Source organism: Pseudoalteromonas sp. CO348, from assembly GCF_004208845.1.
Taxonomy (GTDB): Bacteria; Pseudomonadota; Gammaproteobacteria; order Enterobacterales; family Alteromonadaceae; genus Pseudoalteromonas; species Pseudoalteromonas maricaloris.
The window spans coordinates 230,686-288,356 of sequence record NZ_SGPI01000033.1 but is presented as its reverse complement, the minus strand read 5'-3'; the positions used below and the strand labels follow the sequence as shown (position 1 = coordinate 288,356).

The window sequence follows — 57,671 nt, the reverse complement described above, 5'->3', positions numbered from 1 at the left end:
TTATAACGCTTTATTTCATGGTATTGCGCCACAGCTTCCCGACGTTGCAGTGCAATATGCCGATTATGCAAATTGGCAATCAGAGATGCTACGTAGTGATAATGTGGAGGGATCAAAGACCTACTGGCTAACTCAATTACAGGATTTGCCAAGCGTTCATAGTATCCCATTGGACTTTTCGCGACCGGCATCTACCGGTGGTAGAAGTGACTTTAGAGTTGCACAGTTATCAGCTTCTTTAAGTCGCAAACTAAAAGCGTTGGCAACAACACAGCAAACATCATTATTTGTGTTGTTTCATGCCGCTATTTCGGTGGTACTGGGGCGCTACGCAGGTAGTGACGACGTTGTCGTGGGCACGCCAGTGGCGGGTAGAAAGCAAAAAGAACTAGAAAAAACGTTTGGCTGCTTTATTAACAACTTAGTGTTGCGCTTACGCCTAGACTCAAAGCAGTCATTTGCCCAGCTGTTGTCGGCAGCCAAACAAGTGAATGAATCTGCGCTTGAGCATCAGGATATTCCATTTGAATATTTAGTTGAGGCGTTAAAACCAGAGCGTAGCAATGGTTATCATCCGCTGTTTCAAATCGCGCTCGTACAGAATAATCTAGATATTAGCACAGAGGCAGAGATCCCATTGGCAGGAGAGGTCGTGTTGCAATCGTTTGACTCAGCAGAGCTAAGCGCAAAATACGATATCCAAATAAACATCGTTGACACAGTTGATGGCATTCAAGTGAGCTTTTCATTTGACACTAACCTGTTTAAGGCCGAAACCGTCGCGAGAATGACCCGCCAGTTACAGATCATTTGCAAGCAAATTGCTGACAATATTGATACTCCTATAGAGCAACTTGTGCTGATTGATGATGCCGAACTTACTCAGATACAAGAATGGGAGCAATCCGCTGCATATCAGGGAAATAATTTACCTATTCATAGCTATGTAGAGCATTGGGCAGGTAGCAACCCAGACAAACCAGCTATTTGTGTCGCCGGTAACACTCTGAGTTATGGAGAAGTAAATACCCGAGCGAATCAATTAGCAAGATACCTACAAAGCCAAGGTATAAGTAAAGGTGCATTCATTGGCGTGACATTCGAACGTTCTACGGAGCTCGTGATTGCCATGCTCGCGATTGTCAAAGCTGGCGCGGTTTACGTCCCTCTAGATCCCGATTATCCAGCGGCTAGGCTGCAATATATGATCGAAGATACGGCGCTAGAGCAAGTATTGACTACGACAGCGTTAGCACCCATTTTTGAGCAGTACGAGATTGCTGTCGTGGCAGTTGATGCGCTAGAGGTTGAAGCTGAAATTGCAACTCACAGTGGTACTAATCTTGATTTAACTACCAGTGGCGATGATCTTGCCTACATTATTTACACCTCTGGATCGACAGGTAAGCCAAAGGGGGTGATGGTTGAGCACTTAGGTATTGAGCGATTAGTACACAACCCTAATTATGTCTCATTGAGTTCGGCTGAAAATATCTTATTCATTTCCAATACCGCGTTTGACGCTGCCACATTTGAGATTTGGGGAGCATTGGCAAACGGTGCAACATTATATGGGATGGATAAGGCTTGTTTACTTGATGCCAACCGCTTTGCTGATGAAGTTCGTCGCATGAACATTTCCACAGTGTTCATCACTGTGGCGCTATTTAATCAAATAATTGCTATTCGTCCAGATGCATTTGCCTCACTAAATAATGTCATGGTTGGTGGAGAGAAACTCGATAAATATACTATTGATCGCGCGTTAGCTAATGGTAAGCCCATGCGTTTATTGAATATTTATGGACCGACTGAAAATACGACATTTAGTACTTACTATGAAATTGAAGAAGTAGGGAGAGTCCAATATCCAATCGGTAAGGCAATCTCAGGTACGGGTTGTTATATTTTGGATGCTGAGCAGCAACGCAGTGCCGTTGGCGTTGTTGGTGAGCTGTACTTAAGCGGAATAGGACTTGCCAGAGGGTACTTAAACAAACCTGATATGACAGCAGAGCGTTTTGTCCATGTTGATTCAATTACGAGTGAGCGACTTTATCGCACCGGCGACATGGTTAAGTGGGATGAAAATGGCAATGTTTGTTATATCGGCAGAACCGATAATCAGGTAAAGATCCGCGGATTTCGTATCGAGATCGGTGAAATAGAGCAAGCGCTAACAAATCTAACCGATGTCAAAGAGGCCGCAGTACAAGTCGAAACTGAGGGTGGGCAAAAAAGCTTGATTGCTTATGTAACTTGCCATCAGGTACAGAGTGTTGAGGCGATTAAACAGGCACTTACTCCGTGTTTGCCTTTACATATGCTCCCGGCTCAGATTGTACTTTTAGAAGCGATGCCACTGACCGCAAATGGCAAAATAGATCGTGCCCGCCTGGTGCGTGAGCAAAGTAATACGGCTACGAAACTGACACCACCCTCTAGCGCTTTAGCGAGTGTAGTTGCCAATATTTGGGCTGTTGCTCTGCAGCTTGCGCCAGAGCACATTGGCATGGAAAGTAATTTCTTTGAACTCGGCGGCCATTCGCTACTGGCGATGAATGTCGTGCACAAAATTCATCATGCTGCACAATCTGAAGTGCCTGTGCAATGTTTATTTGAAGCGCCTACACTGGCTCAATTTACCGAATTAGTCGCGCAATATCAGCATACCACTAGCTTACTTAGCGTCACCAAAGCGCCAAGTTCGGAGCTGGGGTATCCCTTGTCGGCAGCACAGCGCAGAATGTGGTTTATCGACCAACTTGGTCATGGTAGTACGCAATATAATCTAAATTATCAGTTTGAAGTTCGCGGTGATTTTAACATTGATTCAGCCGAACGCGCGTTTTTAAGCCTGCTTCAGCGTCACGAAGTATTAAGAACGTCTTACCATGAAACCGATGAAGGTGAGATACAGCAGGTTCAGCCAATTTCAGCATTTACTATTGCTCACTACCATACCAGTGCAGAACACTATGCTGATGAGTTAATGAGAGTGCAAAGTGAGTTGAATGAATCATTTGATCTCACCAGTTCTCCGCTGATACGCGTGGCTTACATTGATGGTGCTGCGCAAAATTCGGGTACCTTACTATTGTGCTTGCATCATATTGCTACCGATGGTTGGTCGATGAACATCTTGTTTAACGAGTTCGCCGAACTCTACCGTGGGGAGCAAGAAGGTAAGAAGCCAAACTTGCCGCATAATGCGCTTAATTACACGGATTATGCTGTGTGGCAGCAAACATACTTGACCAGTGAGAGCTGCTTAGCATCGCTTGAACACTGGCAGGAGTGCCTTAAGGATGCACCAGCAGAGCATGGTATTACCTTGGATTTTCCTCGGCCGAAAATTAAACAGCAAGCTGGAGCCGTTGTAACCCAGGTTCTTGCAAAGGCTGAAGCGTTGGCGTTAAAGGATTTTATCGGCACGCATAATCTAACCCCATTTATGTTGGCACATGCAGCATTGTCGCTTGTTGTTGCAAAACATGGCCGTGAATCTCAGTGTGTAATTGGCGCGCCAGTGGCAGGTAGACATGATCAAAAGCTAGCTGATTTAATTGGACTATTTGTAAATACCATTGCACTAACGGCGCACACCGACTTTGCGACTCTGGGAGAGTATTTAGCTCACATACGTGACGTCAATATTGCCGCACAATCACATAATTTGGTGCCTTTCGATTTAGTAGTTGATGCGCTTAATGTGAATCGCTCCGCAGCGATAAGCCCTGTATTTCAGATAATGTTGACTACGGATGGAGAAGATAGCTTCCGGTTTGATAAAGCAGACTCGATAGAGGCTTTATCAGGTGTTGAGTTTACCTCGCTAACGGATGGAAAGATCACAACCAAGTTTGATTTAGATGTTCATTTTGAGCTGTCTGACCACCAGTTAACCGTTAATTGGGTATACGACACTAGCCTATTTAAAGCATCGAGCATTGAGCGATTGTCCGAGCAGATGATGCAGTTGTTACGCGCGTTGGTAAAAGGCAATTTGCAGCGCGATATCATGACTTTACCAATGAGCGCGTTGACGCTTTGTAACGAAGTTCAAACCACAGCACTACTCGCTAAGTTGAATCCGCTAGACTCGACGCAGCCTGTTGTTGCCGAGAGTTTGGTCACATGTTGGTCAGATACTGTAGCAAAGCACGCAACTAACATCGCGCTTCACTGGCAGGATCAAAGTTGGACCTTTCAAGTATTGGCATCGCGTGTAGCAAAGTGTGCGCAAGTGCTCCAGACAGTTCATGGTATTGAGCGTGGACAGGTTATCGCTGTGCAGATGGACAAAAGTGATGAGATGGTCGTTGCTTTGTTAGCCATTATGACTACTGGCGCAGCTTACTTGCCGCTAGACCCAAGCGCACCGCGAGAACGAGTTGATTTTGTGCTAGCTGATGCTAAAGCCAGTCTGTTGATTTCACAGCCAGCTTATCAGACGCGCTTTGATAGCGCTCAGTGCCCAAGCACTACCGTCAATATGTTAGAAGTCGCACAAGTCGCTGGGGAAGTTACCCCTGTTATCGTCTCGGCAGAGGATCTTGCCTATGTGATATACACCTCAGGTACTACAGGGCAGCCGAAAGGTGTCATGGTATCGCACCGCAATGCAGTTTCATTGATGGAAGAGATGCAACGTTGGCCAATATGCCAAGGTGAACAAAACTGGGGATGGAATGCTAACTATGTTTTTGATGCGTCGTTGCAGGGGTTATTGCAGCTGATAGCTGGAATGGCGTTAACGCCGATACCAGAAACCCTTAAGTTACAACCACTACAACTGGGCGAATACCTTAGCGACAATAACGTGACGGTATTGGATTGTACGCCAAGCTTAGTCGAAATGTGGCTGGACGAAGACCTAGATGCGCAATTACCAAACCTTATCATAGGCGGTGAAGCCATCTCTGAGTCACTTTGGCAGCGTTTGGTTAAGTGGCAGCACCAGTATGATCGGAAGGCTTTGAACGTTTATGGTCCAACAGAATGTACCGTCAATGCAACGGTTGCTGAAATCTCAGGCTCCTGTCCACATTTAGGTGTGCCGTTATCTAATACTCGTTTGTATGTGTTTGATGAACATCAAAGATTAGTCGCAGAAGGAATGAGTGGGGAGTTATATATCAGTGGTGAAGGCGTTGCAGAAGGGTATTTAGGTAAACCTGAGCTAACTGCCAGCTGCTTTATTGATAACCCGTTTGGTTACCACCAATCATGCCATGCTCGGTTATACAAAACAGGCGATATCGTGCGTTTTTCAGATGGTATTTTGCACTACGTAGGTCGTGCTGACTCTCAAGTGAAACTAAACGGATATCGTATTGAATTGGCTGAAATAGAGCAGCATCTTTTCGCTTTGCCTGATGTTGTAAGGGCACATGTGATGATTAGTTATTTAGCAAGTGGTACTCCTATGCTTGTGGCATATGTACAAGGTGTATCTGAAGTGCTTGATAGTACTGGGTTGAGCGCTACATTAAGTGCGAAATTACCAAGCTACATGATACCTCAACAATATATTGCCATGACACACTGGCCAGTTACTCGCAACGGCAAACTGGATATTTCTGCATTACCACAAGTCGAGGTTGAGCCATCCGGGGACAGTTTAAGCACGGAGACGGAGTGCAAGTTAGCAGAGGTATGGCAAGCAGTATTAAGGCTACCGACGGATACGCTGCTGTTTAAGGGGTCGTCGTTTTTTGAGCTAGGTGGCAACTCATTACAAGCGGTCGCGCTAGTCCGAGCAATTAAAAAGACGTTTAATGTGCAGCTCAATGCACTAGATGTTTTCCAGCAGCAAACGTTGAGTTCACTGGCAGCAAAAGTGGATGCAATGGATAGTTATGGTGACCTTAAACAACTTGTATGTTTGCGTGAAGGCGATGACCAACAACCCCCGATTGTGTTTATTCACCCTGTGGGTGGTCAGTTGACTTGCTATGCACAATTGGTTTCTGAATTGGAAACGAATGCACCTATTTACGGGCTGCAATCCACTACCTTGCAATTTAGATCGATCACTGCGCTGGCCACACATTATCTGTCTTTGCTTGAGGTTGATATCGAGCACCCGAATTATCATCTGATCGGTTGGTCGATGGGTGGAGTAATTGGTCACACCATGCAAAGGTTGGCACAAGAAAAAGTACTTAGTCTGACCATGATTGATTCATATGTTCCTGAGCTACATAGAAATATTGAACAAAGTGAATTACAGCGGTTAGGCGCTTTTGCCGAAGAACTTGGGGTGTCGCTGGATGGCATTGCCGTTGAAGATGTACAGCATTTGGATCACGAGCAACGTCTGGCGATGCTTCATCAGTTGTGTGTGACACAGCACCTAGTTTCTAAAGCGTTTACCTTAATGGATTTACAGATGCAGTGGCAGATATTGAGCCATAACCATGCATTATTTTCAGCCCATACCTGCATTCCTTCTGCATCCAGTGCTCGACTAATTTACGCCAGCGATTTTACGGCTGTAGAGGGATGGTCAACACGTTTATCACATTGTGAAGCATTTGGCATTGAGGACACAGATCATCATGCCATTATGAAAGAAAATGAACTTAAAATACTGATTAATAAACATTTAAACTAAAATATAAAAGGAAATATCCATGTTAAAAGATACTGTAATTTTCAAAGAGCAATACAACGGTCAAATGCCAGCTGCACTTCAGGAGCGTTTTTTACCTGAAGGTCCAGATTTCCCGCTTGTAATTGAAGATACTAGCGGAACACACAGTGCTGCGCAGTGGGTTGCTGACAATGCAGCAAAAATAGATCAGCAGCTGAGACAATACGGTGCAATTCTATTACGTGGTTTTAATCTACAGAATGAAGACGACTTCCGTGACGTCGCAAATGAGTTTATTCCGACGCTCGCAAAATATATGGAAGGCGCGACACCTCGTACCAATCTCGGCAAAGGTGCTTACACCTCAACTGAGTTTCCTAATGAATTGAGCATCGCACAGCACAACGAGTTGTCATACGTTAAACAATGGCCAATGAAGATTGCATTTAGCTGCATGATCCCAGCAGAGGAGCGCGGTGCGACACCTATCGCAGACGTTAGAAAAGTGCATGACTATATTGACGCTGATATTAAAGCCAAGTTTGAACAGCATGGTTGGATGTTAGTACGCAACTATGGCAATGGCTTAGGCCCAACTTGGCAAAAAGCATTCAACACTGATGATATTGAAGAAGTTAAAGCATACTGTCAGAAAGCGGATGTTGAGTTGGAAATTATCAGTGCCGATCAAATCCGTACTCGCCAAGTGCGTCCTGCTATTCGCGATCACATTCATACCGGTGAAAAGGTGTGGTTTAACCATGCTGCATTCTGGCATCCGTCAAGCTTGTGTCCAGTGATTAGAAAAGAGTTGGTGTCTCAATTTGGCGAAGAAGCGTTAACTTATAACACAATGTATGGCGACGGCTCTGTGATCCCTGACGACGTGATTGAGCATATTAACGAAGCCTATAAAAAGGCGACCGTGACTTTCTTGTGGGAAAAAGGCGATGTGTTACTGATGGACAACATGTTGGTATCACACGGCCGTGATCCATTCAAAGGCGAGCGTCGGATTGTTGTTTCAATGGGCGAGCCAGTGGAACTATAAGTTAGTCATGTGGCTCGTGACTGCGAGCCCCAAAATAGCAGGTTTATTATGTTGCTTTACTATATTAAAAAATTCAAAAAGATCATGTTCTTATCGGGGCTCGCTAGTTTGTTTACTGCGGCTACATCGATAGCTTTGTTTCATATGATAGGGGAAAGTGGGGAAACCGGTTTTCAGCCTCTAGAGGTTGTTGTGTTTGCGGTATTAGTCACGTTTCTATTAGCGGCTTCAATGACGACGAGTTACTTTCTCTCTCAATACAGTGCAGGCACAGTAAACAGTGTGCGCCAAAACCTAGTTAGTCGAATTTTGGGAACCGATTACGACAAACTAGAAAAAGCTGGTAGAGCGCGACTATATAACGTTCTGACCAATGATGTGAATGCTATCTCGGGGGCGCTCGCTGAGATGCCAGCTTTCGTTTATAACAGTTTTCTGTTGTTGGCTTGTTTCGGTTATCTGTTTGTACTGTCTGAAGTCATGTTTGGCATTCTTGTATTAGCTGCGTTAGTGTCATTTTTAATCACAAAAATAGTAATGACAAAAATAACCAAGGCCGCGAACCAAATGCGTGAACATCAAGACCATGTATTTGAGGGCTATAAGGGCATTTTAGATGGCGCGAAACAATTAACAGTCAACAAAGCGAGACGCCAGTACTTTTTTGAGAAGCGCCTACAGCCAGTGATGACTGAGTTACGCAGCAGCGAGCGTGAATATGGCTTTGCCTGGGACATTAACCGCAATATAAGTCAGGTGGTGATTTTCATCACGTTGGGCACCATAGTTGCGGTCAGCCATTATCTACAGCGCACTGAATTAGTAATGAGTTATATCCTTATCGTAACTTACATTGCGGCACCATTTGGGTATGTGATGAATCTATGGCAAAACATCGCTCGGGCACGCGTCTCGATGCAAAAAATCGAATCTTTACAGCTTGGCAGTGAGCAAGGTGGATTAACTACGGATCAGCACACGCCGCTTTCAGACAACTGGAATAAGTTAGTTTTTAAAGATGTCTCTTTCGCTTATGAAGCGAAAGGAGAAGATACCGCTTTTTCTTTGCCGAAACTGAATCTGACGTTTAATAAAGGAGAAATTATTTTTATTACCGGTGGTAACGGCAGTGGTAAGTCAACATTCTTACACTTGCTATTGGGTCTTTACACACCCTCAAAGGGCGTAATAAAAGTAGATGAACAGGAAGTGCATGCAGCTCAACTTGATAGCTATAGAGATAAAATTACGATGGTGCTGCCCGATTTCTACCTTTATCGCGAGCTGTTAGACGCCAAAGGCGACCCAGTAGATAGAAAAACGGCGAATACATTGCTGGCTCAGTTTCAATTGGATCACAAGCTAAGCGTGGATGAGGAAGGGTTTTCCGCCACACAGTTTTCTCAAGGCCAGAGAAAGCGTTTGGCATTGATCGCCTCAATTCTCGAAGATAAAGATATCTACGTGCTAGATGAATGGGCTGCGGATCAAGACCCACATTTTAGAGCGCTATTTTATCAAGAATTGCTGCCATGGTTGAAGTCGCAAGGTAAAACAGTAATTGCGGTAACTCATGATGACAAATACTTTCACCTCGCTGATCGCCATATCAAGTTCGATCAGGGGCAGGCAGAAGAGTTGAACCAGAAAAAACAACAAGCTGCATAATTAAAGGAGCACATATGTTTGATTTTATCAAAGGTCGCAAGACCCCAGAAACACCAAAAAATACGGATATCGAAGCTGTTGGAGCTGAAAGTGAAGTGACAATTAAAGAATCCCAGTACACCGTTGGTGGTAAAGTGGTGAAAGAGCGCCATGTAACCGTTACCAAAGGCGATGGCGGACCAGCCCCAGCCACGCCGACTCCGCCCCAAGCTCCAGCCAAATAGGTGCTGAACACTGAGTGGTGCGAGGCGAAAGCTTCGTGCCACTTTAGCTCACTTTTAGTGTGTTAAAACGATTCAGTTGACTGTGTTGTAGGTACTATTGCATTCTTTTAACGTATTTTTTGACTAAACCGCTGTGTGGAAGAAAAGTACACTCTTACCTTTCTCACCAATCCTCGCTACAATATTGCGCAATTTGTACTTAGTAAGTGCTTGTTGTCTGCTAAAGCCATTTCAGTATTACGGTGCACAATGAAGTGACCGGATTAAAGGCAAGAGTATTGAACCGTACGTTTGTTTTTTGACACAAGAAAAAGGATCCTGTGTTCATGCCGTTAAATACAATTATTCTTGCTGCGGGTAAAGGCACTCGCATGCGCTCTAAGTTGCCAAAAGTACTTCACCCTATCGCTGGAAAGCCGATGGTTCAGCATGTTATCGACAATGCGGTCTCATTGGGCGCGCAGTCTACCAATTTAGTTTTCGGTCATGGTGCGCAGCAGCTACAAGCCGCGTTATCACATAATGAAGTGAACTGGGTGCATCAAGCTGAGCAGTTGGGTACTGGTCATGCTGTCGCGGTAGCAAAGGAACATATCAGTGATGACGATAAAGCACTGATCCTCTATGGTGATGTACCTCTCACAAAGCTGAGCACGCTACAGCGTTTGCTGGATGTGACGCCAGCTAAAGGCCTTGCGGTACTCACTGTTGATTTAGCAAACCCGACAGGTTACGGCCGTATGCTGCGAGAAAATGGCAAATTGGTTGGTATTGTCGAACAAAAAGATGCGTCTGCGGAGCAACTTGCTATTACCGAGATCAATACAGGCATAATGGCGGCTAACGGTGGATTATTGAAAAAGTGGCTTGGGCAGCTATCGAATAATAATGCACAAGGTGAATATTATCTCACTGATATTGTGGCGATGGCGCACAGCGAAGGGGTAGAAATTACTTCTGCACAGCCTGATGATGAGATGGAAGTAGAAGGTGCGAATAACCGTGTGCAACTTGCTGCTTTAGAGCGCGCTTATCAAACTTGGCAAGCTGAAACCTTGATGATTAATGGTGCTAGTTTAGCGGATCCTGCTCGCATTGATGTGCGTGGACAGGTAACAACTGGCGAAGATGTTCAGATTGATGTTAACGTGATATTTGAAGGCCATGTTGAAATTGGCGATGATGTTGTTATTGGTCCTAACTGCGTACTTAAAAACTGTAAAATCGGTAATGGCGTAGTTATTAAAGCTAATACGCTTATCGAAGATGCGTTGGTCGCTGATAAGTGTACTTTAGGTCCATTTGCTCGCTTGCGTCCTGGCGCGGTAATGGAAGAAGATTCTCATATTGGTAACTTTGTCGAGATGAAGAAATCTCGTTTGGGTAAAGGTTCAAAAGCTAATCACTTGACCTACCTTGGAGATGCTGAAATTGGGGAAAAAGTGAATATTGGTGCCGGGACCATCACTTGTAACTATGACGGTGTGAATAAGTCAAAAACCATTATCGGTGATAATGCCTTTATTGGCTCTAATTCATCACTAGTTGCACCGGTTGAAATTGGTAGTACGGCAACGATTGGTGCAGGCTCAGTGATTACCTCAAGTGTTAAAGATGAGCAATTGGCAGTCGCGCGAGGAAAACAGCGTAACTTGGATGGCTGGCAGCGTCCAATAAAGAAGTCATAATATTATTTAATTTTTAATATCATACAGATAGCGTTAAATATTTCTAAACCTAAATAAGGCAAGTGCGACTTGCCTTATTTCATTCCTTTCTGTTACCACCCGTGGTACATTGTATTTTCAATAAAAAAATATTAACAATAATATTACCCGATAAGTGCTATGGAAAATTTATTTCGCCGTGAGGTGTTAGAGCATAAACAGCACCGCTTAGAGGGCACAATTAGCTTAATCCAACCGCCCGTATTTAAGACTTTGGGATTACTCATTTTAACGGTTGTGATTTTAAGTATCGTGTTTCTATCAAGTGGTAGCTATACCAGAAAGGAAAGAGTATCTGGCGTTATTGAGCCCAGTGGTGGATTGCTGCGTGTTGCTGCAATGCAACAAGGTGTGGTGTCTGAAGTGTTGGTCAAAGAGGGTGAACAAGTCGCTGTTGGGCAACCTTTGCTGCGAATTGCATCTGCAAAACATAGCACCGAAGCCACTGAATTGAATCAAGCATTACTGAATCAATATCGCTTTCAGCAAAAGAACTTACTACAGCAGATTGAGCAACTACGTGGACAGTACCAGCTTGATATCGAAGAGCTACAGCAACAAGAAACGACCGTAAAAGAAAAGTTAAAAGAACTTGAGAGCCAAGCAAGCACGTTCCAAGAGCGGCTACTACTTAATCAAGATTTAGTATCGCAAATTGCGACGTTAAAAGGCACTGGTTATATTTCTGAACTAGAATTGCAGCGCCAAAAAGACACCTTGCTTTCATTAAAGCAGCAAGCTTCTTCAATCCGTTCAGAACGCATAGCGCTTGAGTCACAGCTGAAAAACATCAAAAATCAATTGGCGAAATTGCCGATTGAACATCAAAACCGAACTTCTCAGCTGCAATCGCAGCAAGCTGACCTGCTTATCCAAATCTCATCCATCGAGCAGGAGCGACTTGGTGAAGTCCGCGCGGCCCAATCCGGTGTTGTCACTGGCTTGCTTGCTAAGCTTGGCAAAAATGTCTCCATAGGTCAGCATTTACTGACCCTTATCCCTGAAGATAGTGATATGCAAGCAATTGTTTATATCCCAACTTCGGCTTTTGGTTTTATCAAAGAGGGGCAGGAAACAAAATTGCGCTACCACGCGTTTCCTTACGAAAAGTTTGGTATATACAAAGGAAAGATTGTAGAGCTTAGTAACAGCGTTATCTTGCCTGAGGAAACCAACATGCCAGGCATTATTCAAGAGCCTGCGTACCGTGTAGTGGTTGCGTTGGATGAACAAGCAGTAAAAGCATATGGTAAAGATACAGTCTTGCGTGCAGGTATGACGCTTGATGCGGATATTGTGGTAGAAGAACGCTCTTTATTGCGTTGGTTGTTTGACCCAGTATTTAGCATCAAAGGCCAGTTATAAGAAGTAAAAGGGTTGATATGGAAATGGAACATGAAGGCGCTGCCAATAAGTTAGAGTTTTGGTCGCGGAAATCTTTACCAGTGATCATCCAATCAGAAGCGGCAGAGTGTGGCCTTGCGAGTCTTGCTATGGTTGCTGGATATCATGGTTATCGCACTGATTTAACTCGCTTAAGGCAGCGTTTTAGTATTTCAATCGAGGGTTGTACGCTGCTCGATATTATGCACTTTGCTGAAAAGCTCCATTTAACTTCAAGGCCTCTGCGAATTGAGCTTGAAGATCTAGATGCGCTGCAAGCACCGGCAATTCTACATTGGGATATGAACCATTTTGTGGTGCTTAAAAAAGCCAATGAAAAGCGCATCGTGATCCATGACCCCGCTGGTGGCGAAAAAACCTTTACGATGGAAGAAGCCTCTAAGCATTTTACTGGCGTGGCATTGGAGTTAACGCCAACCAAAGACTTTGAAAAGAAAGAGCAAAAAGCGAGCCTTAGATTCTCAGATTTTTGGAGTCGTATTACGGGCTTAAAACGCTCACTGCTGCTTATCTTTATGTTATCCATCTTGCTACAGGTATTTACGCTGGCAGCGCCCTATTATATTCAGCTGGTTATAGATGATGTCATACTCACTGGTGACACCTCTCTCTTGACGGTGCTGGCGATAGGGTTCTTTTTAGTACTGCTTTTTGAAATCGCTACCAATGCGCTACGTGGCTTTACCTTGCTGCACTTTGGTAATCAGATGAATATTCAACTGGGGGCGAACCTATTTCACCACTTAGTGCGCTTACCCATCGCCTATTTTGAGAAGCGCCATATGGGGGATGTCGTTTCTCGCTTCGGCTCTCTTCAGCAAGTAAAGCAGCTCCTTACAACGGGAGTCATTGAAGCGATTATTGATGGCTTAATGGCGATTATTACCTTAGCGATGATCTTCTTCTATAGCCCTATGTTATCAGCGGTCGTGTTGGTGGCTGTGATCACTTACGCGATTATCAGAATGGTCATGTATAAGCCATTTCGCAATATCAGTGAGCAAGAAATCATGGCGCGCGCGGAAGAAAATTCCAACTTTATGGAAACGGTACGCGGGATCCAAACAATTAAATTATTTGGCTCAGAGGTCAAGCGAGAAGGACAGTGGCAAAATCGCTATGCGAGTGCGATTAACCACAATATCCGCTTGGGCAATTTTAAAATTGGCTACGACGCGATTAACCGGGCGCTATTTGGTATCGAGAATATCATTGTGGTTTATTTGGCGGCGCACTTGGTGATTGCTGGTGGATTTAGCACTGGTATGCTGTTTGCTTTTATGTCTTACAAGCGTCAGTTTATGGATAAGACCGCAAATCTTATAGAAAAGCTTATTGAGTTTAAAATGTTAGGCCTCCACTTTGACCGTATTGCTGATATTGCTTTAACGGATAAAGAAGAGCTACAACCAGATCAATATCGCAAACTGAATATCGAGGGCAAAATTGAAGTAAAAAACCTGTCGTTCGCATATTCAGACGCAACACCAAATGTTATTGAAAAACTAAGCCTAACAATCAATGCGGGCGAGTCAGTAGCAATTACAGGGCCTTCCGGTTGCGGTAAGTCGACTTTACTTAAGTTAATGTTGGGGTTAAACAAACCATCCAGCGGTGAAATCTTGGTGGATGGTATATCTCTTAACCAAATTGGCGCAAGACAGTATCGTCAGCAGATAGCTGCGGTGATGCAAGACGATGAGCTCCTATCTGGTACTGTGGCTGATAATATCGCCTTTTTTGATTCACCGATTAATATGGAAAAGGTGGTGCACTGTGCCCAGCTTGCTGCCATTCATGATGATATCAGCGATATGCCAATGGGCTATGACAGCTTGATTGGTGACATGGGATCGAGTTTATCTGGTGGTCAGAAGCAACGGATCATCTTGGCGCGTGCTCTGTATAAAGATCCGAAAATACTGTTTATGGATGAAGCGACTAGCCACCTTGATACGGGGTTGGAAGAGGATATCAATGATGCGGTGTCTCGGTTGAAGATAACGCGTATTATCATCGCGCACCGGAAAGAAACCATTGCCTCTGCTGACAGAGAGATTAAGCTCAAAAAGCCAGTGCACCATGAAGGGGAAGAGCAAACCTCGACATCGGGGTCTGAATAAATAAAGCGAGCATACAGCTCGCTTTATTCTATTTTTGAATAACAAGTAGAGTTCATAAAGTGACTTTCACAAAGCAGTCGTCGTAGCATGTAAGTTCTGTGACTGTAGGTCCGTTACCTTCAACACCACCTGCTACTTGCGGTGTCATTTTTTTATCTAGCGCTTTGCCGTGAGTAGTTGAAAGTGTTTTTATGATCTTCTTTTTGAATGCTATTTTCATAATTAACTCCTTTATTGATTTTTGTTTTATTAAAGATGTAAGTAACAGTTAATTAATTTTAGTGTTTACAATATCTTTTGCTTAATTATCCGAAGCTCAGGTTATTTACGTGCTTTGTATTTTAAAGCTGAAAAAGAGTAGAGAGTTCTCTACTCTTTTTAGTCAGATTATGGGATCTGACAAGTGTGCTCACGGCAAGAGTGGTTACGACCTGTCCAACAATCGCCATAGCGATCTGTGAATAGAGAGCCTGCTGGAGAATTAGCCTGAACATCACCGCCAGCAATTTGAGGTGTCATATTTGCTGGAATAGATTTGCTGTCACTTGAGAGTGCCTTTATGCACTTTTTGTTTAGTGTCAATTTCATTCGTTTTTCCTTACTTATGTTGGTTAATAGCAGTCCTTTATTTCAATCCTTTTGCTACACGCATTGAACGCGTGTGTACAAAAGTTAAGCTAGTGTTAGTTTGAATAAATGTCAATACTTTGTTTTTTTATGGCAACCTTTATATCAAAGTTTGAGTTTGCCTAAACAAAAGGTTAACTTACCTATGGTGAGTACAGAAATTATAATTAAGAATTGAAACAAGGATAAGTATGCTAAAGGCGTTAGATTTAGAAAAAAAAGAACAAATCCTGTCTATAGTGGAAAAGCTAGCCAAGCAGGTTGAATCAAATCTTGAAGCCGTGAACAGTAACGGTTTGCTTAGTGGTTTAGCTGGGCACTTATTGTTTTTATTTCGAGCTGCAAACTTTAATGATGCTTGGGTCGATGAGGAAAAATTTCATCTGGCGCTAGATAAGCTCCAAAATGAATTGGCAGAGCAAACCCCTGAACTGAGTTCAGGGCTAGCTGGGCAAGCTTGGGTGCTTGAGTATTTTAACCAGTATGACGACGAAGAGTATGATTCTGATCTGCTGGAGGAGATAGATAACTTCTTTGACACTGCACTCGACTTTTCTCCTTGGACTGGAGAAATTGAAATGGTGTTAGGCCTTGCCGGATATTCTCCCTATATCTCACGTCGTGCAAAAAAAACACAACAAAGTACTTTGTTTGATCGTCTTGTTACGGGATATGAGTCGGTTGCGGTAGAACTAGATGGTCAGCAGGTTGCTTGGTCTCAGCCGAAGCAATCGGTATATAGATTTGACAAAGAAAATCTCGAACAAGATGAGTTTAACCTTGGGCTTGCTCATGGTGTACCCGGGATTATCGCGGCACTTATTCCTGCGCTTCAGGACGAAAAAGTAAAGCTGCGGGCGCAAAAACTGGTCGTTGCGGGCTGTGATTGGCTGCTTGAACAACAAAGTCATGCTGATGATAAGAAAGCTTGCTTTGGATCATGTGCAGGAGATGAGCATCACTCTCGGTTAGGTTGGTGCTATGGTGACTTAACGATTGCGTTAACACTTGCAAGAGCTGGGCATGCGTTAGACAAGCCAAGTTATGTTGAACAGGCACTGGAAATCGCGTTGTTTAACGTCGATAGAGACGCGAAGCAAGGCCATATTAACGATGCCGGACTTTGTCATGGTTTTTTTGGGTTGGTAACCATTTATCAACTACTCAACCAAGTTATGCCTCATCCTAAGTTACAGCAGGCCGCCTTAACTTGGCTAGATTATGGCTTAAATCAGTACCAAGAACGTGGACTAGAAGCCCTGTATTCATATAACGGTCTGGAAAAGGCACACCAGGAAGATCATAGCTTTTTAATGGGTTTTGCGGGTATTGGTTTAGCGCTCATCGGTGTGCTGGATGACAATCTTGATTGGACCGATTGTCTGTTAATGAGTTAAGGAGTATTTATGCCAGCTAAAATAACAACAGACTCCTTTTTTGTTCTGCGAACACCAAAACTGCCGATTGAAACCTTGTTCAATCAGCAAGATAGTAATGCGATGTTAAGTGCCTGGCTTGCCACACCAGGGGTGATGGAAGCTTTGTTTGTTGCAAGTCCATCTCTACTTGAGCGATTGGAACAGTGGCGTGAAAAGCCGAACTCCAAGCAGGGGAAAAAAGTCGCATTGGCGCTATTGCGATACCTCATTCGAATGTCTTCACGACCTACACCTTTTGGTCTTTTTTCTGGTGTCCATACGGGTAAAATTGGCTCAGAAACTCGTCTTGTGAGTGATAGCGCAGAGCATGATTCCCGCAAAACTCGCTTAGACATGTTTCTGCTGTCTGCAATTCGCTCTCATTTAGCAGAAACTGAAGCAAAATCAGATAATTTGTCTTATTTACCTAATCCATCTCATTACTTTATAGCAGATCAGTGCCGCTACATCGAAACTTACCTTTCTGATGACACCATGCAGTATCGCCTGAGTGCCGTTGATAGTGATGAGTACTTCATCACTATGCTGGAACTGGCGAAACAGAAGCTAAGCTTTTCTCAGCTCATTGAGCAATTTTGTTTGCGCTATAGTGAAGCAGAATATGAGGAAGTTAGTGCATACCTTGAAGAGCTCATCAGTGAAGGGGTATTAATTCCCGATATTCCGCTACCACTTACAGGTGAAAGTCCCGACATCGCGTTGATTAAAGCGTTGAAAAACGTTGCGCCTGTAGAAGTTTACGCCAAGTTGGAGCAGGCGACTCATGACCTTGCAGTGATGGATGAAGCGGGACAAGCGAAGCCTGAGCAATATCAAGCCATTTTTAAATACCTTTCTGAGCTACCGGTTAAAGTTCAAGAAAACAAACTTTTCCAATCAGATACTTACCGCGCCTTTTTACATTGTGAAATGTCACAGCAAGAAGTTGCAAGGGTGAATAAACAACTGCAATTGATCGCGAGTTTAAATCGCAGCGCTAAGCATAACCCACTTGAAAACTTTATTAATAAGTTCAACACGCGGTTTGAAGGTCAATTTGTACCTTTGGATATGGTGTTGGATGATGAGTCGGGTATTAGTGTCTCCACTGAAACTGGCTATGATGCCCCGTTAGTAGGTGGTTTACAGTTGGGTCGAGCGAGTAGCGGACAAGCTAGCGCCCCTGACTATACCGAACTGGATCACATTATTGAGCAGGCTGTGACATTGCCAAGTAATTTAGGCAAAAGCTGTGTTGTCCTGACCAGTAGCGAATTAAAGCAAAAAGTTAAGGATAAAGTAGAACTTAACTTGCCACGTTCAATGGCTGTGATGTTGAGTTTATTTGAGGACGAAAAGTCGAATCCTGTGTTCAAGTTCAATGGCTGTTATGGGCCGTCGGCAGCTAATCTTTTGGGTCGTTTTTGCCACCTTGATGAAACATTAAAAGAATCGGTTATTCATCATTTAGAGCAAGAACACAGTCACAGTGAAGAGGTTATCTTCGCAGAAATTGTACATATGCCCGAGGGAAGACCTGGTAACGTGATTGCGAGGCCACATTTACGGCAGTACGAAATCGTTTTTATGGCAGACAGTTCACTAGACCTTGAATACCAGATCCCGCTAAGTGATCTGTATGTTTGGGTCGAAAGCCAGCAGGTTAAACTCTGGAGTAAGCGACTCAATAAACGCATTATTCCGCGTTTGTCGAGTGCACATAACTTTTCTGCCCGAAGCTTGAGCGCTTATAAATTCCTTTGTATGTTGCAGCATCAAGAAAGTGAAACGCCCAAGTTTTCGCTGCCTTCAAGCCTAAGAAACGCTACTTATGTGCCGCGCATCATGTTAGATAACCTGATTTTACATGAGAAAACATGGCGTATTGAACGCAAAGAACTAGAAGCGTTATTAGTTAATCAACACATCGACGCAAATAAGCTTCAACAGCTCAAAGAGAAGTATTTGTTAGATGATTGGGTCAGTTTTGCCGCAGGAGATAATGTTTTAACTTTGAACTTAAGCCAAAGTGCGATGGTAGAAGTGTTGCTAATGGAAACCAAAGGCCGCAATACGGTTGAGCTCAGCGAGGTATTGGCATATCAACTGACGCCGCGTGTAACGGATGCACAAGGTCGTCATTACGCTAATGAAATCATTGTTCCTTTACTTAATGAGAATGCTGCTCCTCATTCGCATTTTGCCGAAAAGCCACTAGAAAATATTACCGCCACACCAATCTCTCGACGCTTCAGTGCAGGTTCCGAATGGCTCAGCTTAAAAATATATTCAGGTAATACCATTGTTGAGCAGCTACTTTATGAGCAGTTATTGCCGCTTATTGAGGAAAATAGTGCATTGTTCGATAAGTGGTTCTTTATTCGCTATGGCGATCCGGATTGGCATCTACGCTTACGCTTCCAAGGCAAGCCAGCAGTGCTTTGTGGAGAGTTATTGCCAAAACTCAATCAGCTATTGTCACCTATGATAGAGAGCTCTCAGCTGCATAAAGTTGAATTAATGACTTATGAGCGAGAAGTCGAGCGCTACGGCGGTCCGCAATCTATGACTTTGATCGAAAGCTTGTTTATGTTTGACAGTGAGCTTATTGCGAAAAGTTGTCAGCTAGTTGAAGAATTCGGAGAAGATGTCCGTTGGCGTATCGCATTGGCTTGTACTAACCGTTTGCTGACGCTATTTGATTATGATGCGGAACAAAAGCTATCACTGATCTCTTCATTGCGCGCAGGGTTTGGTAAAGAATTCAATGAGAGTAGCGCGCTGAGAAAGCAGCTCGGTAATCGTTATCGCGATCACCAAACTCAGCTCGATGATGACTTTACCAAGCTTAATATTGCGAGCTTAGCGCAATGTGATGAGACGCAACAAGCGATGTTGGCGCTGTTAGAGGCGTGGCAGAAGCAGGCAGAGCCAGTGGTGAAGGAAATTTTGACATTAGAAAAGTCAGGTTCACTTAATTTGAGTATACAATCATTACTCGGCTCTCTTTTGCATATGCATAACAACCGTATGTTTAAAGCTTATGGTCGAGAACAGGAATTTGTTATTCATGATATGTTGAGACGAAAGTACTTCTCTGAGTCTAAAGTTTCTTAGAGAATGAAAAAGGTTGGCTTGGTTGCCAACCTTTTTCATTTATGAGTTATGCTGACACTTTATTTTGCATTTTCTCACCAACAAGTTTTGGTAATACTCGCTCAATGAACTGTTGAAGTGGCTTAACGTGTGCTTCTACGTCAGTCCAGTCCGCTTCTAAGTCCTCAATAATATGATGAGTCTCTATTACTTCACCCTGATAGCAAAGTTCAATGATGGGGTGTAAGAATTTACTTAACTCCGCGTCAGTCGCGTTGTCTTTATGCACTCGAACCTGATTGAACGGGTCGCCTTCAATTGGTGCACCAAAGTCTAATGCTATCTGCAAATGATAGTGATCACCTAGATGAGCATGGAGGTACGGACTTGGCAGGTGCTTATAATATTGTGCCATACCGCTCTTTGATACCGTAACTGCATCCACCATGAAGCCATGCTGTTGCCATAGCGCGCTTGTCTCATTGATACGGTTCAGGATTGCACTGCCGATTGCTTCTGGCGTACCTAAGTGTTGGTCGCATGCAAGCGTAGTATCATGATGTTTTTGTTTTAGCATCTCGACTAAGGCGCGGCTATTGTATCTAAAGCCGTGAATAAAGCCTGAAGTCGACTTTCGATATTTGGTGGATTGTGTCAGCGTGCCAGCAAAATAAAGGCCTTTTACATTGATGGATTCAAAGCTGCAATCTAGAGAGGGGAAACGGCCTTCAATCATGAGATCAGGTTTTGCACTATCGGCAAAAATACTGCTGTCCATGGCAAATCCAGTACAACAAATGATCTCGTCATACTCTATGGTTTCTTGCTCACCATTAGCATGAGCATAACTAAAGTGCACGATAAAACGGTTGTCTTGTTTCTCAATACGCTTAATGTCGGCGTCTAAGATAGCGTTTTGCGACTTCAGTTGATAAGTATCTAGAATATTGTTGTTTACTGCACGTAGGTCGCCAACATAGTGGGTCTTCCATGCCATATCTAAAGGATTTGGACTACAAACGTGAATTAGGCTGGTTGCAGGGATAAGGTGATCAGCCGTTTCGAAAGCTGAGTTTCCTTTACCGATAACAAGTACGCGTTTGTTTTCATATGGTGCCAAATCAATATTTAAGTCTGAGTATTGTGTAACTAGCTCTATTCCTTCGATCTTCGGAATATAAGGCTTAGGGACACCTGTACTGACGATGACGCGGGCTGCTGTATATTGTTCATTATGAGTTGTGGTCACAACGAAGTGATCGGCAATCTTTTCGACGGACTTAACACGCTGGTTATAAGCAACATTTAGCTGATTTTGGTCAACATAATGGTTGAGGTATTTGACTAAGTTATCAGCACTTGGGAAAAAGTCGCGGTCAAAACTGGAAAAGTTAAGGCTGTAGTCATCAGTTAAAATGGAGTTCCAATCGTGTCTTAAGTTGAATTCAGGGTTTGTTGAGCCGGTAAATACTTTATTAATTGAAATTAGTTTCCGGTGAATTGGGAATGTTTCAAAAAAACACCCTGCGCGCTGACCTGACTCCAACATGAGGTAGGACAAGCCACTTTGTTTTAGGTGGTAAGCGGTTTGGACTCCTGCTGGGCCTGCGCCAATAATAAGATAATCAAGCATGTTCGTTGTTCCTTGTTGGTGTTGGTGCTGCAACAACTACTCTAGACAGGGTAACGTTCCCCGCTTTCCCTATTGCAGTTATGATATTAATTTGTTGTATAATTGTTGTTTTAAATTGTGTATTAATTGTGTATTTGCAATGTTTTTTTACCAACTGGAGGAGTGACAGGTTTATCTTAAGTACGCAACCTACGCATGAGGATTTATACTGAGTGAGACACAATCAACGGAAATAAAAATGATGAAAAAATTCGGGCTCGCCATATTGGTGGTATTCAGTACGCTATCTTGGGCTAATGAAAAATTAAATGAAGAACTCTCGGTGTTTACACCTTATCTTGGTACTTGGCAATCGAACTTTGACGTGCCTTCAGATAAGCCAAAGATGCAGGATGTCAGTCACTGGGAGCGAGCTTTAAATGGCACAGCCGTTCGTACCTTACATTCAATCAACGATGGCATGTACGGCGGAGAGTCATTAATTTTCTGGGATAAAAGTAAAAACAGTCTAGTGTTTTACTATTTTACGACGGCAGGATTTTACACCCAAGGAACGATGGAAGTCCTGAACCAGAGCGAGTTTGTGGCATACGAAGAGGTTATCAATAACAAAGATGGTATTACAAAGGTGAAATCAACCAGTAAGTTTGAGAGTGGTCAATTTACGGTGTCGACGCAATACTTGAAAAACGGCGAGTGGACTGAACCTGAGTCGCGCATTTATACAAAAAGCGATAAAAAAGTTAAATTTAAGTAAGCCTTAAAGTGCCTCCTTAGAGGCACTGAACTGTGTTATTTACTCTCGATTAGTAAATATCAGGGCAAGTATGGCGACCACACGTATTGGCAACACAATGCGTTAGCCTGTCTTGGCTGAAACGAAGCGCGCCGCCTGCAACCTGTGGAGTCATTACTGCTGGAACAGTTTGCTTATCAGCTGATAGAGCTTTGATTTTCTTCTTGTTTAACGATAATTTCATTTCAGTATTCCTTCTAAATTATAGGCTCTGATTGAGCTCATTATATTGTAGTTATGTCATCTGATTTATTCTTCAATGAACAAAAAAGTAACACAACAACTAAGCTAAAACATATTTATTACTTTTTCAACATTTTGCTATTAATTACATTTTCTCAATGTTTCTTTTGCAGCTGATAATGGTGATAGAGATGCTAAGAACTAAGTAGGGCTTAGCATCATGTTGCTCTTATTCGTTATTTTTTCTCTAAACTCAAAGCTCGTCCTTTGCGATCAGAGTTTGGGTGCACCGCTCTAAGCGCCTGTACTTGATTAAGTGAGGCATTGAAGGGCACCCAGTTGCCGTTTTCAAGCTGTGCTTCGATAACAAAACCCGGAATGGCGGTAAAAGCGTCGAGCTTTGCTCCAGATAGCTGTTTTGCGGCGACGACGGGAATGCGAAATTCAATTCCGGCTTGTGCTAACTTAGGTAGTTCTTGATTGCCCAAAATAGCCACGAATCGTTGCCAATCAGCCTCACGTTGCGCTTGTAACTTAGCCGTAAAATATCTGCTAGATTGGCTGTATATACGACCGGCTTGGTAGGGTAATTCCCACTCGGCATGGTGCCATGCACGCTCTGCAAGGGCTAATAGCCGTGGATAAAGCATGTATTCGGCTTGTGCATCACTGCGCAGCATTTCACTCCATAAGTGCCCTTGGAGCCCGGCAAACTTAACCCCTTTGTTTAGTGATGAGTCGCTGTCGTTGGCTATGTAGGCGTGGTTATTGGTATTTTTCCAGATCTCTGCATGTGCAGGAAGGTTGTCTGGCATAAATTCAAACATCTTCTTGCTTTCGATAGCGCGGCTTGCCCAGTGATTACCACGCTCTTCTGGGTGAGATTGATATGGAAAGTCAAAGTAGGTTACATCAGGGCTAGACAACACAACCTGCCAGCCCTGATTGGCGAAGCGATGCGCGACCGCGTGCCCGTTTTCGCTTAATGTCGCCCAAGCATTGCTCTGTACGTTTGCTGGCATATTGGCAGCACGTACATCACCTAAACCGTCGCTCCACCCTGCAACCTGTATTCCTTTTTTATCTAGTAACTTTGCGATCCGTTCAATGAAGTAACCGTTAAAGTTGGTAAAATCTTTCACGCTTGCCTGCAATTTTTTACAAGCCGGCGACTCTAGCCAAGCACCTGCGGTTTCATCTGCACCTATATGGTAAGTGTTGAGTGGTACACCTGCACGGTCATGCAGCACTTTTACTTCGCTTAATACTTTGTCGATAAAGGTATAAGTGTTTGCAATGCAGACATTTAGCGTGTTGTCGTTATAATGTTGAATAGAGCTGTAACGCGTCTTGTCAGCAGCTTCTACTAACCGGTACTGCTGTGCATCCTCAGGTGTGCCTTGTGCCATCAGCTTTTTATATCGCGCCTCCATGGCGATGATTGCAGCGCGTGAGTGACCTGGCATATCTAATGAGGGTAACACCTCGATATGATGCGCCTTTGCATAGCGCAGGATCTCAATATAATCCTCTGCAGAGTAAAAGCCATTCACTTGCGCGTTTTTATCATTCCCAGCGCCTAATTGCGGCAATAGGCAGCGAGTTTCGGTCAAATCAAAGCAGCGATAAGCGCCGACAGAGGTGAGCTCGTCAAGACCGTCGATGGCTAAGCGCCAGCCTTCATCATCCGCTAAATGAAGGTGCAGTTTATTTAGCTTATATGCCGCCATCTGTTCAATGGTTTGTAAAATAAAGGTTTTGGAGCGGAAGTTGCGGGCTACATCGACGTGTATACCACGAAAGTCATACCTTGGTGTATCAATAATATCCACCATGGGAATACTTAAATCATTAATATCCAACAGTCCAGCAAGGCTTTGTAGCGCATAAAATGCAGCAGCGCTGTTATTGGCTTGGATTGAGATATTATTTTCGGCGACCGTCAGTTGATAATGTGGACTTGATTGCTTATTTGGCTTTACAGCGACATTAACTACAAGTCCGTCCTTGGTGCTTTTTACCCCAAGGGTATTGAGTCGCTGTTGTGCCATGGCGATAGCATCAGCTGAAATACCTGAAAGTTGCAGATTAATTCCGGCTGCTAGATTGAGTCGTTTATCGGACAGCACTGTCAGTTGTTTAGGTTTTGGTATCAGCCCAATTGCAGCATCAAGAGTTGGCCTCACTTGATGTTGATATAAGTATTCACTGCCCATCCACGGGGTGTCATCTTTACTGCTGGTTTGCAGCTGGTTGAGCGTACCAAATGACGTCAGATAAGGTTGTAGCTCAAGTCCTGTGTCGTTATCGCGCTGGGTTTGCGTGCTTTTGATCACTTGTGGGGTGAGCTTAAGCTGCGCGTCCGTTACAACATAATTTGGCATAAATTCTGAGCGTGTAACCTGAGAGTCCTTGGTATAAAAGCGCACGGTAGTGGGGGCACTTGAAAACCCACTAAACCCTGCTGCAGGCGTGATTTTGTGAATATCACCATTGATATGGGTGATGGCAAAGTTATCGCCCTCAACATGGTAAATCGGCATCAGTTGGCTAAAAAAGATAGCAAAGTCATTATTTGCCTTGGTATTTTCTTTAGCTACGCTAAAACTCAGCTCTGAGTAATAACACTTTTGCTGTGCCTTGGGGCAGGTGCTTGGCTTGCTATCAAGCAAGGTGTACTTTACATCAAGATTTTGGCCTAACCAGTTTACTGCGGTTTGGTCGAGCGCATAAAGGGGTGACGACACCCCAAAAAGTAGGGCCATAAGCCGATTAAACTTCATTGGCTAGTTCCTTGTTATCATGGTTAATTTTATTGTGTTGAAACAATCCGTATGCCCCTAAAAGTGGCGCGTGATTTAAGGTGCTTGGAATGACACGAACGGATTGATATAAAGCATTGCCAAGCAACTGCTGCATCTTGGCTTCAAGTGCGGCGTTGAAATAGTCATATGAATGCGTCACGGAGCCGCCAAGTACAATGACATCTGGATTCAGCACCATGACTACTTGCGCGAGTGCATGACCAACGTGACTGCCAAAAGTCTCAAATTGTTGTAGTGCAAATGGGTCGCCACTGCGTGCTTGCTCGGCCAACCACCTCCCTTCAATTCCTTGTCGCCCAAAGAACTGTCCTGACGCATAATCTTCAATAATTCCATCAAGATAGCTTAAGTTGCCTAGCTCTCCTGCAGCACTATGGTTACCCGTATATAAATTACCGTTAAACACAAAACCGGCACCAATGCCTGTGCCAAGGCATACGCCAATTAGGTTGTTGGCATGGTGGCCACCATATAAGTATTCACCAAATGCAAAGCAGTTTGCGTCATTATGGACAACAACGGGCAAAGAAAAGTGCTGTTCTAACAATCCCTTCAGAGGCACATTTTGCCAATGAGGAATATTTTGTGTTGTCAGCACGGTGCCGCTGCACACATCCAGTGTGCTTGGTACGCCAATCGCAATACCAGTTGTTTCGGTCGTTAGGTTTTCTTCGATTAAACGGATAACAAAGGCATTAACTTGGTCTAAGTTGGCCTGACTAGGCACCGCATACTGGCGTACCTGCTCGACCTGAGTGTGGGCAACCGAAGCCACAAGCGCTTTGGTGCCTCCCAAGTCAATACATAACAAAGAGTGATTCATCGTAATTTAACTATTTTCATTTAGAGGTTGAGACAGCGTCTTTTGACTATTGCCAAAAGTTTTATTTTTAATCAAAGGATTAGCCCATACACCAACACTCAGAATATAGCTAAGTGGCAGTAGTAACAGCAGGGCAGCAAGTTGTAAGTTGTTACTCAATTCAGCCGCAAAACCTATGATGGGAGACATAAAAGCACCGCCAATGATCCCGGTACATAAAATCCCTGTGATTGCGCCATGGCCGGTTTTGAATGAATTTAATGCCAGAGCAAAGATGACCGACCACATAATGGAGAGGAAAAATCCCACAATTGGAAAAGCAATAAGCGCCACCGTAGTGCCACCGAATAACGCACTTAGGAGCGCGATAGCGGCGCCAGAGCTGAATAAAATCAAAAGCTTTTGCGCATCAATGAGTTTAAGTAGTGCCAGTCCAAGTAAACAGCCTAAGGTTAGGCATAACCAGAATTCGCTCACCACTTTTGCGCCTTCGGTGGCTGGGTCTAGGCCATGATATTGCTGCAAAAACACGGAAATGAGGTTTGCGACGCCTTGTTCTAGCGCAACATAAGCGGCGATGGCGGCAAAAAATTTCAATACGGTTTTATCTTTAAAAAAACCGATACTTTGTGACCAGCTCAGCTGCTGCTTTTTCTGCTCCGGTACTGCGTCAAATGGTGTAAATTGCGAGAGTAATAGCATCACGACGCTTAGGATAGCGAATACCGCATAGATACTTAGCCAGGTTTTATCTGCTGGGATAACACCAGACAGCGCTCCGCCAAACCCCTCTGCGGTGGTGACTTGAGACTGTAGTTTGCTATACACCAGAGGCGCGAGTGTTGCGGCAGCACCAAACATCAACTGCGCAAACACCGAAAGCACGGCAAAGTGTTCTGAACCACCGCTAGCGCGTAATAGTGGATTGATAGCCACTTGCAGTAATGCCATGGCACAGCCGAGCATAAACAACGCAACCATGGCAATGGCAAACGTTGGCATTAGCACAAAGGTCGTTGCACCAATTGCAGCAAGGGTAAATGCGAGCTGCATAACGGTTTTTTCTCCAAAACGCTGAACTAGCAGTCCCGCTGGAATAGACATCACACCGTAAGCGATAAAAAAGGCAAACGGGAAAAACCCCGCAAGCGTTAGACCTATGCTGTAACTTTCTATTAATGCTGGAAAAATCGCGCCTAAAATATTGGTGATAAAGGACACCGTAAAAAAGGTTGCCAATACTAAGGCAATCACTAGGTAGCTTTTTTTCATGTTGTATTTCCACCTTCATTAGAGAGCGGGTGATGGCGTGGCGATCTCGCTTGTGGGCAGACAAACAAAAAGATCAAGGGGAATCTCACCACCACCCGCAATTGGGTTATGCACGGAACGCTTGTGCTCGCTGTAATTGTTCCAGTGCTGTTGTATGGGCAGTAAAATGCTCATCACTAAGCTTCGTAAGATAGGTCTTGGCCGCCTGTTCGATATGCTGTGGTGCTTGATCAAAGGGCATTTGGCAGGTGCTATCGCGATGATCCATGCCGCCAAGTAAGCAATACCAACTGGGACGAATATAGGGTGAGTGCATCCTGTGTTGGTTGAGCCAAGCATCAAAATCACCACCGCTACGCCAGTGTGTGAGCAGCTCATCGAGCTCGTTTAAGCTCAGTGCTGCGATTTTCGCATCTTGCCAATACGGTGAATCTGCGCGCTTGCTGGTGGCGTAATGTGCCAGTACATACTCTTTAATACCGAGCACCAGCTCTGACAGTTGTTGATTGATGACTTGTGCCTCGAGCTGTTGCGAAAGCAGCCTATTCAATAACTCAATGCTATAACCTGTGACCATCAGCGCGGTGGCTTCGAGTGGTTCAATAAAGCTCTGCGCGAGGCCAATAGCAAACACATTGCCTTCAATACTGCGCGCCATCATGCCCACTTTCATGGTGAGATGTTTGGCTTGTCCTTTATCGAGTTGCGCGGCTTGACGCAGTTGAGCCTCAGCCTCTTCAGGAGTGGTATGTGCGCTGCTGTACACGTAACCATGTCCGGTTCTACCTTGTAGCGGGATCTGCCAGTGCCAGCCGCACGGCATCGCGATAGCAGAAGTGCTTGAAGGTAGCGGGTTTATTTTAGCGCCGGCAATCGCGACAGCTGAATCATTGAGTAACTGATCTGCAAAGGAAATAAAGGGCACTTCGAGCGTTTTCTCTATCAGCAGGGCGTTAAACCCTGAGGCATCGACGTAAAAATCGCTTTTCACCTGCTCACCCGACTCAAGTGTCAGTGCAATAATTTCTTTGGCATGATGCTGTACGCTACTCACCGTACTTTGAATATGCTTTACGCCTCGCGCTAGGCTAAATGCCCTTAACCAATCCGCAAGTTTTTGCGCATCAAAGTGATAGCCGTATTCAAGCGCCCTTGGTAATGGACGCTGTGGCAGAGGTGCTTGTTGCTTGTCGGCCAGTACTGCGGCTAAGAAGTAATGTTCAGGCTTATCTATATATTCGCTACCACGACGTCTGGCGTTGGCGTTGACAAAGTAGACTTCCGCTGTTTTTGCATCCATTTCAGAGAAGAAGGGATGGAAATAGCTGCCATTGTCGCCATTCCAGTTATCAAAATAGATCCCGGTTTTATAGCTTGCTTGGCATGCGGGCATCCAATCGCGTTCTTTCACACCAAGGCGTTGCATAAAAAGCTGCAAATGTGGCGTTGAGCCTTCGCCAACGCCAATTCTGCCAATACTCGATGACTCAATCACCGTGACCGATAAATTGGGTTGATGCTTAGCAAGGTAGGCTGCGCACATCCAACCGGCGGTACCGCCACCAAGGATGGTGAGTGACTGTATTGTTTTCATAGGCAAATGAGTTTTCATAGGCAAATGACCCCAGCCGCAAGCAACTGGGGCTCCGAGGTTAGAACTTATAGCTGACGCCAAGGTAATAACGCGTACCAAATTCAATGGTGTTCTGCGTCAAGTTGTAGTTGGTGTCGTAAGATTGAATAACCTCATTGGTCAGGTTTACACCCTCTAAGCTGACATCCAGATTTTCCATTGCATGCCACACCAAAGATGCATCCCATTGTTGGTAGCTATCGTTGCGCACCGCTTGTGCTGCACCGACGCCAATCCATTCACTACGCCAGTTATAAGCGATACGTGCACTAAATTGCTCGTTTTCGAAAAATAGCGAGCCGTTGAATGAGTTTTCAGATACTCCCGGCACCATTTCTTTTGCATTATCTGGTGTGGTGGTTTCACTATCCACGTAGGTGTAGTTAGTAATAAAGCCGAAGCCATTATCAAAGCTATGTTGAAGCTGCAGTTCTACCCCTGTTACGTCACCGTCTCCGTTACTACGTGGGCGTGTGACTCGGCATTGATCATACTTAGAAGGGTCGGTACCGCATCCGTCTACATATTCAATCGCTTCGGTAGAAAAGACAACGTTGTCAATTTTCTTCACAAAAACGGCTGCTGAGAGCAAGGAAGCTTCGGTAAAGTAATATTCGACGCCAATATCTGCTTGATCTGCTTCATAAGGTTTAAGGTTCGGGTTACCACCGGTGGCAGAACCAAAGTTGGCATCAATCGCTAGACCTGGTTTTAAGTCGTTATAATTAACTCGAGACATAACGCTAGAGGCGGCCGCACGGATGATAATGTCGTCGCTGTAGTCATAAGCGAAGTTGATGCTCGGTAGCCAGTTGTCGTAGTCAACCGTTTCATCGAACACCGTGTTATCAACATAACCGCTGGACTGCTGTTCTGTATCCACATAGCGTAAGCCGATATTACCGCGGAAGTTTTCACCGCTGAATTCACTTTGCACATAGATAGCGAGCATATCTTCTTCGACATTGTAGGTTTTACCAAAATCTTGCTGCTCAATTAATTCACCCGCCTCATACTTGCCAGTGATAAAATCCCACCACTTATCTTCATCGAGCTTGGCGTATGAATTAAGAATATGTCCGCCCGTTTGCGAATGAAGATTGGTAAAAATACCATCACTCCAGTTAGCTAAGCTATTACCATCAGGGACAAAACCAACAACATCCGCTGGATTTCTTTGTATTGCGATACGTGCAAATTCGTTTTTATTAACCTTCACACCTGCTTTTATGTTCTTGAAGTAATCATGCTCTAGCATCCATTTGATATCGGCTTGCGCATAACTTACCTCATGTTCTTGAATCGTCGTTTGGAAGTTTGATTCATGAGCAAATTTGAGCTGTGAGGCATCGGTTGGGTCTAACGAATCAAACCAAATTTGATAAGGGCCGGATGCATCGTAAGTAAAGCCGCCATCAGTACTATTTTGACCGTTAGGGAAGGCTGGATCGCCAATTTTTCCACCCTCATCTGTTGCCGGGATCCACCAACTTGAGGAACCAAACTGTGTACCACCATCAGATGTTGAGCGACCAATAACACCGCTAATCTCGAAAGTTTCACCGACGTATTTACCACTGAAGTTTAAGGCATCGACTTCCATGTTTACGGCGTTACGAACAGTAGGGTTGTAGATAATGTTCGCGTAAGCTGGCAAAATACGTGCACGCTGTGTACCGCCTGCAGCGTTGTTTTGTACATCAACAGCACCTGCACCACGGGCACTTACGGTAAGGAAGTTATGGTTTACATGTGGGTTGTCAAACTCAAAGCGAAAGTAGTCTACCGCAAATTCGGTGTTATCGCTTGGTGCAAATTGCGCGGTAAGTTGCGCGCTGGTGCGCTCGCGCTCAGCTCTAAATGCTTGTGAGCCGATTGCCCAAGCGCCCACTGTAGATGCTTGTCCCGTATCTTGATCCGCCGCAAAATATTCATAGTAGCCACCAATGGACTCAATAACGTGACGGCCTGAAGTCAGGTTCTCAACAGAGTATGCTGCGAGCACACCAAATTTTTCATCGTCACTTTTCCAGCTACCTAAAAATGAGCCACTTATATCATTTTCATCATACAAGGTAGAGCGGCCCATTTCTGCTGACACCATGTAAGTGTGTGCATCTAAGTCCAGTGGTTTACGCGTGACAAGATTCACTGTACCACCCAGCGCACCTTCTTCAAGGTTTGCTTCAGGCGTTTTGTAGACGTTAACTGCCGATACTTGTTCTGCTGATAACAGCTCCATGTTAAAAGTACGCGTCGATGGACCCAAATCATACCAATCGGTACTGGCGACCGATTGGCCATTTAATAAAATACGCGATTGCTCGGGCGCGGTACCACGGATAGTAACACCACTTACTTCACCATATTGGCGGTCGACCGTAACCCCAGAAATACGCTGTAGCGCATCACCAATGTTTTTGTCGGGAAACTTACCAATATCTTCCGAGGTGATAGCATCAACAATACCATCTGCAAAGCGCTTGGTGTTCATTGAAGCTTCAAGCGAGCGGCGAATGCCTCTTACTTCAATTACTTCGACATTTTCTTTTGCGCTTTGTTCTTCGGCTAATGCTGATGGTGCAGCGGTGAGTAAAAGGGGGGATAAGGTACTTGCTGTCACGATGGCGGCAAGTTTATTCAATTTAAATTGCTTCAACTTAGTTGTTTTCATTGTTCTGCCCATTGTTCCTATTTGTTGTTGGCAGAAGCTAGGGTATCGCCTTGAGTGTTTTTTAAGCGGTATATTTCTATCTACTAATGATACTTTTCACGCTTAAATGAGCGTAATTTGACAAAAATACTTCACTGCACTTCAGGCTGTCGCTATATTTCGATAGATTAATATTGTTTAGTGATTGAATTTGCATGGTGTGCAACTAGGTGTAACGAGCAGTTGTTTTAAAATTTATAACATGCCGATTTTAAATAAGTTTATTAATGTAAAAGGAAATTGCTATGCGAGCGATGTACGAGAAAGTACTACCATCTCCTGGATGTTCATGGCGTTATTGCCTGTATCAATTGCCCGAAATTCCCTTTAATTGGCACTATCATCCGGAATATGAGATCTGTTTGACGCTCAACAGTGTCGGTGTATGTCATGTGGGTGATCATATCGCCCCTTACGAAGACTTAGATTTGGTTATCCTAGGTCCTGACTTACCACATACTTGGCAGTCAAAGCCGAATCCGGATCACTCCGCTCACGTTGTCCATGTTGCACAAATACCCGCGCACTGGTTGGAGTCTTTAGTGGCTCAGCATCCTGAATTACATGGCTTATCTGAATTGTTAAATGCAGCGCGCCGTGGCGTCAAATTTCCTGTGGAAGTCGCAAGACAAGCGAAAAAGTGGTTTGAGCAAATCGCGGATGCTGAACCGTTAATGCGCTTTGTGCTTTTGCTCGAAATGTTAACGCGGATGACGACATCGAATTATCAACATTTAGCCAGTAGCGGCTTTCGCTTTGACGCCCGCCATGACCCCGCGAAAGATAAGTTCGACCGGGTTATTGCCTATATCTATGACAATTACACCGACAAATTAAGCGCCGATGAGCTTGCACAGCAAGTGCACATGAGCACCAATCACTTTCATCGTTTCTTTAAAAAGCGCACGGAGCGTACTGTGACGGAATTTATCAATCAGCTGCGTATTGCCAAGGCCTGTAAACTATTAATTAGCTCTGCCTCTCCCATTAGTGTGATATCGGATCAATGTGGTTTTAATAATATTTCTAATTTTAATCGTCGTTTTCAAGCATTGAAGGCGTGTACGCCCAGTGAGTTTCGTGCACGGCTGCACCAAAAGGCATTGTATTGATCTGGACGTAAGCCTGTTTATTGTGCGTTTTAATCAAAACATCAATTCAAACCGTGAATATTTCGTAATGCTATGATATTCATGCTTATTCCTAAATATTCAACTTGGTATTTATCAAAGAATTGCCAAGAATGTGCCGGGTCGCAACAACAATAAACGAGGATGACCGTGATGACACTAGGACACTTTATTAAACAGATCCGTACACAAAAAGGCTTAAGCCAACCCCAGTTAGCAGAGCAAATGTGTGTTGAGCAAAGCTATTTATCTAAACTAGAAAACGACAAATCCGTGCCTTCTAACGAGGTATTTAGAAAGTTACTAACGGCGCTGAATTTATCCTTAGATGAGTGTATGCAAACCCTTTCAACACAAGGGAAGCGTGAAGAATTAAGCCAAATTCCAGATATAGAGTATTGGTATAAGCAACATCAACAATCAAAACAAAAGCAATATAAGCAACTTGCGATATTAGCTATTTTGCTAGTGTCTCTCGGTGTCGGGTTATTTTGGAGTGGCTACAAACAGATATTTTTTAGTGAAAGACTGTTTGAATATGAATCTCAAGGTGTATTGCAAGCCGGTGAGCCTGTTGAGCTATATAGAAAGTGGCGCTTTCTCCTTGTTCCTCATAGTAGGAATAGCGATATTGAATTTGTGGAGCAAGTTGAGCTTGCCATGGCGAAACGTTTAGACAAAAAAACGGAGCTTTTCTCAGATTACAGAGGAGGCGCTTACACCGAATCGGTAACTGATGGCAGAAGACATTATCGTTTTCAAGGGTCTAGATTTGTTGAGCGTGTAGAAAATGCCTGGTTGCAATTTGTTGGCTTATTGTGCCTCTCTGCTGGGGTTATGCTAACTTTAGTAGGTAAGCGGCTAGTTAAACCTTAGATTATCAATATAGGTGTAAGATGCAAAAACGATTGTTTTTTGGTATTGGCATGGATGACGACGCTCGAGCGCATATCGGCCAGTGGCTGGTAGATAGTGTGAGTGCGAGTAAAACCAATACTCAGCCGAATAATTGGCATCTTACACTGGCATTCCTTGCTATGGTGGAAGAATCACAAGTAGCCGAGCTTTGTGATTTTGCGAGTGCTCTATCGGTGCCTAAATTTACACTCACCTTTAGTGACTATGGCTACTGGCAGCACAATGGCATTTTTTACTTAAAGCCCGAACAAAAACCACAAGCTTTGCTTGATTTAGCCAATCCACTGCGTGCTTTTGGGGAAAAATGCGACCTCTATCACAACCCGCATCCGTTCTCACCACATATCACACTATTTAGAAATTGTAAGCCAGTGCCGACTGTGGCAAAGCCAATAGAGCCCTTTTCGCTGACGGTAAAAAAATTTCACCTCTATCACTCTCACCGCAATGAGCGTGGCTTGATCTATGACCCTATTGAGTCCTTTTTTCTGAGCTGAATTTTAATAGCTGAACCTTAAGACAGCCAGCGCTTTAGCTTTTTAACCAAAGTTTCGAACCAAGTCAGTTGATAGCGTTTGTATTTCTCGCACTTGAGGAATAGCTTTTTGGTGGCTTCGTTTCGTGCTGGGCTAATATGTAAGCGGCTACACTCTTTACTTGCGCTGTGCCAATCTTGTGCGCTGACGGCTTTAATCAAATTAGGAAAAGCCAAAAATAACTTACTGGTACCAAGGTTGTAAGCCATATCCAACAGCGCAATCTTAGCGGGCGTCGGTAATAGCTGATAAGGAATGCTGCCAGTTTCTTGCTTGGCAAGAAAATGAATGAGGTACTGTTCAAATTCTTTGATTTGCTCTATGAGACATTTTTTAGACGCTTTTGGTGGCAAGGTAAGCTCGGTATATTGTGCATACCAAGAAGCCTTGTAGCCGCTGGGTTTGCCCTTAATATTACGGTATTCATCGCGCTTTTGTTGCAAGGTGGCAGACCGTTTAGAGCGCCTATCCCGCATTGGTAACTGGCAAAATTGCTCAACACTTTGCATATGAAAACCAACACCAATCGTCGGATTGGCATTCACATCTAGGTACAAATGCAGTACCTCGCCCTCAAATTGCAATAGATGCTGTATTACTCGTTGATAGAATTTGTCGGTGTCGTTGAACAACTAGGTACCTCAGTGATCACTGCTTTTTCGTTCGTGGTATAGCACTGTTTTAGTATAGAACAGTAGCAGGCCTCTGCCTTAAAAACCGATTTATGGGCGTCGATTTTATCCCATAATCCACGATTAAAATTGCTTTTTGGCATGGTAAAAATGTTGAAAGTGTCGCCATCTGCCAGCAAAATCTTTTGTGGCGCACTGGAAACATACCAGCCAAACTTTTTTAGATAATTGATATTCGATTCTTCTTCCTGCGCATCGTCTAGGGCTGCTTGATAGGCATTGAGGTTGCAACATGCATCCATAAGTTCGGTAACATCAAAGTAATTTTCGCCATCAAACTCGTACTTAATGTAGTGGATTATGGCAGGTCCGGTCCCCGAATTGCGAATATCGACTCGAATGGTTGCTTGAGTGGAGTCTAAATCAAAGTTGCTATAGCTAAATTGAAGCCATGGCCAAGTTTCAGTTTTTAGCTGCTTTTCGGCTGCGGAAACTTGCTCCTGAGCAGCCTTTGCTTGCAGATAAGTGGCGTAAAACGACGCTGCGGAAATAAACATCGCACACAAAGCCAAAATGGTATTCATTTTGGAGCGAGAAAGTTTAAAGGAGCCCCTTGAGTGTCTTGAGTTGTGTGGCTGTGGCCGAGCAGGCTTTGCTGCCTGCGTTTCGGCTACATTTTCAGAGGGTAAGTTATTATTGTTATGTTCTGACATATTTATCCAACTGACACTACGGCCTAAGGCGACAGAAATACGAGTAACGTATCGCCAATTTTCAGTCTATCTGTCGATAGCTGGTTCCATTGCTTTAGCTTAGCGACACTGACATTAAATTGCTTAGCTATGCGCCATAAACTATCGCCGTGTTTTATCTTATAGTCCAGTTGTTTGTCAGCCAAAATGGGCAAAATTAGCTTATTTCCTGCACGAATTCGGTCATTCTTTAATTGATTAAAGGCTTTTAACTCGGCGACGGTTAGCGAGTAGCGCTTTGCAATGGTGCTGAGAGAGTCTCCACGTCGGATAGTATAATGTTGCCATGTATCTGCAGGCATTTTTGGTAAGTGTGTGAGCATGGTTTGCCACTCTGACACGCGCGCTGTGGGAATGATAATATGCTCAGGGCCGCCGAGTAATGCAGGAAAACGTGCATAGCCTGGATTTAATACCTCGACTTCTTTCCAGCCTTTGAGATCAGATAAAATGGCTTGTTGTTCGAGTTTAATAACGCTGATCAGCGATCGATTAGGGATCTTAGGAAACTTCATCAAGTCATGCTTTAACAACTGTGATGCCGCAAGTAGCTTTGGTACGTAGTGGCTGGTTTGACGTGGTAGCTTCAAATGGAAAAAGTCAGTTGGTTTACCTGCTTTTTTATTTCGTTCAATGGCCGCAAGCACTCTACCTTCACCTGTGTTATAGGCGGCAATGGCATGATACCAATCACCATCAAAACGTTTGTGGAGGTATTGCAAAAAGTCCAATGCGACGCGGGTCGAGTCTACGATATCTTGGCGACCGTCATACCAAGCGTTGATCTTGGCACCATAATGTTTTGCAATCAGCGGCGTGAGTTGCCACAAACCTGAAGCATGCTTGTGAGAATAGGCTTGGGTGTTAAAGTCACTTTCTATTAGCGGCATCAATGCAAGCTCTATTGGCATATCGCGCTTTTCGACTTCTTCTACTAAGTAATAAAGTAGCGGCGCTGCACGTTCACTGATGGTATCCATATAATTGGGATGCCTGAGGTACCAATCAATCCGTTGTTTTACACGCTTATCGTCGGAATCGGCAAAGCTGAGTTGATCTTTAATACGGAGCCATAAATCATCAGTTGCGAGTGGATCATATGGCGTTTTAACCACCGTTTTAGCTTCGTCTTTGACTGTATTTTTTGGCTTGTTATGAGTAGATTGTACGGCGTTATCTGGCGTTGGTTCATTCTGTTGAGGTTGCTGTATTTGGCTACAGCCATTTAGCAGCAGGGTTGCTGCAAGTAATGGAGTGATGAGGTTTTTCATAGAGCCTTTTTTATTATCCTTTTATTATGCAGTCCAATGAGGCATCTGAACTGCATAAGATTGTATATAAATTCGGTGCAAATGCAAAAATAGGCACCTTACCTGTTGCGGCTGTGTAGTGTAGGGTGATGAAATGGATACAAAATGAACTTTAGCGTTACAGCATTTAGCATTGATTAATGGAATTAACGCAATAACACTCGGTTACTTGGTAATTGTGTATTGCTCACTTACTCAAGGCTTAGTTGGTGCTTAAACTGTGTTTTATAGGTTCGCGAGAGCGTTAATACTTTCCCACTTAGCAATGCGATTTCACTGTCACCGCTGGCGAGCGGCGTAATACTTACCACTTTAGACACATTAATAGCAAAAGAGCGATGAATACGCACGAAGCCAACGGGGTCTAAGCGCTGACATAGCGTAGCAAGCGTGGAACGTAGCGGATAAATGCGGCCATTTACGTGTAGATTGACGTAATTTCCAGACGACTGTAACCACTCAACCTCTTCAACTTTAACGATAAATTCTTTACCAAGCTTACGTTCCAATAAGTGATGAATAGGTTTGTGGAGTGTTTCATCTTCATCGCTTTCTTGTTTTATCGGAGATGCTTCACCAAGCATATGGGAGACACTAAATTGATAAGCTTTTATGAGTGCAATAAAGAACACTAAGCTCCATGCATCTTTTTGATATTCATAGATAAGTTCAAACCAAGAAAGGTGAAAGTTGTAATCTAGTTGCAAACTAAAATAAATCGTTTCACGTAATAACACCATGATGCCAACATGGCCAAAACAAAATAACAGTGAGGCAATAAAAAAGCTAAAAGCGACGTTAACAGGTTTATGCCACAGCCAAGGAAATGCGTTTAAATACCAAGATATGGTAGGAATTAAGGCTAAGCTGGCAGCTGCACTGGTATATTCCCACACGAAAGGCTCCCACAGCGCAAAATCGAGCTGCGCATCTCGGTTGGCATCCATGATCAGAGTAATGGCATTCAAGGTGTTGTTAATCGTTAGAAAGAGGGCGAGTAATGCCATTGCCACCAAAGGGTGGTATTGCTGAATAAAGGTACGTGAAAACATCATGGTTTGAGTTTTTCTTTTACTCTAGCAACTGGATGCAAAGCGGTCACTTATTTTATCCCACTATTCCACGGTTTATCCCTAGCTATTGTTATTTAAGCAAATTTCGTTTGTTTGTACGCCGTATTGGCGCACTGTAGGGGTAAGTTTATTTTCAAAAAGAAATACCATGGATCATTTAAATCGGCGAGTAGAGCTAGACTGGCTGCGTGTTATTGCATTTACGATACTCATTTTTTATCACACCGCTATGTTATATGTACCTAATTGGGGTTTTCACTACAAAAGTGCTTATACTTCGGTTTGGCTAGAATATCTGATGTTACTGATCTCACCATGGCGCATGTTGCTTATCTGGTTTATCTCGGGAGTTGCGCTTAAATATATTTTTGATAAACAAGGTGCATGCACAGCCATGCTCTTTCGCACTCCTTTGCTGTTGCTCCCGCTATTATTTGGCATATGGCTTGTTGTGCCCGTACAACTGTACGCAGAAATGCAGCAAAATGCCGGATTAACGCTTGGGTATGTTGATTTTTACAAACAGTTTATTGATTTTAATAGCCCTTTATTTAGTCAGTATCAAAGCGGTATTTGGCCCCATGTCGATGTCAATCACTTGTGGTATTTGCGAGAATTATGGCGTTTTACTTTGCTCCTTGCTGTGTTGCATATCGTCTTTAATTCTAAGCCTCAAGTAATGCTTCGGCATTTTATCACTTTGCGCTGGCCAACTTATCTACTAAGCGTGCTGGCTTTTGCAAGCTTACTTTGGGCTCAGCTAGCATTGGAAGGTGATAGCAAAAGAGAATTTCAGGGGTTTGTTTTTCTGCTCGCAGGTTATCTGCTTGCTAAGCATAATCGGTTTTGGGCTTGGCTTGCTCGGCAAGGTAAAGTGCTACTGTGGGTTTGTGCAGTCAACGCTGTGATTATTTTGCTTTTATATCATTTTTACTGGTTGCAGCAAGATACGCGCACAACCTTCATTACTTGGAGTGGGAGTCTTGTGTTGGTGTTGCAGCGCGTGTGTGCGGTGTTGTTGATATTGGCATTAGCAGCGCGTTATCTTAACCGTCCTCATCCGCTGCTTACGAGGCTCAATAAAGTGGTGTTTCCCATCTATCTCTGGCATCAAAGCGTGATTATTGCCTTGGCGCTTTGGCTGAGCCGTTATCAACTCGGTGGTGTGCTTGAGGGCCTGTTGGTGATCACAGGAACGTTGCTATTTTCTGGATTGTTGTTTTGGCTGGTGCCAAAGCTGGGTTCTCTTGGGTTGGTGGTGGGGTATCGCGCATCCTTGCTGACAAACAATAAAATGCTTTGGGGGGTAGGGTGTTTGTTATTGTTGCCGCTGATCCTCCGGATTATTTAACCTGTGTACTGCGCCATTGTGCAATAAATACTCTACTCTTATTGCTAGGGTCAGTATGCCTCCGATGGAGGATACTTCACGGATAGCATCGCCACGAGCAAGGTGGTGAGCGAAAATAAGAAGAGGGAATCAAGCAAATGAAACCAATTTCTTCACCTCTGGCGGCAATTCAGCCACATTACGATGTACTTGTTATTGGTAGTGGTTATGGCGGTTCTATCGCTGCGTCACGCATGGCGAGAGCCGGAAAATCAGTCTGCCTACTTGAGCGAGGGCGCGAGTTTTTAACGGGAGAATTTCCGGATACCGAATTGGAGGCCGCTGGTGAGTTGCAGTTTAATAGCCAAACAGGACACAAGGGCTCTCATTTGGGATTATTTGATATTCATATGCACCGTGAACAGAATGTCGTCGTCGGTTGTGGTTTAGGCGGCACCTCTCTTATCAATGCCAATGTTGCTTTGCCCCCAGTAGATGCAGTACTGAAAGACCCAGTATGGCCACACGCGATTAGAGATGATGAGGATGGTTTGTTGGAAGAGGGATTCACGCGGGCTCGAGAGATGCTGAAACCTGCCTTATACCCTGAATATTACCCAACTTTGAATAAACTGAAGGCTCATCAGCAGTCGGCAAATGCATTAGAAGCTCCCTTTAATAAAGTACCAATCAATGTATGTTTTGCGACGCCTGAAGGTGGCATTAACCATGTGGGTGTTGAGCAGCAAGCATGCAACAACTGCGGAGACTGTGTGTCTGGCTGTAATTTTAATGCTAAAAACACTACTCGAATGAACTACTTACCGGATGCTTGGAATCATGGCGCAGAAATTTATTGCCAGGCCAGTGTGCGCTACTTGGAGAAAACCGGCTCCGGTTGGCGGGTGTTTTACCAAGACATGGGAACCGGCGCAGAGTGCTTTTCTGCTGAACCGTTATTTGTTGAGGCGGATCTTGTGATTTTGGCTGCAGGCACGCTGGGCAGTAATGAAATTTTATTGCGTAGCCAAAGTCGCGGTTTGGCTATCTCTTCGCAACTTGGTCAGCATTTTACTGGTAATGGCGATATGTTGGGTTTTGGCTATAACTGCGACAGCGAAATTGATGGTGTTGGGGTTGGTAATCTAGAGCCTGAAGACAAAGCGCCTACAGGGCCTTGTATCACTAGTGCAATCGATCTTCGTGAAGCGAGCGAACGCGCGCAACAAATGATTATTGAAGAGGGAAGTTTACCCGGCGCCATGGCGGGAGTGTTACCAACTGCGCTTGCAAGTGCTGCGGGTGTAGTTGGGCTCGATACGGATCATGGTTTTTATGACGCTTTGGAGGAGCAAGCGAGAGTATGGCAAAGCCAATGGCGAGGCGCTTATCATGGTGCGGTAAAACATACTCAGACCTACTTAGTAATGAGCCATGACGATAGCCAAGGTGTTATAACTTTAGAGCAAGACAAGTTGAACATCCGTTGGCCTGAGTTAGGAACTCAGCCTAATTTTCATCATGCGAGTGAAAAGCTGCTTCAAGCGACAGCTGCGCTCGGTGGCACCTATGTTAAAAACCCGATTTGGTCACCGTGGTTGAATAATCGCTTGGTTACAGTTCATCCTTTAGGTGGCTGTCGGCTTGCTGAGACGGGTTCCGAAGGGGTGGTGAATCATAAAGGGCAAGTGTTTACGGGAGAAAGTGATGCCTGCTATGACTCGCTCTATGTGTCAGATGGTGCGATCATTCCAACGTCGCTTGCTGTCAATCCGCTGCTTACGATAAGTGCACTGACGGAGCGCTGCTGTGCACTTATCGCCAAGGACCGTGATTGGCAAATTGACTATCAATTGCCATCAAGCCGCTCCCGTAGCGCTGAGCCGACTACAACAGGGTTGGCGTTTACAGAGCGCATGCAGGGCTATTTTAGCCGCGTGGTAGAGCCAAGCACTACCTCTTTACAAACCTACTTGGCTGCTTATCAGCAGGGTCAAGAAACAAATCAAACGCTATCGTTTGTATTGACGGTTACCTCGACGGATCTAGAGGTGATGTTGACCGACCCACAACATAAAGCGCATATTTCGGGTCGCGTTGAGTGCAATCTGCTTTCTGATAAACCACTGACCGTTCGCAATGGTGAGTTTCGTTTGTTTGAGCGTCAGGCCTTTCCTCCAAATACTCGGAAGATGATCTATAAAATGAATTTAACGGCGGAGGATGGCAAGCAGTACTTCTTTAATGCCTTTAAGTTAATCAAAGACGACCCTCACTCTCTCGATCTTTGGGATGATACTACAACCTTATTTGTTGATATTCATGAAGGAGAAGATACTCAAGGGGCCGTATGTGGTCACGGTATTATGAAGATAGCGCCGATTGATTTTGTGACGCAGCTTGCCACTATTCGTGTAAGTCATGCCGAGAGTAAAGCGGCTCGCTTAAAAGCCATCGCGCGCTTTGGGCAATTTTTTGCGGGCACTCTATATCAAAGTTACGGCAGTATTTTTTACCAAGAAAAAACGCACAGTGGTGAATTGGTGCGCAAAAAGCGGCCGCTAAGGGCTCCAACACCTGAAATATACTTGTTTGATACAGCTGATCATGTGCAGCTATCGCTGACTCGTTATCGAGGCGGTGACAAGGGCCCGGTTATGTTAGTGCATGGGCTGGGAGTTGCTTCGAGTATCTTTTCCACCGACATGATTGATACCAACTTAGTCGAGTACCTAGTCGCTAACCAATATGACGTGTGGCTATTGGATTATCGAGTCAGTATTTTGTTGCCTGCCGCCGCAAAGCAATCAAATGGCGATCAGGTAGCGAAATACGATTACCCAGCCGCGGTGAACAAGATCCGAACCATCACGGGAGCAGATAGTATTCAGGCGGTGGTGCATTGTTATGGTGCTACGACCTTCTTTATGTCTATGCTTAGCGGACTTTCAGGGGTTCGCAGTGTTGTTGCATCACAAATTGCGGCGGACGTCGTGGTGCCGATGGCAACGAAAATGAAAACAGGTTTACATCTCCCTTCATTTTTAGAAAGGTTGGGCGTAGACTCACTAACGGCGCGAGTACCAGAGCAGAGTAATGGGCTTGCCTCTTTGTATGATAAGGCGCTAGGCTTGTACGCGCTCGCCGAGGCACAGGGGCGATGCAACAATGATAGCTGCCATCGCGTGACCTTTATGTACGCCTCCTTATACCGTCATGATCAGTTAACCGATTTGCTGCATGAGCATATTGATGAACTATTTGCCGAAGCCAATATTCAAACCCTTGAGCACCTTGCTGCAATTTGTCGCGCAGGAAAACTGGTTGATGCAGATGGCAAGGACGTTTACATGCCACACATCAACCGATTAAACGTGCCGACGCTATTTATTAGCGGGGCAGATAACGAATGCTATTTACCTGAGAGCACGAAAAAAACCTATGAACGTCTTTGTCTTGCCTTTGGTGATGCTCAGTTTACGCGTAAGGTGATCCCCAATTACGCGCACATAGATTGTATCTTTGGGCGTCAGGCTGATGTAGATGTTTTTCCACATATTCTCAATCATTTAGAGCGATATTAGGGCCTGTTGACCTTTGCTGTTTGACTTTTGTTCTCCTGAGTGTGTTTTAGTCGCGACGCTCGACTTGCCAGCTAGTAATCTAGGCAAAAGTTGAGCAACAATGAACAAAGCGCACTCAGGTGAACCCAAAGGGCAGCGCTTGATTGGCATTTCTACTGTGTTATCGACTGACTCACATAGAATAACTATGCTACGCCGGCTCTGCCTTGTATAAATAACCTGAGCTGCGGATAATTAATGCCTTTCTAGCAGCCAGTTTTAGCGCTAACTGCGTTGAATTCACTTCCAATAGCCAGCTATTGGTGCGTAAATTCGCCTTGTTTTCCCTAAAACTCTCTGGCTAGACAAGGAGAAAACTAAGTTGTGCTTTAGCAACAATGAGTTGGAACATTCCTTATCCAAACCTCAGGTTAAATACCAATCAAACTGCTGAAAAAACAAACTTGAAAGATAAACAGACCCTAGTCAGGACACTAAAGTCGGTAGGCGCGATTAGTATCGGCCTACCAACTTCCGCTTAGCGTGAGCGCAAACTCTGGTGGTACACGCTCACGAATCGTTTCCATCGCACTTACGCTGCCCGCCCGTGAGGCGTTGTAATACAAGCGTCGATATTCGTATCTAGACGTGAGTGGCGAAGCTTCTAGGTTGAGCTTAACGCGCTGGCTTACTTGAAGCTGCGCTTGCAAAGTCAATTGCAATGAGCCTGATTCAATAAACTGCTCATCGGGGTAATATTCACGATAACTATCCCCGCTGGAAATCTCTGCGCTCCACGAAAAGCGATTAAAGCTTTGTCGAAATTGCACGCTAGCCCAATGTGGAACAGTCCCGTTAATCGTACGTTTTCCTGTGAGCGCGTCATGGTATGATGCGTCTCGATAACTATAATCAAGATTGAGCTGACTGTTGTTGATCCAGCTTGATAAGTTTAGATTAACCGCACCATCTAGCCCCCAAAGCGCGGCACCGCCTGCGTTTGCAACTATGCTTTCTCCTCGATTATCTTGCTGATATTCATGCACATCTTTTTGCCACTGATAAAAAGGCTTAACGTTAAAACGCCATCTTTCACCTTCTTCAATATCAATTTGCAGTGCAAGTTCAGTGTACTGCATTGGCTTTATTTCAAGATTGCCAAACTGTAAGCGGCCAAATCCTGCGTTGAACTCTGGTAAAAAAAGTGAAAAATCGAGCTGTTCCACTTCATGTTTTAAGGTGGTCGTAAGCTGAATGTGTTTTGTTGCGTCATAATTTAATCGCACCAACGGCTTGACGATGAAATGTTGAATATCTTCACTTTTACTACTGTTGGTCGAAAGCGTAGCCTGCTCGGCTGCCAGTTTGCTGTATAACTGCCATTTTGGTGAAAGCGACCAAGTAAAAGCAGTAAAGGGCTCAATACTTAGCTCTTTTATCGTGCTGTGTAACTGCTCCTCTGGCAATATTGTGTTGGCATTTACGCGATTGATACTGGCCTCAAGACCGAACTCCGAGACAGCGTCGTTTACCATCAGGCGAATTACTCGCTCGTCAGTACGCTTATACTGTGTAAAGCTCGGTGTTGAAAGTTGCGCAGAGAGACCATCAAGCATATGTAACTCATTCTTTTGTTTTGAGTAGTAGCCTGTAAGCTGTGTGCTCCAGCGCTGACCTTGCCACTGCCTATCGATAGACATTTCGCTAGTGTCTGTTTTATCGCGCTCTTGCGAAAACGCAGATTCAACATCGCTGGGTGAAGTTGGCGTGCGGTACAGCCATTCGTATTGCGACTGCAAGTTGTCTTTTACAGCCTGAACATTAAGCGTTAGGGCACCATCCTGAATGGTTTTGTGGCTGGTAAGTGAGAGCGTTATTCGCTCACTTTGCTCTTTAAATGTTTCTTCGCTCTTTTCTTCGAGAGTATTACTAGATGCGAACAGCTGACCTTGGCTGGTGCTTTTATACGGCTCATCTTGAACTTGAATATGACCGCTGTGTGTCCATTGCCCTTTAGGTAATACAAATCCCGCCATTGCTGTTATGCCAGTGGAGGCACTGGCATTTATTGCACTACCTAGCTGCCAATTATAGGCATTGGTTTTTTCATCACGAATGATGTTAACAACTTGATTATATTGCTTAAGTGAAGGGAATGGGTGGTGACTTAGGTACACTTCTAGCGCAACGATTTGGTCAACGGGAAGTTGTTTTAAATACTCCGAGACCGATCCAGACTTTACGCGGATCTCCATGCCATTTAATAAAATATTGGCAGAACTGCCTCCGAGGCCGCGCTCACCACTTTGTTCAATGAGCGTGAATGACGGTAAGCGCTCGATGGCTGCAAGTGCATCTTGTGCTGCAAACTGTTGCAGTGAACTTCCAGCATAAACACTCGGTTTAGCGTTATCCATATTGGCGTAAACGCTGCTACTTATGACGCTCATTAAAGCGTAATATGCCGCTGTGAAGGGATGAAATCGTGTCATTGTTCCTCTTTAAATAAAAAGCTCTCCATTGCGCTATTAAAAATAAAAAAGCAGATAAAACAAATTATTAGGTACGTAAGGTGGTTCTATGGGACGGATCGACGGGAAACCGTAATCGGGTTCACGTTGCTCGCTGGTGTTATGCGGCCTGAGAAAGTGTATCGAAGCGTGACTTTAGTGCTTTCTTGTAACCTTTACTCAAGCTAATTTGCGCGCCCGTTGATAACTTGATGATGGCATTGCCTGACGCTTTGGTGATGATACGTTCAACATATGTCATGTTAACCAAATAAGAGCGGTGGGTGCGCACAAACATATCGGTTGGCAGCATGGCTTCAAACTGAGATAAGGTTGCTCGCTTGAGGTATTGGCGCGACTCGGTATGAATTTCAACATAGTTTTTAGCAGCCACTATGTGCACTATATCTTTGATCTGTACAAATGACTTATCGCCGCCTAAATCCACAAGTAAACGTTGATTTATCGCGGTGCTATTGTTTTCTTCGTTGCTTTCAATACGGATAAACTTGTGCCAAACCATAAAGCAGACGTAGATCACCAGCGGATGTAACGGCGCAAAATAATACAGGGTATAGGGAAGATCATCGCAGTAAACGAAGTAGTCGAATCCGGCTTGTATAGACATGCTCAGCACGAATAAAACCGAGCAGCAAACAAGGTAATCACGCCAACATACCTTATTCTGTTGGTTGAGTTTATTTAGCCACAAGAAGAGTATAGGCGTGTAAATATACCAAAGCCCCCATTCCTGCAAGGCCCACCAGATAGGGTTATTCAGCCGCTCACTTTCTATCTCAACCCAATCGTGCAGTAAGTCGATTGCGGTTAAAAATATGATGACGGCAGTCCAGCCAACTCCAGTAATAGAAAGAATAGGTTTGTATACGGTGTGCACGAACTTTTCCCTAAATTAGATACTTCTAGTTTACCGATTTTTTATAAGTTCACAAATCCTCAAGGAGCGACCTGGCATGCAGTCTTATTTGCCTTGAACTAAAGATAAGCCCTTAAGCAAAGTTTAAGTGAGTTAACCAAATACGCATCTGAAGCATGCGCCTTGCTCGCGCCTAAGATAAATTAAGTCGCCGCCATGATTAATCATAATTTGTCTCGAGAGGCTTAAGCCTATCCCCGAGCCTTGTTGTTTAGTGGTAAAAAACGGCACGAAAATCATGTCGACTACATGTTCGGCAATGCCGGGGCCGTTGTCGCTTATTTCTATATAGTGCTGGCCTACGTTATTTGCTCCAGTTTTCAACACCACTTGGCGGGTGTTTCGCTGGCCTTGGTCTTGGTCTTGGTCTTGGTCTTGGTCTTGGTCTTGGTCGTTGCGTTGTTGCACCGCTTCAATGGCATTTTTGGTTAAGTTAATAAGTACTTGCTCAACCTGAGCCGTGTCTAGCATCACCAGTTGGGAGTGGCTAATATCAAGCTGTAAGTCTATGTTCGCTTGATGACAGCTTTGTTGATGTAACTGATAGATGCCCTCTACCAGCGGCGCAAGCTGAGCAGGTTGCAGCGCTGGGCTGGGTAAATTACTCACCGTTCGAAAACGGGCGATAAAAGCGCCCAGATACTCAGTGCGTTTTGCCAGTGTTTGCAGTGCTAAGGCGAGGTCTTGTTTATCTTCTTCATCGTCAAAGCTTAGTGTGTCTGGCAGTAGCCCTTCACAGGTTTGGGCAATGGATGACAGAGGTGTAATAGAGTTAGCCACCTCATGCGTAAGCACTTTGGTGAGGCGCTTATAGGCTTGCTGCTCTTTGTTTTGTAATGCATCACGAATGGATTGTAAGGTGACAATTTTACGAATTTGCCCTTGGATCTGCGCTGAGGTTATTTGTATAGACAAGTTATCTTGTTGCTCACCATATTGCCAATTTGCTATCGTTTTCAAACTGTTATCGCATTCATTAACCAGTGGTGCGATATCTTCTAAATCTTCGCTGTGATTAATGGGTTTACCTAGTAGGCGGGTTACCGCTGGGTTTGATTCAATCACCTTCCCCTCGCTGTCGAACACCAAAACCGCTAAGTCGATATGCACTAGCAAGGTTTGTAAAAAGTGAGCTTGCTGCTCGGCGCTCAACCGCGCGCTTTGGATCCGCGTTTTGATCTCTTCTAAGTGTTGCCGCATAGGATGATGTTGGCTTAATCCCAGGGAGCTATCACCATTGGCTAAAGACTTAAGTACAAAGCCCATGTGCTTGTTTTGCTTGTTAAATTGAAAGTATAAGGCCGAGATAAACGCGATGGTAATAAGGGTGATCAACAGCCAAGTTGCCGAAAAGCCACCTTGTATATACAAATATAGCGAGAGTCCACTGGAAATTACTAGGCCAATGATAGTAAAGAAAAAAACAAGGGTGGGGTGGTGAGCAAGGCGGGTCATTTCTTTTCTTCCTACAAATCGTACTTTTCTAAGCGACGATACATCGCCCCTCGGGTTAACCCGAGCGCTTTGGCTGCGTTTGAGACATTGCCTTGATAATGCTTGAGCGCTGCACGCACCGTACGTTGTTCAATCTCTTCAAGATTGAAAGTGCCTTCAAAAGTGAGTGCATTGGTGTCCGAGGTATCTTCCATACTTGCTTGCGCCGTCGTCGGGGTGGTGCCAATCACAGTGCTGATATCTAAAAACTCGCTTTCACTTAAGATCACCGCGCGCTCGATAGCATGTGCGAGCTCCCTGACATTACCGGGCCACGGGTAGGTTTGTAGACATTGCATGTCGCTGCTATTTACTTCAAGCTGTCTTTTATACTTGTGGCAAAAGTGTTCAAGGTAGTAATTTACGAGCAGTGGAATATCATCGACACGCTCGCGAAGCGGTGGCAGACGGATCTCTATGGTATTGATCCGATATAATAAATCTTGCCTAAAACGGCCTTCATCAACCGCTTGTTGCAGATTGTCATTGGTGGCACAGATAAGGCGTATGTCCACTGAAATGGGCTTATTACCGCCTACAGGAGTGACTTGTCGATTTTGTAAAGCCGCAAGTAGCGTTGCTTGTTGGCTCATTGGCAGGTTGCCCAATTCGTCCAAAAACAAGCTCCCCTCGTGTGCGAGTTCAAAGCGGCCTACCTTATCGCTTTTCGCATCGGTAAACGCCCCTTTTTTATGACCAAACAATTCGCTTTCAAACAAACTTTCGGAGATAGCACCCATGTCTAGGCTGATAAAGGTATTGTCGCGGCGCATACTCGCCTGATGAATGGCGTGGGCGGCGAGCTCTTTGCCCGTGCCACTTTCGCCGGTGATCAGAATATTGGCATCGGTGAGTGCCGCGCGTTCTATGGTACTAAATACCTTTTGCATGGCCGGGCTTTGACCTAAAAAAGCAAATTGATGGCTACCACTAGATTGATTGAGTGCCTGATTTAACCCTTGCGTCTGACGAGTGAGCTTACCAACCTGCTGTTTGTCTTTGGCATGAGCAAATGCGGCAGCAACCGCACCCAGTAGTTGGTCATTTTGCCAAGGCTTAGCGATAAAGTCGGCTGCTCCTGCTTTTATCGCGTCAACTGCAAGCTGAATGTCACCATAGGCAGTCATTAACAACACCACGATGCTTGGGTCTTGTTCGACAATTTTTTTTAACCAATAAAAGCCCTCCTTGCCACCAATGGCATCTTGGCTAAAGTTCATGTCGAGCAAGATCACATCTATTTGCTGCGAAGCGATCTGCGCTTCTATATCAAAAGGGTTATCTGTGGTGATGATGGTTTGGTAATGCTTTTTTAGCAAAAGCTTTGCTGCAATTAATATATCGCTGTTGTCGTCGACAATTAATATGGTGCCTTCCTGTTTCATATCCTGATCGCTTTATTTTTCTTTTAGCGTACCGCAATCGTTTAGATCTCGTCTACGAAAAGTGTTCATTTATGGACACTTTGTTATTTTTGATGTGTTCTATTTCCGGACACTTATTATTCTTAGAATATAAGGGTAAACGCCTAACATTTTGTAATTTATAATAAAATTAAGCTTGGCACGGTGCTTGATATTAGTCATACATATTCGATAAAACGATTTAACCGACTAACAACAAGAGGCGTGATTATGGATAAGAAAATAGAGCGTTCAGGATTGCAAAAACATCTTAAAAAAGCGGTGGCAGGTGGTGTACTTCTGAGTATTGCAGCAGCGGCACTAGCATTCAATAACACTGCCTCTTCAGGTCGGAGTCAAAATCTCGCGCTGAGTAGTCTCACGGTGAGCACCGTAAGCAAAGGGGCGTTTGTGGACGCACTAAGCTTACGTGGTCAAGTCGTACCAAAAACCACGATTTACTTAGATACCATCGCAGGTGGTCAAGTGGAAGAGCGCTTGGTGGAGCAGGGTGAGTTTGTTGAAGCGGGTCAGCCATTAGTGAGATTGAGCAATACCAGTTTACAGCTAGACGTGATGAGTCGCGAAGCGCAAGTAACAGAGCAGCTTAACTTCCTAAGAAACACCCAAATGACGATGGAAACCAGTCGCCTTAATTTACGCCGTGACTTGCTTGAAATTGACTTACAAATTAGCCATTTGGAACGTCGTTATAAGCAATCTAAACCACTCGTTGAAAAAGGTGTGCTGGCAACCGACAGATTGTCTGAAATCGAAGACGATTTACAGTATTACAAGGCCCGAAAGGAGCTGACGTTAGAGCGCCAAACGCAGGAAAATTCAATTCGTAAAGTGCAAGTCGAACAGCTAGAAGACAGTGCTGAGATGTTACAGAAGAACTTGCAATTTGCCCGTAAAAATCTCGAAAACCTACTGATCAAAGCGCCGGTGTCGGGTTACTTGAGTGAGCTGGATGTTGAAATCGGTGAGTCAAAGAGTAAAGGGGCAAGGTTAGGCCAAATTGACATTCCGAATGAATACAAGTTGGTTGTCCGTCTTGATGAGTTTTATTTAAATCAAGTACAACCGGATATGGCAGTGAATGTGATGTTAGACAGTGGCTTAGTCAGTGCCAAGGTGAGCAAAATTGATAGCCGTGTAACGCAATCACAATTTCAGGTAGAAGTGGCATTACCAAGCGGCCAAAGCGACATTAAACGCGGCCAAAGCATAGATGTCGAACTGATGCTTGGCGGTAACAAAGAAAATGCTTTATTGCTAAAACGCGGTGCCTTCTTTACTAGCTCTGGCGGTAACTGGGTATACGTGTTGGCAAGTGATGGCAAAACCGCCGAGCGTCGTGATATTCGCTTAGGTAAAAAGAATCAAGATTATTACGAAGTGTTAGATGGCTTATCACAAGGTGAGCAAGTGATCACCTCAAGCTATAGCAACTTCGACAAAGCGCAACAACTCAATTTCTAAGGATATAACAATGATAAAACTAACTAACTTAAACCGTGTATTCCGTACTCAAGACGTTGAAACGACTGCGCTAAACGATATTAACCTCACCGTTAATGAAGGTGAGTTTGTCGCCATCATGGGCCCGTCTGGGTGTGGTAAGTCCACTTTATTGTCCATCCTAGGGATGTTGGATTCACCTTCATCTGGGCAGTTTGAGTTTGCGGGTACTGACATTGCGGGGTATAGCGAAAAGCAGCTCTCACAGCTACGTAAAGCGTCTATTGGTTTTGTATTTCAAAGCTTTAACCTGATTGATGAGCTGACTGTGTTTGAAAATGTCGAGCTACCGCTGCAATACCAAAATATCTCAAAAAGTGAACGTAAGCAGCGTGTAGAGCAGATTTTAAAACGCGTTGCCATCGACCACCGCGCCGATCACCTACCACAGCAACTTTCTGGTGGTCAGCAGCAGCGTGTGGCGGTTGCAAGAGCGCTGGTTATTAACCCTAAACTTATCTTAGCGGATGAGCCAACGGGTAACTTGGACTCCAAAAATGGCGAAGAAGTCATGGCGATGTTGCGCGAGCTAAACCGCGAAGGCACAACCGTGATCATGGTAACGCACTCAGAAAAAGAGGGGTCATACGCGGATAGACTTGTACGCCTTCTCGATGGCCAAGTGATGTTAGACAAAGCCAACACAGTGGTGCAACCACAAAAAGTAGAGGTGGCATAACGATGATAGTGAATTATCTAATAACGGCATTGCGTGCTTTTAAGCAGCAAAAACAGCATTTTATTTTAAATGTACTTGGGCTTAGTGTGGGCTTAGCCGCGGCAATTTTGGTCGCACTGTTTGCAAAAAATGAACTGTCTTACGACAGCCAGCAACCTCAAGCTGAGCGCGTGTATCGAATTGCACAAGACTATTCGCAATTAGGGCTTGGGATCGTTCCTGTTTTTAATTACATCAATGGCACTCGAGCACTTGAATATAGCCAGGTTGAAGAGGTTTTTGCGCTGACGATGGTGGAGTTTACCCGCGAAGCTGAAGTCGATGTGACAGTAAAAAATCAAGGGTTTAAACTGAATGATCTTTATGGTGCAACTGCAAATATCGAGAACTTCATCGATATGGAAACGGTGGCAGGTAGCCTAAGTCGCGCCATGAGTGTACCGAATAGCATTGCATTGAGTAGTTCAGAAGCTCAGCGTATTTTTGGCCGCACGAACGTGGTTGGCGAGACTCTGCAGCATAAAAACGGCCAATATACGGTAGGTGCAGTATTTACTGATTTACCTGAAAACACGCATTTTGGCTTTAAAAACCTAGTGTCGGTAGAGCATGATCCAGCCAATACGGATATAACTTCTAGCTATGTTTATTTACGATTGGCACCGCAAACAGACGTTACTGCCTTGGAAAAAACACTGACGGAGAAATACTATTTCGGTGACTTTAAAGGCCGCTTATCACTGCAATTGCACTCCTTAACGGACCTTCACTTTACTGCAAAGTCACCGTTTGAAATGAAAGTGGGTGGTGCGAAACAAGTGGTGATGATCTGTGTTGGTTTAAGTGTGCTGCTGATCCTTATCGCTGGCTTTAACTTTATTAATATGACGGTTGCACAGTCGACCAAACGTGCAAAAGAAGTGGGTGTACGCAAGGCACTTGGTGCTAGCAAGTCGCAATTAGTTGCACAGTTTTTATCAGAGTCTGTACTCGTGTCATTGCTTGCAATGACAATAGCCTGTGTTTTGGTCGAGCTACTATTGCCAAGTTTCAACAATCTAGTTGGCCGTGAATTAGATATTGATTATGCATCTATGTTTAGTGTCGTCGTGGTCGCGGTTGCCGTCACTGTGGGGGTATTGGCAGGTCTTTATCCTGCATTTTTTATCTCATCTTTTAGTGCTAAACGCGTATTAAGCGGAGATTTACAGCGTGGGAGTACCGCGATTTGGGTGCGCAAAAGTCTTTTAACTGTACAAGCTGCACTTGCGGTTGGGTTAATTATTGCTTCGATAACGCTACAGTACCAGTTGGCACATTTGCAAAACTTACCGCTTGGTTACGAAACCACACAACGTTTGGTGGTCTCAGAAGTGCCCGTTAAAGCGGCTTTTACAAAAGCGCCAACATCATTAGTTAAACAGTTCGCGGCGATTGAGGGCGTTGAACATATCAGTGTGATAGATACGCAGCTGACTCGCTCGATTAATAACACCCTAGTACCCACTTGGCCAAATGGTGAACAGTCGCAATCCTTAACGCCAGTTATCGGCACAAGCTACGAGGTAGTCAAAGGGTTGGGGTTAACGCTACTTGCAGGTCGAGACTTTAGCCGAGAGTTTACCGGTGATTGGTCAAATCGAGTTAACGGCGTAACCACAATAGGCACCATTATTACCGAGTCGGTCGCTAAGCAAGCTGGCTACAGTAATGTTGCTGATATTATTGGTAAAACTATCAAAGATACTGGCCGCAACGTAGAGATGCGAGTGGTTGGTGTCGTCGCTGACGTCAAAGTGGGGAATGCACAAGAAGCGAGTTCTAATATTATGTTTTTATTAGGGTTTACTTATTTCAATCCAACATCTGAAGTGATCTTGACGATTAACCCGCAGTATTTAGCACAGATTAGACAAGATGTGATTAGTGTGTTGGCAAAAACCGCAAACGTGTATGAACCAGAGATCAACCTCCTTTCAGACAGTTATAGGGCGGTACTTAGTGGTGATGAGCGTATCTCTAAGGTAGTACTTATCTTCACCGCGCTAGCTGTATTCTTAACCTGTTTGGGCACTTTTGGATTGGCATCTTTTGCAACGGTTCGTCGCCAAAAAGAAGTGGCTGTACGCAAAGTTTTGGGGGCATCACGGCTAAGCATTGTGAATATCTTAGCAACAGAGTTTCTGACTTTGGTGGGAGTCAGTATCGCCATAGCTTATCCGGTAACCTATTGGCTTGTTGGTGATTGGCTTGCAAACTTTAATGATCGTATTGAGCAAATGATGTGGGTTTATGGTGCAGCAGCCTTGGTGGTTGCCGGTATCACTTGGTTGACTGTGGCGACCCTTGCCTTTAAAGCCGCGAGTACACGTCCGTCGCTGATCTTGCGATATGAGTAAATTAAATTGGTAATCACTCAAGAAATTGCGGCCTAATTTAGGCCGCTTTCATCATTTATTTCTTGGTGTGTTCATCACTAATATCGGCACGACCATTTCTGCTTTTGAATGGTGTGAATATGCTGCTACAAGCAGTCATTTCAAAAGTGAGTCACAATCGCGAGTGGAAAAATCAAGTGACGTTGTACTGGATATCTTTATAAAAAATAACTAAAAAGGATCTTCTATGCTCACTTCATATTTGAGTACGGCAATTCGGGTAAGTATAAAGCAAAAGCTACACACACTGCTCAATGTCATCGGTTTCAGCATTGGAATTGCTGCTGCAATTATCGTGGCTTTATTTGCCCAAAGTCAGTTGATTGTTGATAAACATCAGCCTGATGCAAATCATGTTTACCGAGTGCATTTAGATTTGCGTTCTGTGGGTGTGGGCGTGCGCGGTGCGATTGACCCTAGAATGCCGCAGCTGATGCAAAAGCACAGTCAAATTAAGGACCTGTTGATTATTAGTCGGATTGAATCGTTACAATATAGTGGCGAACCAATGGCGGATATCGTGAAGGTTAAAGATCAGCGCTTTAAGTTCAAAAAGGCGTATGTTGCGACGCCAAATTTGGCTGAGTTTGTGAATATCTCAGTATTACATGGAGACTTAACTCAGGCTCTTTCTCAGCCCAATCTTATCGCCCTTAGCCAGACAGAATCAAAGCGCTTGTTTGGCGATACAGATGTTATCGGCAGGCAACTTGAATACGATGGGGGAAGCTATGAAGTGGCTGCTGTTTTTGCGGATTTGGAAGCAAATACACACTTTGATTTTGATGTGCTGATGTACTTACCCAAATTACAGCGCGGTCCTTTTAGTAGTCATGTGTATTTGAAGTTGCAGCCAGAAGCAGATCCCAACGCGTTAGCCCAAGAGATGACGCGCGAGATGCAAAAAAGAGCTAAAAACCCGAACTTCAAAGATATCCAGTTTCAGTTTATTCCATTGACCCAGTTGCATTTTCACACCAATGGCACCGTTGAGATGAAGCAAGGCGGGTCTTATTTGGCACTGCAAGTGAGCGTTGTGCTGAGTACTTTACTTGTGATCATAGCCAGCGTTAATTTTATTAACTTCAATATTGCCAGTGCTGCAAAGCGCGCTAAAGAAGTCGGCATACGTAAAGCGCTAGGTGCCAGTAAGTCGCAACTCGTCACACAATTCCTGTCAGAATCGTTACTGATTGTGCTGTTTTCAGGGTTTTTAGGGGTTGTAATCGTTGAGTTGGCATTGCCGCACTTTAATCAGTTAATCGCGCAGCCCCTGACATTGGTATACAACTCTCTATTTATGCTCGGTCTTGTAATTACATTGACAGTGGTTGGTTTATTTTCTGGGCTATATCCAGCTTTATTTATCTCGTCATTTGGTGCGAAAAAAGTGTTAAGTGGCGATTTTAGTCGAGGGCGTTCATCAGCAAGGATCCGCAAAATAACCTTATGCTTACAAGGTGCGATTGGCGTAGGGCTGATAGCAGCTATCAGCATGCTCTATCAACAAATGATGCTGGTAAAACAGTTGGATGTAGGTTACGAAAAAGCACAGCGAATTATCATTCGAGAATTGCCCTCAGAGCTGATCTATCAGCAACAAGGAAACGCATTGCTTGATGAGTTAGGCCAGATCTCAGGTGTGGCTGGTTGGACATTGAGCGATACCAATTATGCAACCGCCATTAACGGTGGGATGCATTACACTTGGCCAAATGGCGAAACCTATGACGGCATGTTAGCAGTAATCAATACGGGTTATGACGTAATTGATGTACTCGGGTTAAAGCTGATTACTGGACGAGGCTTTAGTCGCGATTACACTGGAGATTGGTATCGTGAACAGCAAAATGGAGAGGCGCATGTCGCTATCCTGATAACCAAAAAAATGGCTCATTTAGCGGGATATGAGAAGCTTGATGAGGTGATCGGCGTCACTGTTACCGTACCAAGGCGAAAGTTGACAGCCAAGGTCGTGGGCGTAGTTGAGGATATCAGAATTGGTTCCGTGAATAATGCAGTACAACCTACTTCATTGATGCTTGGTCATGTTGATGGTGAAACTGCAAATGTGGTATTAAAGATCGCTGAAGGCATTGATCCAGGTAACGTGATCACTGAAATTGAACAAGTCCTTGCTGCACATCTCAATCGTCGTGATATAGAAGTTCAGTCTCTCTATGATGAGTTCTTGGCGGCCCACAAGAATGAACTTTATACGCTTACCATGCTATCTATCTTTAGTCCTTTAGCTATATTTCTGACCTTACTCGGAACATTTGGATTAGCGTCATTTACTACCTTGCGCAAAGAAAAGGAATTAGCTATCCGCAAAGTGTTAGGCGCTTCACGTATTGGGTTAATTAGCTTGGTTGCTAAAGAGTATTTGTGGTTATCTGCATTGAGTATGGTACTTGCAGTCCCGCTGACGTATTGGCTAGTTGGTGAGTGGCTTAATCGCTTTAATGAGCGGATAAATCAATCTATATGGATTTATGGAGTCGCAGGCCTACTTGTGATCTTGCTTACTTGGCTTACCGTTGTACTCGTTACCTACAAGGTTGCAAGCCGGCGCCCCTCATCAGCGCTGCGCTACGAGTAGCTGATAGTAATTTTTAAAATAGACCACTTAATAAAGCAAGTTGGTATAACTCGCTGTCAATTTAGTGTCAAAAACCATAGTTACACTGGGGTTAATTCAGGCTTGAATAACAAGGTGTAGCTATGGCTAAGGTTAAGACAACCTCTCGTCTTCGTAGAAGATCAGCTAATTCACTTTGGATTGGTGTTTATAACAGTATCCTGTTGTTGTGTTTACCTTTGATTGCGCTGATCTTATTAAAAAAATGGCTACGTAAACCGGGTTATAAAAGGCACTTTTTGCAACGCTTAGGTGTCTACGATTGTAAACGTTTACCCGCCTGTATTCATTTACATGGCGTCTCCGTTGGCGAATGCGCCGCCATTGCTAAACTTATTCCTGAGCTGCGTAAACAGCATCCTCATTTACCCATTGTTTTTACTTGTACCACGGTTGCGGGTTCCAACTATATTGAGCGCAACTGGGGGGAGCAAGTCATTCACACTTATTTGCCACTGGACTTTCAATTGACAGTTGGTGCGTTCTTGACGCATTTTAATCCGGTATTGACCATGTCGGTTGAGATGGAGTGGTGGCCGAACCTTATTCGCCAGTCGCGCAACCAAGGCAGTCGAGTGATGCTGGTAAATGCCCGCATGACCGACAGATCAAAAAATCGTTATGCCAACATGTTAGGTCTTTTTACCTTTATGGTGTCAAAGGTGCATAAAATTCTGCCGCAAAGTGAGCTCAGTTATCAAGCTTTTCGCGAGTTGGGTGTACCACCAGAAAAACTGATGATGTGCGGTAATATCAAGTACGATTGGCCAGAGCTTAAACATGCCGACCCAACGCAAAAACCCTCTCAGTTGACATGGATTGCGGGGAGCTCGCATGACACTGAAGAAATAGCGGTGGTCGCAGCGCACAAACAGTTGTTACAGCAAAATCCAGCAGCTCGGCTAATTATCGCACCGCGTCATCCTGAAAGATTTGATGAGGTATGGCAGCTGCTGCAAGCAAGCGGGCTGAGCTGTCAGCGTTACT

At 44.3% G+C, this 57,671-nt stretch carries 37 protein-coding genes (2 of these 37 only partly in view); 20 read left to right on the top strand and 17 right to left on the bottom strand.

What is annotated here, in order from left to right; translation table 11 throughout:
• The 7 genes from EXT48_RS17795 to EXT48_RS17765 form a co-directional block, all read left to right on the top strand.
• Positions 1-6,619: the 3' portion of a non-ribosomal peptide synthetase gene (locus tag EXT48_RS17795; protein ID WP_130165226.1), read on the top strand. It extends 680 nt beyond the left edge of the window; only the last 6,619 of its 7,299 coding nucleotides appear in the window; the start codon falls outside the window, past its left edge; the stop codon is at positions 6,617-6,619.
• 19 nt (positions 6,620-6,638) lie between these two features.
• Positions 6,639-7,649 carry a TauD/TfdA family dioxygenase gene (locus tag EXT48_RS17790; protein WP_130165225.1) on the top strand — a complete coding sequence of 337 codons (1,011 nt, stop codon included), beginning with the start codon at positions 6,639-6,641 and terminating at the stop codon, positions 7,647-7,649.
• 48 nt (positions 7,650-7,697) lie between these two features.
• The gene (locus tag EXT48_RS17785) at positions 7,698-9,317 is read left to right on the top strand and encodes a cyclic peptide export ABC transporter (RefSeq protein ID WP_039493173.1); all 1,620 of its coding nucleotides are present in this window, start codon (positions 7,698-7,700) and stop codon (positions 9,315-9,317) included.
• 14 nt (positions 9,318-9,331) lie between these two features.
• Complete coding sequence (locus EXT48_RS17780; protein WP_130165224.1) at positions 9,332-9,541, top strand: hypothetical protein; 210 nt, start codon at positions 9,332-9,334, stop codon at positions 9,539-9,541.
• 326 nt (positions 9,542-9,867) lie between these two features.
• Positions 9,868-11,229 carry a bifunctional UDP-N-acetylglucosamine diphosphorylase/glucosamine-1-phosphate N-acetyltransferase GlmU gene (glmU, locus tag EXT48_RS17775; protein ID WP_130165223.1) on the top strand — a complete coding sequence of 454 codons (1,362 nt, stop codon included), beginning with the start codon at positions 9,868-9,870 and terminating at the stop codon, positions 11,227-11,229.
• Between the two features lie 159 nt (positions 11,230-11,388).
• The gene (locus EXT48_RS17770) at positions 11,389-12,633 is read left to right on the top strand and encodes an HlyD family secretion protein (RefSeq protein WP_130165222.1); all 1,245 of its coding nucleotides are present in this window, start codon (positions 11,389-11,391) and stop codon (positions 12,631-12,633) included.
• A gap of 17 nt (positions 12,634-12,650) precedes the next feature.
• The gene (locus EXT48_RS17765; RefSeq protein WP_130165221.1) at positions 12,651-14,795 is read left to right on the top strand and encodes a peptidase domain-containing ABC transporter; all 2,145 of its coding nucleotides are present in this window, start codon (positions 12,651-12,653) and stop codon (positions 14,793-14,795) included.
• Between the two features lie 52 nt (positions 14,796-14,847).
• Here EXT48_RS17765 and EXT48_RS23745 read toward each other — a convergent pair whose 3' ends face one another.
• Positions 14,848-15,015 (bottom strand): hypothetical protein, encoded by a 168-nt coding sequence (locus tag EXT48_RS23745; protein ID WP_165384120.1) that lies wholly within the window; start codon positions 15,013-15,015, stop codon positions 14,848-14,850.
• Between the two features lie 167 nt (positions 15,016-15,182).
• On the bottom strand, positions 15,183-15,383 hold the full coding sequence (locus tag EXT48_RS17760) for a hypothetical protein (protein ID WP_130165220.1): 201 nt from the start codon (positions 15,381-15,383) through the stop codon (positions 15,183-15,185).
• Positions 15,384-15,613: 230 nt separating this feature from the next.
• On the opposite strand from EXT48_RS17760, the gene EXT48_RS17755 reads away from it, so the two are divergent.
• The gene (locus tag EXT48_RS17755) at positions 15,614-16,819 is read left to right on the top strand and encodes a lanthionine synthetase C family protein (protein ID WP_130165219.1); all 1,206 of its coding nucleotides are present in this window, start codon (positions 15,614-15,616) and stop codon (positions 16,817-16,819) included.
• A gap of 9 nt (positions 16,820-16,828) precedes the next feature.
• Complete coding sequence (locus EXT48_RS17750; protein ID WP_130165218.1) at positions 16,829-19,957, top strand: lantibiotic dehydratase; 3,129 nt, start codon at positions 16,829-16,831, stop codon at positions 19,955-19,957.
• A gap of 46 nt (positions 19,958-20,003) precedes the next feature.
• Here EXT48_RS17750 and EXT48_RS17745 read toward each other — a convergent pair whose 3' ends face one another.
• Complete coding sequence (locus EXT48_RS17745; RefSeq protein WP_045989717.1) at positions 20,004-21,569, bottom strand: NAD(P)-binding domain-containing protein; 1,566 nt, start codon at positions 21,567-21,569, stop codon at positions 20,004-20,006.
• 238 nt (positions 21,570-21,807) lie between these two features.
• Here EXT48_RS17745 and EXT48_RS17740 point away from each other — a divergent pair, with 238 nt between their 5' ends.
• Positions 21,808-22,326, top strand: a complete 519-nt coding sequence (locus EXT48_RS17740) for a hypothetical protein (RefSeq protein ID WP_130165217.1) — start codon at positions 21,808-21,810, stop codon at positions 22,324-22,326.
• A gap of 49 nt (positions 22,327-22,375) precedes the next feature.
• Here EXT48_RS17740 and EXT48_RS23740 read toward each other — a convergent pair whose 3' ends face one another.
• From EXT48_RS23740 to EXT48_RS17715, 6 genes are all read right to left on the bottom strand, one after another.
• Positions 22,376-22,549 carry a hypothetical protein gene (locus EXT48_RS23740; protein WP_017218574.1) on the bottom strand — a complete coding sequence of 58 codons (174 nt, stop codon included), beginning with the start codon at positions 22,547-22,549 and terminating at the stop codon, positions 22,376-22,378.
• Between the two features lie 235 nt (positions 22,550-22,784).
• Positions 22,785-25,331, bottom strand: a complete 2,547-nt coding sequence (locus EXT48_RS17735; protein ID WP_130165216.1) for a family 20 glycosylhydrolase — start codon at positions 25,329-25,331, stop codon at positions 22,785-22,787.
• Positions 25,321-26,196, bottom strand: coding sequence for an ROK family protein (locus EXT48_RS17730; protein ID WP_130127211.1), 876 nt, complete (start codon positions 26,194-26,196; stop codon positions 25,321-25,323). The genes EXT48_RS17735 and EXT48_RS17730 overlap by 11 nt, the downstream gene beginning before the upstream one ends.
• Before the next feature lie 6 nt (positions 26,197-26,202).
• Positions 26,203-27,468, bottom strand: a complete 1,266-nt coding sequence (locus tag EXT48_RS17725) for an MFS transporter (protein WP_130165215.1) — start codon at positions 27,466-27,468, stop codon at positions 26,203-26,205.
• Between the two features lie 106 nt (positions 27,469-27,574).
• Positions 27,575-29,062 carry a tryptophan halogenase family protein gene (locus EXT48_RS17720; protein ID WP_240703398.1) on the bottom strand — a complete coding sequence of 496 codons (1,488 nt, stop codon included), beginning with the start codon at positions 29,060-29,062 and terminating at the stop codon, positions 27,575-27,577.
• Between the two features lie 58 nt (positions 29,063-29,120).
• Positions 29,121-31,775 carry a TonB-dependent receptor gene (locus EXT48_RS17715; RefSeq protein ID WP_130165213.1) on the bottom strand — a complete coding sequence of 885 codons (2,655 nt, stop codon included), beginning with the start codon at positions 31,773-31,775 and terminating at the stop codon, positions 29,121-29,123.
• Positions 31,776-32,059: 284 nt separating this feature from the next.
• On the opposite strand from EXT48_RS17715, the gene EXT48_RS17710 reads away from it, so the two are divergent.
• The 3 genes from EXT48_RS17710 to thpR all read left to right on the top strand — a co-directional run bounded on the left by EXT48_RS17710 (position 32,060) and on the right by thpR (position 34,359).
• A complete protein-coding gene (locus EXT48_RS17710) occupies positions 32,060-32,926 on the top strand; it encodes an AraC family transcriptional regulator (RefSeq protein WP_010377630.1) in 867 nt (288 codons plus the stop codon).
• Positions 32,927-33,097: 171 nt separating this feature from the next.
• Positions 33,098-33,820 (top strand): helix-turn-helix domain-containing protein, encoded by a 723-nt coding sequence (locus EXT48_RS17705; RefSeq protein ID WP_130165212.1) that lies wholly within the window; start codon positions 33,098-33,100, stop codon positions 33,818-33,820.
• Between the two features lie 20 nt (positions 33,821-33,840).
• Positions 33,841-34,359, top strand: a complete 519-nt coding sequence (thpR, locus tag EXT48_RS17700; RefSeq protein ID WP_130165211.1) for an RNA 2',3'-cyclic phosphodiesterase — start codon at positions 33,841-33,843, stop codon at positions 34,357-34,359.
• A 17-nt stretch (positions 34,360-34,376) separates the two neighbouring features.
• Here thpR and EXT48_RS17695 read toward each other — a convergent pair whose 3' ends face one another.
• The 4 genes from EXT48_RS17695 to EXT48_RS17680 all read right to left on the bottom strand — a co-directional run bounded on the left by EXT48_RS17695 (position 34,377) and on the right by EXT48_RS17680 (position 38,147).
• Entirely contained in the window at positions 34,377-35,030 is a 654-nt protein-coding gene (locus EXT48_RS17695; protein ID WP_188249499.1) for a hypothetical protein, read from the bottom strand.
• Positions 34,994-35,743 (bottom strand): hypothetical protein, encoded by a 750-nt coding sequence (locus EXT48_RS17690; protein ID WP_130165210.1) that lies wholly within the window; start codon positions 35,741-35,743, stop codon positions 34,994-34,996. The genes EXT48_RS17695 and EXT48_RS17690 overlap by 37 nt, the downstream gene beginning before the upstream one ends.
• A 23-nt stretch (positions 35,744-35,766) precedes the next feature.
• Positions 35,767-37,053, bottom strand: coding sequence for a LysM peptidoglycan-binding domain-containing protein (locus EXT48_RS17685; protein WP_130165209.1), 1,287 nt, complete (start codon positions 37,051-37,053; stop codon positions 35,767-35,769).
• Positions 37,054-37,283: 230 nt separating this feature from the next.
• Complete coding sequence (locus EXT48_RS17680; protein WP_130165208.1) at positions 37,284-38,147, bottom strand: LytTR family DNA-binding domain-containing protein; 864 nt, start codon at positions 38,145-38,147, stop codon at positions 37,284-37,286.
• 166 nt (positions 38,148-38,313) lie between these two features.
• Here EXT48_RS17680 and EXT48_RS17675 point away from each other — a divergent pair, with 166 nt between their 5' ends.
• Positions 38,314-39,516 (top strand): acyltransferase, encoded by a 1,203-nt coding sequence (locus EXT48_RS17675; protein ID WP_130165207.1) that lies wholly within the window; start codon positions 38,314-38,316, stop codon positions 39,514-39,516.
• A 137-nt stretch (positions 39,517-39,653) separates the two neighbouring features.
• Positions 39,654-43,079 (top strand): GMC family oxidoreductase N-terminal domain-containing protein, encoded by a 3,426-nt coding sequence (locus tag EXT48_RS17670; protein ID WP_130165206.1) that lies wholly within the window; start codon positions 39,654-39,656, stop codon positions 43,077-43,079.
• Positions 43,080-43,582: 503 nt separating this feature from the next.
• Here EXT48_RS17670 and EXT48_RS17665 read toward each other — a convergent pair.
• From EXT48_RS17665 to EXT48_RS17650, 4 genes are all read right to left on the bottom strand, one after another.
• Positions 43,583-45,550: a TonB-dependent receptor gene (locus tag EXT48_RS17665; RefSeq protein ID WP_130165205.1), complete on the bottom strand. Its 1,968-nt coding sequence runs from the start codon at positions 45,548-45,550 to the stop codon at positions 43,583-43,585.
• Positions 45,551-45,689: 139 nt separating this feature from the next.
• Positions 45,690-46,466 (bottom strand): LytTR family DNA-binding domain-containing protein, encoded by a 777-nt coding sequence (locus EXT48_RS17660; protein WP_130165204.1) that lies wholly within the window; start codon positions 46,464-46,466, stop codon positions 45,690-45,692.
• A 132-nt stretch (positions 46,467-46,598) separates the two neighbouring features.
• On the bottom strand, positions 46,599-47,960 hold the full coding sequence (locus EXT48_RS17655; protein ID WP_130165203.1) for a PAS domain-containing sensor histidine kinase: 1,362 nt from the start codon (positions 47,958-47,960) through the stop codon (positions 46,599-46,601).
• An 11-nt stretch (positions 47,961-47,971) separates the two neighbouring features.
• On the bottom strand, positions 47,972-49,384 hold the full coding sequence (locus tag EXT48_RS17650) for a sigma-54 dependent transcriptional regulator (RefSeq protein WP_130165202.1): 1,413 nt from the start codon (positions 49,382-49,384) through the stop codon (positions 47,972-47,974).
• A gap of 249 nt (positions 49,385-49,633) precedes the next feature.
• Here EXT48_RS17650 and EXT48_RS17645 point away from each other — a divergent pair, with 249 nt between their 5' ends.
• The 5 genes from EXT48_RS17645 to EXT48_RS17625 all read left to right on the top strand — a co-directional run.
• Entirely contained in the window at positions 49,634-50,887 is a 1,254-nt protein-coding gene (locus tag EXT48_RS17645; RefSeq protein ID WP_017218594.1) for an efflux RND transporter periplasmic adaptor subunit, read from the top strand.
• A gap of 10 nt (positions 50,888-50,897) precedes the next feature.
• On the top strand, positions 50,898-51,605 hold the full coding sequence (locus EXT48_RS17640; RefSeq protein WP_130165201.1) for an ABC transporter ATP-binding protein: 708 nt from the start codon (positions 50,898-50,900) through the stop codon (positions 51,603-51,605).
• 2 nt (positions 51,606-51,607) lie between these two features.
• Positions 51,608-54,004, top strand: a complete 2,397-nt coding sequence (locus EXT48_RS17635; RefSeq protein ID WP_130165200.1) for an ABC transporter permease — start codon at positions 51,608-51,610, stop codon at positions 54,002-54,004.
• Between the two features lie 226 nt (positions 54,005-54,230).
• On the top strand, positions 54,231-56,645 hold the full coding sequence (locus EXT48_RS17630) for an FtsX-like permease family protein (protein ID WP_130165199.1): 2,415 nt from the start codon (positions 54,231-54,233) through the stop codon (positions 56,643-56,645).
• 122 nt (positions 56,646-56,767) lie between these two features.
• Positions 56,768-57,671 carry the 5' portion of a 3-deoxy-D-manno-octulosonic acid transferase gene (locus EXT48_RS17625; protein WP_130165198.1) on the top strand. The gene runs 449 nt beyond the window's last position, so only the first 904 of its 1,353 coding nucleotides appear in the window; it begins with the start codon at positions 56,768-56,770; its stop codon lies beyond the right edge, outside the window.

What these genes read in the sequence shown, in the direction of transcription:
- EXT48_RS17635 (WP_130165200.1), top strand. Translation starts at nt 51,608, where the DNA reads ATGATAGTGAATTATCTAATAACGGCATTGCGTGCTTTTAAGCAGCAA.
- EXT48_RS17630 (WP_130165199.1), top strand. Translation starts at nt 54,231, where the DNA reads ATGCTCACTTCATATTTGAGTACGGCAATTCGGGTAAGTATAAAGCAA.
- EXT48_RS17735 (WP_130165216.1), bottom strand. Translation starts at nt 25,331, where the DNA reads ATGAAGTTTAATCGGCTTATGGCCCTACTTTTTGGGGTGTCGTCACCC.
- EXT48_RS17710 (WP_010377630.1), top strand. Translation starts at nt 32,060, where the DNA reads ATGCGAGCGATGTACGAGAAAGTACTACCATCTCCTGGATGTTCATGG.
- EXT48_RS17765 (WP_130165221.1), top strand. Translation starts at nt 12,651, where the DNA reads ATGGAAATGGAACATGAAGGCGCTGCCAATAAGTTAGAGTTTTGGTCG.
- EXT48_RS17680 (WP_130165208.1), bottom strand. Translation starts at nt 38,147, where the DNA reads ATGATGTTTTCACGTACCTTTATTCAGCAATACCACCCTTTGGTGGCA.
- EXT48_RS17725 (WP_130165215.1), bottom strand. Translation starts at nt 27,468, where the DNA reads ATGAAAAAAAGCTACCTAGTGATTGCCTTAGTATTGGCAACCTTTTTT.
- EXT48_RS17670 (WP_130165206.1), top strand. Translation starts at nt 39,654, where the DNA reads ATGAAACCAATTTCTTCACCTCTGGCGGCAATTCAGCCACATTACGAT.
- EXT48_RS17640 (WP_130165201.1), top strand. Translation starts at nt 50,898, where the DNA reads ATGATAAAACTAACTAACTTAAACCGTGTATTCCGTACTCAAGACGTT.
- EXT48_RS17665 (WP_130165205.1), bottom strand. Translation starts at nt 45,550, where the DNA reads ATGACACGATTTCATCCCTTCACAGCGGCATATTACGCTTTAATGAGC.
- EXT48_RS17655 (WP_130165203.1), bottom strand. Translation starts at nt 47,960, where the DNA reads ATGACCCGCCTTGCTCACCACCCCACCCTTGTTTTTTTCTTTACTATC.
- EXT48_RS17780 (WP_130165224.1), top strand. Translation starts at nt 9,332, where the DNA reads ATGTTTGATTTTATCAAAGGTCGCAAGACCCCAGAAACACCAAAAAAT.
- EXT48_RS17790 (WP_130165225.1), top strand. Translation starts at nt 6,639, where the DNA reads ATGTTAAAAGATACTGTAATTTTCAAAGAGCAATACAACGGTCAAATG.
- EXT48_RS17645 (WP_017218594.1), top strand. Translation starts at nt 49,634, where the DNA reads ATGGATAAGAAAATAGAGCGTTCAGGATTGCAAAAACATCTTAAAAAA.
- EXT48_RS23740 (WP_017218574.1), bottom strand. Translation starts at nt 22,549, where the DNA reads ATGAAATTATCGTTAAACAAGAAGAAAATCAAAGCTCTATCAGCTGAT.
- EXT48_RS17750 (WP_130165218.1), top strand. Translation starts at nt 16,829, where the DNA reads ATGCCAGCTAAAATAACAACAGACTCCTTTTTTGTTCTGCGAACACCA.
- EXT48_RS17740 (WP_130165217.1), top strand. Translation starts at nt 21,808, where the DNA reads ATGATGAAAAAATTCGGGCTCGCCATATTGGTGGTATTCAGTACGCTA.
- thpR (WP_130165211.1), top strand. Translation starts at nt 33,841, where the DNA reads ATGCAAAAACGATTGTTTTTTGGTATTGGCATGGATGACGACGCTCGA.
- EXT48_RS17705 (WP_130165212.1), top strand. Translation starts at nt 33,098, where the DNA reads ATGACACTAGGACACTTTATTAAACAGATCCGTACACAAAAAGGCTTA.
- EXT48_RS17685 (WP_130165209.1), bottom strand. Translation starts at nt 37,053, where the DNA reads ATGAAAAACCTCATCACTCCATTACTTGCAGCAACCCTGCTGCTAAAT.
- EXT48_RS17690 (WP_130165210.1), bottom strand. Translation starts at nt 35,743, where the DNA reads ATGTCAGAACATAACAATAATAACTTACCCTCTGAAAATGTAGCCGAA.
- EXT48_RS17720 (WP_240703398.1), bottom strand. Translation starts at nt 29,062, where the DNA reads ATGAAAACAATACAGTCACTCACCATCCTTGGTGGCGGTACCGCCGGT.
- EXT48_RS17650 (WP_130165202.1), bottom strand. Translation starts at nt 49,384, where the DNA reads ATGAAACAGGAAGGCACCATATTAATTGTCGACGACAACAGCGATATA.
- EXT48_RS17730 (WP_130127211.1), bottom strand. Translation starts at nt 26,196, where the DNA reads ATGAATCACTCTTTGTTATGTATTGACTTGGGAGGCACCAAAGCGCTT.
- EXT48_RS17785 (WP_039493173.1), top strand. Translation starts at nt 7,698, where the DNA reads ATGTTGCTTTACTATATTAAAAAATTCAAAAAGATCATGTTCTTATCG.
- EXT48_RS17715 (WP_130165213.1), bottom strand. Translation starts at nt 31,775, where the DNA reads ATGAAAACAACTAAGTTGAAGCAATTTAAATTGAATAAACTTGCCGCC.
- EXT48_RS17760 (WP_130165220.1), bottom strand. Translation starts at nt 15,383, where the DNA reads ATGAAATTGACACTAAACAAAAAGTGCATAAAGGCACTCTCAAGTGAC.
- EXT48_RS23745 (WP_165384120.1), bottom strand. Translation starts at nt 15,015, where the DNA reads ATGAAAATAGCATTCAAAAAGAAGATCATAAAAACACTTTCAACTACT.
- EXT48_RS17745 (WP_045989717.1), bottom strand. Translation starts at nt 21,569, where the DNA reads ATGCTTGATTATCTTATTATTGGCGCAGGCCCAGCAGGAGTCCAAACC.
- EXT48_RS17770 (WP_130165222.1), top strand. Translation starts at nt 11,389, where the DNA reads ATGGAAAATTTATTTCGCCGTGAGGTGTTAGAGCATAAACAGCACCGC.
- EXT48_RS17755 (WP_130165219.1), top strand. Translation starts at nt 15,614, where the DNA reads ATGCTAAAGGCGTTAGATTTAGAAAAAAAAGAACAAATCCTGTCTATA.
- glmU (WP_130165223.1), top strand. Translation starts at nt 9,868, where the DNA reads ATGCCGTTAAATACAATTATTCTTGCTGCGGGTAAAGGCACTCGCATG.
- EXT48_RS17675 (WP_130165207.1), top strand. Translation starts at nt 38,314, where the DNA reads ATGGATCATTTAAATCGGCGAGTAGAGCTAGACTGGCTGCGTGTTATT.